Origin of the sequence: Maribacter sp. 1_MG-2023 (assembly GCF_030547005.1) — a bacterium.
GTDB lineage: Bacteria > Bacteroidota > Bacteroidia > Flavobacteriales > Flavobacteriaceae > Maribacter.
In genome coordinates, this window is record NZ_JAUOPN010000007.1 from 56,750 (window position 1) to 114,420 (window position 57,671).

The window sequence follows — 57,671 nt, forward strand, 5'->3', positions numbered from 1 at the left end:
AACAGTTTCAAACTAGGTTGAGATTTTCTAGGACTTATTTTTTTTATAAAATGTCGAGCGGTTTTTTCGTTTTCAACGATGTAGTGGTCTAATTTCTCAATTGTTTGCTTAATTGAAATTGGTAAAACCTCTAAAGGTGGCATATCACCTAATGTTGTAGGTATTAAATATACTTTTCCTATTTTTCCGTTTTGTACGCTCATCTATTTGCTTTGTAATCTTGTGGCTATGCTATCACAAGCTTGGTCAATCATTTGAAAAACATGTTCAAATCCGTCTTCGGCATCATAATATGGATCTGGAACCTCTTTATCTGAAGAACTTATTTCATTTAAAATAAGCTTCACTTTTTCTACATCGTCATTATTTCTTGCTAGACCTATGATATTGGTGTAGTTACTTTTGTCCATTGCATAAATGAGGTCAAAAGAATCAAAATCAGAAACGGTAAATTTTCTGCAAACTTGAGCGCTTATATCTAAGCCATGTTCATTTGCTACTTTAATTGATCGTGGGTCTGGAGCGTTACCTATATGATAACCACCTGTACCTGCCGAATCAACATAAATTTTGGTAGCGTCAACTTTGCTTTTTAGAATGCCCTCTGCTAATGGAGATCTGCATATATTACCTAGGCAAACCATCAACACCTTCATGCAACGTAAGTTTTAAGAAAATTTCTTAGTTAAGTCATCTATGTATTTGCGAAACTGCTTATCGGTTTCGGCAAGGTTGTCAACAGTTTTACATGCATGTAAAACTGTAGCATGATCTCTTTTGCCAATTTGTGAACCAATACTTGCTAATGAAGCTTTGGTAAACTTCTTCGCAAAGAACATAGCCAATTGTCTTGCTTGTACAATGTGTCTTTTTCTAGTTTTAGATTGTAAAGTAGCCACATCCATTTCAAAGTAATCAGAAACTACTTTTTGTATGTAGTCAATAGAAACTTCGCGTTTGGTATTCTTTACGAACTTTTCTACAACCTGTTGTGCAAGCTCAATCGTAACTTCTCTTTTGTTCAAGGTAGACTGTGCTATTAAAGAAATAATAGCACCTTCTAGTTCTCTAATATTTGTTTTAATATGTTTAGCAACATATTCTATAATGTCTTCAGGTATTTCAACACCATCTCTATATAACTTGTTCTTTAAGATGGAGATTCTTGTTTCATAATCAGGACTCTGTAGTTCTGCCGATAATCCCCATTTGAAACGAGAAAGTAAACGTTGTTCGATATCCTGCATATCTACAGGTGCTTTATCAGAAGTAAGAATTACTTGCTTACCGTTTTGATGTAAGTGGTTGAAAATATGGAAGAATACATCTTGCGTACCAGATTTACCTGATAAGAATTGTACATCATCAATAATCAATACATCTATTAATTGGTAGAAATGAATAAAATCATTCCTGGTGTTTTTCTTAACAGACTCTATATATTGTTGCGTAAATTTCTCAGCTGAAATATATAAAACGGTACGTTCTGGATATTTATCTTTTATTTCAACACCAATAGCATGAGCTAAGTGTGTTTTTCCAAGACCAACACCACCGAAAACTAATAACGGATTAAAAGATGTGCCACCTGGTTTATTGGCGACCGCCATACCGGCAGATCTGGCTAAACGGTTAGAATCACCTTCTAAAAAGTTGTCAAAATTATAATTAGGGTTTAACTGAGATTCTATCTTTATATTTCTAATACCTGGAATTACAAACGGATTACGTAATTCTGGATTTTTAGATTTAATAGGAACATCCATTTCCTGAGCTGCCATGGCACCTCTGTTTGAACTTGGGATTTTTTCAGTAAAAGGTTCTTTGTTTCCGTAAGTGTTTTCCATTCTAATGATATACACCAACTTTGCAGATTCTCCCAATTCTTTAGTAAGAGCAACTTTCAAAAGTTTAACGTAATGTTCTTCTAACCACTCGTAAAAAAATTTACTAGGTACTTGGATACTTAATGCGTTCTCAGATAGTTTCACTGGTTTAATAGGTTCAAACCAAGTCTTGAATGCCTGCGGTTGGATATTATCCTTAATAAAAGCCAAACAGTTTTTCCATACGGAATTTGCAGTAACACTCATAATATATTTTACACTTTTAATGGTTAGCGTTGAGCTATAGTCGATTATAAAAAATCAATATAGGTTCTCTTTCAACTTGGGCAAATATGTGAACAAATTATTGAAAAAAAAAATCGATTGTCATTGAATTTACCCTTTTTTTTTCTCATGTTCGCTTACTCAACAGGGGAGCTTTTAAATATATACTTTTTACTTTAAATAAATGCGTACAAACGAAATTTCTTTTCGAATTAGATATAATGAAACCGACCAGATGGGGGTTGTCTATCATGGTAACTATGCTCAATACTTAGAATTGGCAAGAGTTGAATGGTTAAGGTCATTAGGTATTTCTTACAAAAGTATGGAGGAAGGTGGTATTATGCTTCCGGTGATAAGTTTGTCAATAAAATATTTAAAGTCAGCTTTGTATGATGATTTAATAACTGTTAAAGTTATTTTGAAGAAAAAGCCTGCTGTTCGAATAGAATTCGACTATGAAATTACCAATGAGGCAGGAGAACTATTGGCAACGGCTAATACAGTTTTGGTTTTTATGGATATGAAACGCAAAAGACCAACTAGATGTCCGCAATTACTTTTAGATAAATTAGAGTATTAGGAACTATTCTATTTTTTTAATCTCTAGTTTGTGATGTGCCTTTAAAAGTTTCATTGTCTCTTTAAAATCACTTTTATTTATAGACAGAATCATTTTACATTTAAGGTGTAAATCTTGAGAGACAATATTAAGTTGGTGTTTTTTTACCAATCGCATTACAATATCCATTTCTGAATACTCAAATGTCACCGATAGTTGTTGTTGTAAAATTCTGGTAACTATTTTAGCATTTTCTAAAGCTAGCTTAGCGGCTTCTTTGTAAGCACTTATTAATCCGCCTACTCCTAATTTTGTGCCACCAAAAACACGTACAACGGCAACTAGGGTATTCGTAACATCAAAAGATTGTAATTGACCATAAATGGGCATGCCGGCAGAATTATTTGGCTCGCCATCATCATTAGCGCGATATGATTTTGTTTCAATACCCATTTGCCAAGCATAGCATACGTGGTTTGCCGTGGGATATTCTTTTTTAAGAGCTTCAATATGTTCTTTAATCGTTTCTTCATCAGAAACTGGAAAACAATAGCTATAAAACTTACTCTTTCGCTCTTTGAACAAAATTGGACCAGATGGTTTGGCGATTGTTTTATAGGTGTCCATTGTAGTGATCGATATATTTTAAATGAAAATCATTAGTTGCTGACCAAAAGCGACTAGAATGATACTAAAGATAGCTAATCCTATTCCAAACCAGTTTTTGATCGTTAGGCGCTCTCTAAAAAGAAAAATACCAAGCAAAGTTGAGAACATAACAATAGCAACATTGTTTATGGTAAAAACCGAAGCACTGTTCCACGTAGGATGTTGTAGCGCTTTTAATAAAAAGTAGATGGAAAAATAATTAGGTATACCTAAGCAAATACCGCCAAGTATATTTTTGAAATTAATTTTAAGTCGTTGCTTCGTAGATTTAAATGCTAAGAAGAATAAACCGAATATACCTGCAGCGGCAAAAACAGTAGCTGAGAATAAGGCATATTCCTCTTCGGGCATATGCGCATCTTGAAAATACTTTATGCTGGTATCAATCGTTCCGGAACCTAGAAAGACCAAAACAGGTAGTGCAAAAGCCCATTTCTCCGTTTTAATCTTCTTTTCTTTTAATGAAGTAAAGTAAACGGCTAATAAGGCTAATATGATTCCTATAATTTCTAATACTCCAAGTGATTCTTTATAGAAGAACACTCCGAATAGTACCGGTATGGTTAACGACATTTTTGTAGCAACCGAAGCAACAGAGACTCCCAGTTTCTGAGATGTAGCGGCCATTAAATTGAATATCAGTATGAAAAGAAGACCTAAGGCGATACTGCCCCAAAACCAACTTTTCTGTGGAATGGCGGTAAGGTCTATGGGTTCATTGTAGTAAATAAGCCCCACTGTACAGGCAACAAAGTAATTGGTAATTATCGCATATATTGTTTGAACCTGATATTTGGCATACAATTTAAAAATAACGAAGATTAGACTTGAAAAAAGAATGCTAAGCGCTAAATACATCATTTAGAGATGGCTTAAAGTTTCAAGAACATCTTCCTTGCCTACTTGAAGATTCCAGCAATGTATACCTAGCTTAGAGGCGGCATCTGTATTTTCTTTAGTGTCATCTAAAAAGAACGTCTCATTTGCATTTAATTCATTCTCTTTTAAGACAAACTCATATATGTCTGCATTAGGTTTGCGCATTTTCATTTCTTGAGATAGGTAGAAAACCTCAAAACAGTTTTTAAACCTGTTGAAACGTTCCATTCCCATAGATTCTTTTACTTTGTCTATATGCAGATCATTGGTGTTGCTTAATAAGAATAATCGGTATTTATTGTCGCTCTTTAATTTTTCAATGAACTCTAATCGTTCTTCGGGGAAATCTAAAATAATGGAATTCCATGCATCTTTAATTTGAACTTTAGAAGCATTGGGAAAAATATCCTGTAGTCGATTAACAAATTCATCAGACTCCATTATACCCATTTCATATTCTTTGAAAATAATATCTAATTCCGGAGTCAATTCGGTAAATCCAAATTTTGTCATTTCTAATAAAGGGGCTTGCTTATCTAGATTAATGAAGATATCTCCAAAATCAAATATGATGTTTTTAATCATTTCGTACTATGGTTAGTTGGTCGGTTAAAATTTGAATTGGTTTCAATGTACGTCCGGATACTTTAGGTGCGGCAATACCTTTATAGAACCTGTTTGCTCCTTTAAAAATTCGAGCTTCATCCCACAGGTTAGCGTCTATAAAACTTTGCAGTGTTTGTGAGCCGCCTTCGATTATGACACTTTGTATTTGTTCCACATACATTAGTGTGCATAATTGTTGTTGTAAGTCAACTTTAAAATCTAAGACTTTATAGGTTATACCGGCTATATCATCTTTGCGATCAGTTATTTCGGTACAGACAATGGTCTTTTGTTTTCCGTTAAGAACGTGATAATCTGTTGTGATCTTTAAACTTCTGTCTAATATAATGCGAGTAGGTGCTTTGCCGGCCCAATCTCTTAAGTTCAATTGCGGATTGTCATCTAGGACCGTATTTGTGCCAACTAAAATACCAGCCTCTTCACTTCGCCATTTATGTACTAATTGTCGCGATTTTGTATTGGTGATCCAATAGGGTTTCTTCTCTTCTCCACGTTTTAAAGGTTCAGGAGCAATAAACCCGTCAGCTGTTTCTGCCCATTTTAAAATTAAGTATGGTCGTCGTTTAGTAAAAAAAGTAAGAAAGCGTTTGTGATGTTCCTCGCATTCTTTTGGTAGAATACCAACTAGTACAATACAACCTGCTTCTTCTAATTTTTTAATTCCTTTACCGGCTACTTTTTCATGTGGATCCTTTAAGCCTATAACAACTTTAGGGATTCCCATTTTTACGATTAAATCTGCACAAGGCGGAGTTTTCCCGTAATGAGAACAAGGTTCTAAGGTTACATAAATGGTAGATGATTTTAAAAGAGAAACATCAGAAACAGAGTTAATTGCATTTACCTCAGCGTGAGAACCACCGTATGCACTAGTAAACCCTTCGCCAATAATTTTATCATTATGCACAATTACAGCTCCTACCATAGGGTTGGGTGCTGTTAAACCTAGTCCGTTCTTTGCTATCTGTAAACAACGAAGCATATAGGTTTCATCGGTAGAAAGCGCGTCTCTATTTAACGGCATTGAATTGTTGGTATCTAGATTATTAATGGACATCAAACTTTAACATTATACGCATATCACGTATCTTCACACTTCAAAAATAGTACTTTAAAACCTATTGCCTTATTCTTATGGAAAAAGTCATTATCCGTGAAATTAGAAAGGGAGATAACCCACAAGTATCCAAAGTTATACGACAGGTATTAGCGGATATGGGTGTTCCAAAAGTGGGAACAGCATATGAAGACCCTTCGTTAGATAACATGTTTGAACACTATGAGAAACCTAAGGCAACTTATTTTGTTGTAGAAGAGAATGGTTCTATTTTGGGGTGTGCAGGTATAGCTCAATTAGATAATTATGAGGGTAATGTAAGTGAGCTTCAGAAAATGTATTTTTTAAAAGAGGCAAGAGGTAAGGGTTTAGGGCATAAAATGATAAGCGTTTGTTTAAATCGTGCCAAAGAATATGGTTTTGATTCTTGTTATTTAGAGACGCTGCCCAATATGGAAGCTGCCCAGAAATTATACAAGAAAATGGGCTTTGAATATATAGAGGGTAGAATGGGAGATACAGGTCATTATTCTTGTCCTGTATTCATGCTTAAAAAATTGTAACTGTGTTATTAAGGGAGATTAAAAATATATTTCATTTAGAATTAGATGCTATTTATGGTAAGGACGAGGTCAATAGTTTCTTTTATTTACTAATTGAGCATTATTTTGATTTAGAACGTTTTGTTTTAGCAATGCAGCCAGAGCTGGTTATTGATAAAGAACAGGAGACTGTTATATTTCAAGCCTTATCTAAATTAAAACTAGAGAAGCCTATTCAGCATATTATTGGTACGGCATATTTTATGGGTCTAGATTTTAAGGTGAATAAACATGTATTGATACCAAGACCTGAAACTGAAGAATTGGTTCGTTGGATATTGGATGATGTAAAAGATGTTAAACAATTATTGACTATTCTGGATATGGGTACAGGTAGTGGCTGTATTCCAATTTCTTTGGATAAGAATTTGACGAATGCAAAAGTATTCGGGTTGGATATTTCTACGGATGCTTTAAAAGTAGCAGATGAAAATAACGCATTGCTGAATGCAGGTGTAAAATTTTTCGAAGCAAATATGTTGTCTTTGGATGCGGAAACCTCAGCAAAAGAATTAAGCCAAAAATTTGATATTATTATTTCTAATCCGCCATATGTGCGAGAATTAGAAAAAGAAGAAATGCAGAATAATGTCATAGAACATGAGCCTAGTTTGGCACTTTTTGTTCCTGATGAAGACCCATTAAAGTTTTATAGCGCAGTAGTTAATTTTGCAGCTGACCATCTAAATGAAGACGGATGTTTGTATTTGGAAATTAATCAGTATTTGGGTGAAGAAACAATGAATTTATTAGAAGAATCTAATTTTAAGACTATAGAGTTGCGGAAAGATATGTTTGGCAATGACCGCATGATAAAAGGAATAAAGAAATGAAAAGTATTGTAGTTTTTTGCGGTAGTAGTGAAGGTGTTGATTCTGCATATGGTTTACAGGCATCAGAATTAGGAGAGACTTTTGCGAAGAAAACTATTCAGTTAGTCTATGGTGGTGCTAAAATAGGCATCATGGGTAAAGTTGCTAAAGGGGTATTAAATAATGGTGGAAAGGTGATAGGAGTAATTCCTGTATTTCTAAAAAAGAAAGAAGTGGTTCATGAGGGATTAACAGAATTAATCGTTACCAAAAATATGCATGAACGTAAATTAAAGATGCATGATCTATCTGACGGAATATTAATGCTACCTGGCGGATTTGGAACATTAGAGGAATTTTTTGAAATGTTGACCTGGTCTCAACTGGGGCTACATCAATATCCGATAGGAATATTAAATACAAACGGATTTTATGATTCCCTTTTAAAGATGATGCATGACATGGTCAAAGAAGGTTTTGTAAAACAAGAACATATAAATACTATTTTGGTAGACGATGATATAAATTCATTACTGGAAAAAATGGAAAATTACATTCCGTTACCAACACCAAAATGGATTAATAAAGAGCAGCTTTAAGGAATATGAAGGCAAAAATAGAAGCACTAAGAACAGCGTTACGAGAGTATAATCATAATTACTATGTATTGGATAGTCCGACCATTTCTGATTATGATTTTGATATGAAATTGAAAGAATTACAGGATTTGGAGGCAAAACATCCAGAATTCCATGATGCAAGTTCACCTTCACTTCGGGTTGGTGGAATGATAACCAAAAATTTTGCTACCGTAGTTCATGAGCACAGAATGTATTCTTTAGATAATTCGTACTCCAAAGAAGATTTAGAAGATTGGGAGAAACGTATTCAGCGTAATCTAGGAGATGTGCCTGTTGCTTTTACCTGTGAGTTAAAGTACGATGGTGCATCTATCAGTATAATCTATGAAAAAGGAAAACTGATAAAGGCAGTTACTCGTGGTGACGGAATTCAGGGAGACGATGTTACCAATAATATTAAGACGATAAAATCTGTTCCGCTGCAACTAAAGGGAGATTACCCTGAGAAGTTTGATATACGTGGAGAAATCGTTTTGCCTTTTGACGGATTCATGAAAATGAACGAAGAGCGCGTAGCAAATGGCGAAGATCCATACATGAACCCTAGAAATACAGCATCAGGTAGTTTAAAGCTTCAAGATAGTAGTGCTGTTGCGGAAAGACCGTTAGAGTGTTTGCTATATAGTATAGTGGGTAGAAACTTGAATATAGATTCTCAGTTTCACATGTTAGAGAAAGCCCGGGAATGGGGTTTTAAAGTGCCAACCGTTGCAAAGCTTTGCAAAACCACAGATGAAGTTATGGCATTTGTTGATGAATGGGATGTAAAGCGTCATGAATTACCTTATGAGACAGATGGGGTTGTTATAAAAGTAAATAGTCTTCAGAATCAAGATGAATTAGGTTATACTGCTAAAGCTCCAAGATGGGCAATGGCATATAAGTTTAAGGCGGAACAAGTATCTACTACCCTCAATGAAATTACATATCAAGTAGGGCGTACAGGGGCAATTACACCTGTAGCGAATTTAGAACCTGTTTTATTGGCAGGTACAACGGTCAAAAGAGCCTCATTGCATAATGCAGATCAAATAGCAAAATTAGATATTCGTGTTGGCGATACCGTATTTGTAGAAAAGGGAGGGGAAATTATTCCAAAAATTATAGCGGTAGATTTAACCAAAAGACCTGCAGATTCTAAGCCTACTGAGTATATACATCAATGTCCCGAATGCGGAACAGAACTTACTCGTTCAGAAGGTGATGCCAAACATTACTGCCCGAACGAATATGGTTGTCCGCCACAGATAACAGGTCGTATTCAGCATTTTATTTCAAGAAAGGCGATGGATATTGAAGGCTTAGGTGGTGAGACGGTTGAATTGCTATTTAAAGAAGGTTTAATAGACGATTTTGCCGATTTGTATAAACTCACCAAAGATGATGTATTGCCTCTGGAGCGAATGGCTGAGAAGTCCGCCGAGAATCTGGTAAAAGGGGTATCTGAATCGGTGCAAGTACCTTTTGAGCGTGTACTATTTGCTTTAGGTATTCGTTTTGTCGGGGAGACGGTAGCAAAGAAATTGGTAAAAGCATATAAGAATATAGATGCTTTAAAAGAAGCTGCCCTAGAGCACTTAACATCTGTAGATGAAATAGGAGAGCGTATTGCGCAGAGTGTCATTGACTTTTTTGCGAACGAAAAGAATATCGATGCTATTGAAAGATTACGTAGTTACGGCGTACAATTAGCCATATCTGCCGAGAAGTTAGAAAACCAGACAGATATGTTAGCGGGTAAAACCTTTGTAGTATCGGGTGTGTTTGAGATTTTAAGCAGAGATGAGCTTAAGAAGAAAATAGAAGATAATGGGGGTAAGGTAGGCTCTTCAATATCATCAAAGACTAGTTTTTTGGTTGCAGGCGATAAAATGGGACCAAGCAAACGTACAAAAGCAGAGATTCTTGAGATTCCGATTATAAGTGAGCAGGATTTTATAAATATGATAGCATAAAAAACTATGGACATTTTTACAATTATTTCAGTATTAGTATTTTTATCGGCAATATTCGGCTATATAAATGCGCGTTTTCTAAAACTACCTAACAGTATCGGCTTAATGCTGATTACAATTCTATTTACTTTGGTCGTTTTTTTAATTGGTTATATTGATGACACTTTAATTAATGCAGAACGATACATTATTACCCAGATAGATTTTAAAGCAGTATTGCTTGATATTATGTTAAGTTTTATGTTATTCGCAGGTGCACTACATACTAATTTTGAACAATTAAAAGTGCAGCGGTGGCCTATATTGGTGTTCTCTACTTTAGGTGTGTTGGTGTCAACCTTTTTAGTAGGTACAAGTATGTATTATTTATTACAATTGATAGGAATGAATATCTCTTTTATCTATTGTCTATTGTTCGGGTCATTGATTTCACCAACAGATCCTATTGCAGTATTGGGAATATTGAAGAATGCAGGAGCTCCAAAACAATTAGAAACAAAAATTGTGGGCGAATCTTTGTTTAATGACGGTGTTGGTGTGGTGGTTTTTTTAACAATTTTTAAATTGGCCGCTGCAACTGAAGTAGCCGTTGGTCCGTTAGACATTTTAGAACTTTTTGGAGTTGAGGTAATTGGCGGGGTGGCATTAGGTCTAGCCTTAGGTTGGGTAACATGGAAACTTATGAAATCTATTGATGATTATGATATAGAAGTAATCATTACCTTGGCGACCGTTATGACAGGTACATTGATAGCACAGAAATTCCATTTATCTGCTCCACTAGCAATGGTAGCTGCAGGTTTGGTAGTAGGTAACGATAAGGTACGTAATTCTGCAATGTCAAAAACTACGGAGACTTATGTAGATAAATTTTGGGAGCTTTTAGATATTCTTTTGAATACACTTCTCTTTGTTTTAATCGGGATGGAAATACTCGTATTATCCTTTAAAACAGAATACGTAATTGCTGGATTATTGGCAATTCCTTTGGTTCTTATTTGTCGCTATTTGTCACTATTACTACCTATTAAATTCTTTGAAAAGAAATTAGATTTTGTGCCGAGAACTAATTTGTTAATGACCTGGGGCGGATTGCGTGGAGGTATATCTATTGCATTGGCATTAGGTTTATCTGATGTAATGCATAGAGATGCATTTTTAGTCATAACATACATAGTGGTGATATTCTCTATTATAGGGCAGGGGTTAACCGTTGAGAAGCTTATTAAAAGAGTTGTAAAATGATACCTAAAACGTACCTAGAATTTGAAAAGAGCTTAGAACTATCTACTGTTCCGGAAGAGTGGTCAGACGAACTAAAATCGATATGGTATGATGCCAATGGAGATTGGGAAGCTTCGCATAATTTAGCTCAAGACATACATAATACTTTGGGTAGTTGGTTACATGCCTATTTGCACCGTAAAGAAGGCGACAGATTTAGTGCAGGGTACTGGTATCGTTTGGCAAAAAAAGAATATCCTACAATTAGTTTAGATGAAGAGTTAAAGGTAATTGTGGATTATATCATTAATAACAACGTATAGAAGTCAGGTTACTTAGATATATATTCTTTAAAACTTATTGCTGTAAATCTCTGAAAATTATTCTCGAAATCACTTTTGTTATTGAATCCGCACGAATACACAAGTTTGTATAAATCGTTCGATTCTAGAAATCCCGAATCAATAAGCTGCTTTGCTTTTTCTACTCTAATCTTGTTCCTATAAGCTGTAAAACTAATTCCTTTTGTTTGATAGAAAAAATAAGCAGCATGATAAGCAGGTACATGTAAAAGTTCTGCACATGCTTTTAAATTAAAACCTTGTTTTAGAAATGCTTCCTGTTGTTCTATAGTTATTAGTGAGTTGTTTAGTTCTCGATTATCTAACCCGTACATCTGTGATTTTGAATTGGTGTCATTTGTTATAGATGATGAAACCAATAATTGATTTTTAGGAAATCCGTATAGAATAGAAGGGAAGTATAGGGGAGCTATGCTTATCAATAATAAGACTAGAAACAATATAATCTGTAAACTGTATAAACTTGTGGTTGATATATTTAAAGTATTGAGACCTAACATTCTTTCAATTCCAAAAAACAAAGTAATAAATGCCATTAAGGTTAATGCGGTATAAAACAAAAGCAACCATCTATTAAGGATGACCTTTAATTTATCATTTGGGTTTATTTTAAAAAATCTTCTTAACAAGGGTATAAGGGATAGTAAATATATTAATTGCCATAAATGACGTAAGCTATAGTGTTCATTTAAACTAAGCAGTCCATATTGTTCGCCAAAACGTTTTGTAGGGAAAGAAATGGCATTTTCCACAATATGATTATAGTAAGATGCCGGTTTAGAGAAAACAAGGGCAACATCTATGACGCTTAGTAGAAAGGGGATAAATAGTAAAATGTATTGCCATTTCCACGTAAACTTATCGTCCATAACTGTTTTAAAATAGAAATATACAGGTACGCTTATTATGCTGTAGAGTAAGAGTGGCCAAAAGTAAAACCATTTAAACTGAGTTAACAATCCATCGGTTATAATGTAAGTTTGAAGGTTGTATATGGAAAAAATAAAATAGAAAAAAGCAAGAAATTGTTGAGGTAGTTTATTTACATTTTTTCTTAAAAGTAATACAGCGGTTAAAATAAATCCGAAGATTGCAATTAACAAGAAAACAATATTCATTCAATAACTTTTATGTAAAGTACAAAAAATAGTGTACGAATTTACAATAGAAAAGGTAAGAAAATATATTTTTATTATAATTTATAAACGTGTGTTAACTTAGTTGAATAAGGGAGGTAAAGGGGTTAATTAGTTATAAAATCTTATGCTGATTAACTGCTAAAGTCTAAAAAAAAACCGAATTATTTCAGGTAATCCGGTTTTGTATAAATTCTCTAAAAGGGTTTAAATCATTTTGAAATCCAACAATAATTCTCCTTCAATAGAAGCTTGTAAATGATCTCCTTTAAATGTTTCACCAGCACCCACTGCTGGTGTACCTGTAAAAATCATGTCACCAGGGTTCAAAGTCATGAATGTAGAAACAAAGCTGATGATTTCAGCAAAGTTATAAATGATATAACCTGTGTTACCTACTTGTTTCTTTTCACCGTTAATCACTAAATCAAAATTGATATTATCTAATTCTGGAAAATTTGCTATGGGTTTGAAACCTGAAATAGGCGAAGCGCCATCAAATCCCTTTGCCAAAGCCCAAGGACCTTTTTTCTCTCTACTCGCTGTAAGTACATCTTTTGCAGTATAGTCAATACCAATACCTATTTCAGAAATGTATGAGTTTGCTTCTTCTAAAGAGACATTTTTAGCAGTTTTGCCAATTTTCACTACTAATTCAACTTCATAAATCAACTGACTGGTAATAGCGGGGAATGCGACATCTTTACTATCCGCAACTAAGGTAGAATCGGGCTTTGTGAAAATGAGCTGTACATCGTTCTTTAATGCACCAATTTCAGATTTATCTACTACGTAATTCTTTCCTATGCCTATTATTTTCATTGCTTATTATCTTAATGTGTAATTCAGTTTATGGGACTAAATTAATGATTATTACAACTATGGGATAACGAATTTCTTGAAATCACATTATCTCTTGGTTTTGTTTTAGGATTATGTTGAGGTATCGTTTTATTTTATAATATCCATTTTTCTAAAGGCCGATAGTGTAATGGATTTTCTTTTTTTTGTTAAATTCATTCATATTGAAATCAGAAGAAAATGGTTCTAGATTAGTGGCAAAGAAATAGGTATTGTCAGCTACTTCAACATAGCCTACAAACCAACCATTAATTTTTTAACTACGTATGGATAAGCCTGCTTTACCGCTGAGCGTATAGTTATTTTCCGTATTGATGATCATGATTTTTTGAACGATGTCCTTTGTTCTTTTTGAAATAGGAAGTTTGTTACCATAAAACCTTTTTAAGAAATCGACCTGTTGCATTTGGTTGATACGTGATGTTCCTTCCAACCAAAAGTTTCGAATGTTTAACGAGTCTATATGCAGATCACCATAGTGTAGTTTTTCTGCATACGTGTTCATTCTTTCAGGATTGATTTTTGAAGCTACTTCTTGATAACAGGACACGCATGAGTATTGAAAAGCACCTTTTAACGTTAGATCCTGTTCCCATATATCTAACCATCTGTCTTCACCGTTCCATTTAAAAATGGTACTGTCACTTTCAATGACTCCGGTTTCAAGTCCTATAATGGAGTTTGCAATTTTAAAAGGCGACGCAGGCAATCTTCCTTGGTTTGCCCGGTCAAAATCATTGGAATAATAGATGTCCTTCTTTAAATCATTTATGATTACGGAACCCTTAACATCTGAGGAATTTATAATAGATTGAAATTCAGTATTTTATATCTTATTTTTAATGGAATTAGGTTGTTCAATAGTATGGTCCTTATTTTGTTCTTTACATGAACTGATACACAATAAGAGTAAAGCGATATAGCTAAATTTCAATGGCATTAGAAAAAATATAAGGTTAATAAAATGAACTTTAAAGATAAATATTTGAATTTATAAGAAGTAAGCTTATGCTTATAACTAATGTTTTTAGTCCGATGTGAAGCAAATCATTTCATGTGTTTTATTAATTTTTGGTAGCGGTTTTGTTTTGATTGAGTGCTTTTGTTTGATTTATCGCCATAAACAATACAATTACCGCAATAATTCCAATAATTAAATTCCCCGTCGATGTAATAACAAAGGGATTGAGTACAATTATCATTAAGCTGGCTACCACCCATAAAATGTCTTGAATAATAATCCATAGCACAGCTAATCTTCTTTGTTTTTTAATCTCATACCAAATAGTAATGGTGAAATAAAGTAACACCAAACCAACCACCCAAAAGATAGTAGTATTGCCCGTACCGAATAGTGCAGCTATTTTAGAATTAAATATAATCAGTAATATGCCTGAAATACTAGAGAATATGGCATTGGCTTTTAAAGCGTTTTGTAATTTGTTCATGAGATGAAAATTTTTTTTTACAAATTTCCGTAATCAAGACATCATCTCTCTTGACAAATGATAGTTAATTCAATTTTCTCAACCTACTTAATGATTCTGGTGTAATACCTAACATAGAAGCTATGTATTGCAATGGTATGGTATTAAAGAGTTCCGGTTCTTCTTCTAGTAAGCTTTCAAATCGTTGTTTTGCTGTGGTATGTAGTTGGGAGAACATACTTTTTTCCAACAAGGCGAAAGAATTCGCCAATATAAGGTTGTCAAATTCCAACCATTTTGGTTCTGTTTTATTTAGTTTAAAATGATCTTCTCTATTGATGACATTAAGAGTACAATCGGTAATAGCTTGAATATTCCAGTGGTTATAGGTTTCAAAAACAAAGCTTGAAAGTGATGTAATAAATTTACCCGAACTACCGATCCATAAGGTGATTTCCTTGCCATCAACAATGTCGTACATTCGCAAATAGCCAGATGCAATAAATGCCATTTGTCTGCAGGCTTTTCCAGATTCTAAAAAGAAATTACCTTTAGAAATGTTCATTGGTTTAAAAACCGAAATAATAGCATCCATTGAGCTATTGTCGATAGTTACTTGATTTGAGATACATGTTTTTAATTTTTCCATTTTGATGAGTGTTTGTTATTCATAAATACAAAAATTAAAAGAGATTAGTAGTGTGCAAATACATGAATTTTTCTATTTAGTTTTAAAGGGCTCTAGTACAGAAAATATAAATTGTATCAAGATTTGGAACATAAATAAAGCTTGCCGGTTAACAATGCTAAAGTTTCCAGAATTATTATAAGTTAATGAATGTGGAATTTAATTTAGGATGTATGTGGTTAAGATATTATTTAATCCGTTTTGACAATCATAGTATTTATTAAGAGATGGTGTTTGACTTATGCTAAACTAATTACACTTTTCTTTTCTATATCCATACATGATAATATCGTAGAAATAAATCTACAACACCTTCTTAAAACAAACACTATTCTTCATATGCTCATAAGGGGCGTAGTTATCGGTAACTGTATAGTTATTCTTTTTGTATAGAGCAATGGCTTCATGCTGGCGTAAACCCGTTTCAAGAACGCAATAACTATAATTCGATTCTTTTGCCCATTCTTCTAATACTACTAGTACTTTTGAGGCAATTCCTTTTCTGCGGTAATCTGGTTGAACATACATGCGTTTAATCTCAACCGAGTCTTTGTTAAATTCTTTGAAAGCTCCGCAAGCAACAAGGGTTTCATCAGTATAAAAGACGACACAGTTTTTCAACGCATCAATACCATTAAATTGTGCGTAGAAAGTGTTCTCGTCTCCATCTCGTAATGCCAAATCTGCATCAAGTAGCGCTACTAATTCTTTGAAGTTTTGGTTATCGCTAGAGCAACGTTTATAGTAAAGCATAAGAGGTCTCTTTTTTAGACTTTAATGGTGTACCCGTTCGCGTTGACAGTGCTGTTGTCAAAATAGAAATCGATACGACCAAGATTTACGCCAAAACATCCTACTTGATTGACAAATACATCACGCTCAGCAGCATTGGTAACTACAGTTGGCTTATCTAAAAATGTATGGGTATGGCCACCAATAATTAAATCGGTGTATTTAGTTCTCTTTGCTAGCTTTAAATCATCTGGTTTTTCAGTGCTATATTCATATCCTAAGTGAGAAAGGCAAATAACCAAATCGCACTTTTCCTCTTCTTTAAGCTTGGTTTCCATATCGGTAGCCAATTCATAAGGGTCAAGAAATACAGTCTCTTTAAAGAGTTGTTTTGTAACCAAACCGTCTAGTTTAATCCCTAATCCGTAGACACCAACTTTAATCCCGTCTTTCTCATAAATCTTATAGGGCTGTGTTAATCCGTCTAAAACCGTATTTGAAAAGTCGTAATTGGCACTGATAAAATTAAATTTAGCGTAAGGCATTTGCGCTAATAGTCCGTCAATACCATTGTCAAAATCATGATTACCAATAGTGGTAGCATCATAATTAAGCATGCTCATCAATTTAAATTCTAGTTCACCACCATAAAAATTGAAGTAGGGGGTACCTTGAAAAATATCACCGGCATCGAATAGAAATGTATGTGGGTTTTCTTTTCTAATACTATCTACCAAACCAGCTCTACGCGCTAAACCTCCTAAACCAGGAAAATCTGCATGGCCTTTGGGGAATGCATCTACATGACTATGTACATCATTGGTATGTAAGATAGTAATATGCTTTTTTGTAGAAACGTTGCAAGAGTTTAGACCTAAGCCACCAAGAGTCAATAGACTAGACGATGCGGCAGTATTTCGTATAAATTTTCTTCTTTCCATTTTACTGTAATTGATAGTATCTTAAATCTACTTTTGGTGCAAGGGTATCCACTTTAGAAAAGAAATCTATCATGGCATTTCGTATTTTATAATCGGTTTCTGTTTTGGAAAGCGCTTCTTTAAAAAAGTTCATATTGTCGCCACCAGTTACTAGATAATCAGAAGTAGCAACATAATAAGATTTGTTTTTATCTACAGGTTTACCGTTAATCGTAAAAGTATTGACCGTGTTGTCTTTATTAAGTATAAGCTGTATACCAGCAACAGGGTGCGCTCTTTTAGATTGTATTAGGTAGTCGACCATCTTTAATAGGGCATCGCCTTTAAGTTCTACGATTACTACCGAATTTTCAAAAGGCATTACCTCATAAGCAGTTCTAGAGGTTACGTTTCCTTTAGAAATAATCGATCTTATACCGCCATGGTTTAAAAGCACCAGGTCAATACTATTTCCGGTGCGCTTTTTAAAAATAGGATTGGTCTCACTCAGTACAATATCTGCCATTAAATTACCTGCAGTTGTATTGAATTTACCATCGGTTTTTGAAATAACATATGGTGAATATGCCAATGTACTATCTAAAATACTTTCAACGCGATCATGATAAGGCTGAATAAATTTTTGAATACTGTCAACCGAAGTATAACTGGTGTCAATTGCTATCTGCTTGCCAGTCAGTTCAGTGAGGTGTTCGGGATTGTTTTTACAAGATACTAAATTTAACAATGTTATAAATATAACATAATGTTTTATATTTAAAATACCAAAGTGTTTTAACTTCGCCATATAGTTGCAGGGATATTATTTACATTTGTCTAAATGTAAAAATACATGTTTTTAAAAGGAATTAAGGACAAGTTTAAGCGGAAATCTGGCCGTAAGATATTAAAACAGTTGGTGTCAACACCAGTGGCTGTAACGCGTGAAAGTAAAGGAATACGTTCTGTAGGTTGTATTGTGGATCTAGATAAGTTTGAGAAAACTGAATTGTTTTTTCAGTTTCAAGAAGAGTTATCGTTGCATCCCAATGCGGTTAAAATTATTGGATATAAGCGTTTTTATGATAAAAACTCACCATATGCCACTCCTGTTTTTTCAGATAAGGACTTAGGGTGGAACGGTGAAATTGAAAACAGTTATGCCCTTGAGTTTTTAGGACGAGAATATGACCTTTTAGTGAATTATTATAATGAGGATAGCCTGTTGTTGAATTTAATGTCGGTGAAGGCAAAGGCTCGTTTAAAAGTAGGGTTTAAAGAAGTGGGACCTACTTACAATGATTTAATGTTAGATACGCCGTTAAAGGACTTTCAGATATTTAAAAAAGAATTGAAAAAGTACTTGGGCATTTTTAAAGAGATTTAATTATGAGAGATTTAAGGGGAGCAGGAGTAGCGTTAATTACGCCTTTTAAAGAAGATGGATCAGTAGATGTAGAGGCTCTTAAAAAAGTTGTAGCTTTTAATATTGAAGGCAACATAGATTACTTGGTGGTTTTAGGAACTACGGCAGAATCGGTAACCTTATCAAAAGAAGAAAAGCAATTGGTCATGCGCACCGTAGAAGAAGCAAATCAAGGTGCATTGCCTTTAGTCATTGGTATTGGCGGTAATAATACTATGGCTTTGGTAGAAGAGTTACAATCTGCGAATTTATCTGCATATGATGCTATTCTATCTGTTTCTCCATATTACAATAGACCTACGCAAGAAGGTATTTATCAGCACTTCGCAGCACTTTCGCAAGCATCACCATTACCGATTATTTTATATAATGTACCTGGTCGTACCGGTAGTAATATGTTGTCAGAAACAGTAGTACGTCTAGCAAAAAAATTTGATAATATAGTAGCAGTAAAAGAAGCTTGCGGAGATATGACCCAAGTTCAGGAACTAATATCAAAAAGACCAGAAGGTTTCTTAGTACTTTCTGGGGATGATATTACGGCATTGCCAACTATAGTTGCGGGTGGTGACGGAGTAATTTCTGTAATCGGTCAAGGTTTGCCAGAAGAATTTTCTAAAATGGTGCACGAAGGATTAAATGGTAATACCGAAGTAGCATATAGCTATCATTATAGAATGCAAGATGGTATGAAGTTGATTTTTGAGGAAGGAAATCCGGCTGGAATCAAGGTTATTTTTGAATATTTAGGTTTTGCTAAGCCTTTTGTAAGACTACCATTGATTACTGCGAGTGATGCATTAAAGCATAGAATAGTTTCATTTATGGAATCTATGATGCGCATACCAGCATAATTTTTCGTTAAAACTTCTCTTAGTAGGACATTTGTGTGCAGTAAAGCCTGTATTTTTATTGGTTTAAAATGTTTTTTAAATCCATTGATAATCACTAATTTTGCAAAATGTTTTTTAAAATGAGGAGAGTTTTTCCAATACTATTGATTGCCATTGCTTTACAATCGTGTAACGAGTACCAAAAAGTGCTCAAGAACGATGATGTAAAAGCGAAATACGATATGGCCGAAACTTTCTATGAAGAAGGTGATTTTAAAAGAGCTAATAGATTGCTTGAGCAAATAGCCCCTAAATATGTAGGTAAACCTCAGGGTGAGCGTGTTATGTTCTTTTTGTCTAACAGTTATTTTCAGCAAGAAGATTACAACATGGCAGGCTATCAGTTTGAGCGTTTTGTAAAATCATATCCAAAAAGTGATAAGGCTATTGAAGCTACTTTTTTAGGCGCTAAAAGTTTCTACGAGTTATCTCCAGAATATTCTTTAGATCAAACCGATACAGATAAAGCGTTATTGAAATTACAGAATTTTATTAATACGTATTCTGAATCTGAGTTTTATGCCGAAGCAAATACTATGGCTCAAGAACTCACAACAAAAAAACAAGAAAAGGCGTTTGAGATATTGAAGCAGTATAATAAATTGGGGGAGTTCAATTATGATATGCTTAAATCAGCAGTAGCGGCGAGCGATAATTTTGTGTCTGATAACCCTGGTTCTCCTTTTAGAGAAGAAGCAATGTTTATAAAGGTTGAAGCATTAACACACATGGCAGTAAATAGTTTTGAGCAATTGAAAGAAGAGCGTTTAAAAAATGCGAAGTCTGCTCATGCTGCAATGCAAAAGCAGTTTCCAGAATCTAAATTCGATAAGGAGGCTACAGATTTAATCGAAAAAATTGATAAAGAATTACAACGTATGCAAGCGCAGGTCGTTGAATCAAAATAAATAATTTAATTATGAATATGAACGATTTAAAAAACTCTAAGGCATCGGTATCTACGGTAACTATTAACCGTAATGAGTTCGATGCGCCTACTGAAAATATCTATGAGGCTATTTCAATCGCTGCAAAGCGCGCTGTTCAGATCAATTCTGAAATTAAGAAAGAGCTTTTAGAGAAATTAGAAGAGTTTGCTACATATAGCGATAGTTTAGAAGAGGTTTTTGAAAATAAAGAGCAAATTGAGGTTTCTAAGTTTTACGAAAAATTACCTAAGCCACACGCAATGGCAGTAGAAGAGTGGTTGATGGATAAAATCTACCATAGAAACACAGAAAAAGACGCTTAAGAAAGAAATATGTTGAACGGCAAAAATGTTCTTTTAGGAATTACCGGAGGAATTGCTGCTTATAAAACAACATTCTTAGTTCGTTTATTTATAAAAGCTGGCGCTAACGTTAAGGTCATACTTACCGATAGCGCCAGCTCTTTTGTTTCCCCACTTACACTAGCCACTTTGGCTAAAAACCCAGTAGTGCTTGATTTTGTTAAGACAGAAGGGAATATTGTCGACTGGAACAATCATGTAGAAATGGGGCTATGGGCAGACTTAATGGTGATTGCGCCAGCCACTGCGAATACCATGTCTAAAATGGCAACGGGTAATTGCGACAATATTTTAATGGCTACATATTTATCTGCTAAATGTCCAGTTTTTGTTGCTCCGGCAATGGATCTTGATATGTACAAGCACCCAAGTACTAAAAGTTCTTTAGATGCGCTTACTTCTTTTGGTAACATGATTATACCTGCAACAAGTGGCGAGCTTGCTAGTGGTTTGCATGGAGAAGGTAGAATGGCAGAGCCAGAAGATATTGTAAGCTTTATTAAAAAGCAGTTATCTGATGGATTACCATTATCTGGCAAAAAAGTATTGATTACTGCAGGTCCGACTTACGAGGCAATTGATCCTGTTCGTTTTATAGGAAATCACTCCTCAGGCTTAATGGGTTTTGAGCTTGCTAAAACAGCGGCAAGTCTAGGTGCAGAAGTATTTTTAGTTACTGGGCCTACACATTTGTCTGTTATTCACGATAATATTCATGTTCTCAATGTAGTTTCGGCAGACGACATGTATCATAGTACTCAACTGTATTATGAAACATCAGATATCGTAATTTGTGCTGCAGCTGTAGCGGATTATAGACCCAAGACCGTAGCAGAACAGAAAATTAAAAAATCCGAAGAAAACTTTACTATTGAATTGGTCAAGAATAAAGATATCTTAAAAAGCTTCGGGGAACATAAAAAAAATCAATTCTTGGTCGGTTTCGCCTTAGAGACTGAAAACGAAATTGAAAACGCAAAAGGTAAACTAAAGCGTAAAAATTTAGACGCCATCGTATTGAATTCTATGCGAGATAAGGGTGCTGGTTTTGGTGGGGTTACCAATAAAATATCATTTATAGATACCAATTCTAGCATTACTACGTTTGAACTAAAGACCAAGGCAGAAGTTGCCGTGGATATCTTCAATGAAATTATTAAAAGACGGTATGCGTAAGGCTGTATTTCTATTACTATTTATCTTTATTGGTTTAGTGACAAATGCTCAGGAGTTTAATTGTGCCATTACGGTTAATTCTGATCAAGTAACTAAAGGTGATCTTCAGGTTTTTAAGACTTTAGAGCGTTCATTGAATGATTTTATAAATAAATCTAAATGGACAAATCGTGTATACAAAGAAAATGAGCGGTTAAATGCTCAAATTTTTATTACGATTACTTCTTATGAATCCAACAATTTTAGCGGTACTATTCAAATACAATCTTCTAGACCAGTGTATAATACCTCATATTCATCACCGGTTTTTAATTATAAAGACAACCAGTTAAATTTTCAATATATTGAATTTCAGCCATTGATTTTAAATGAAAATCAGTTTGAATCAAATTTGGTGAGTGTAATCGCTTATTACGCATATATTATGCTAGGTTTGGATGCAGATACATTTTCACTAGAAGGTGGAACTGATTTCTATAGAAAGGCGCAGAATATTGTAACTCAGGCACAAGGAAGTAATTTCTCTGGTTGGAACCAATCTTCAGACTCGAACAGAAGTAGGTTTGAGTTGGTAGATAATCTTTTGTCTAATACTTATAGAGAGTACCGAATAGCTATGTATAATTATCATAGAAAAGGTCTTGATATTCTTCCAGATAATAATAGTACGGGCAAGCAAGTAATTGCAGGTACGATGAATTTGTTTCGGACGATGATCAATAGGAGACCAAATGCATTTTTGATTTCTACTTTCTTTGATGCAAAATCAGAAGAGATAAAAAATATTTTTTCTGATGGACCAAAAGTTGATATCGTAAAGCTTAAGGAAACCCTCAATAAAATAGCACCTTTATACGCAACTACCTGGAACGATATTAAATATTGAACCATTTTACAAAACGGAATTATAGATTACCTTTGTGAATCTAAAACTCTAACGCGTGCTATCAACCCTTTCCATTTCTAATTACGCATTAATTGATCATCTAGAAGTAGACTTCAATAAAGGTTTTACGGTTATTACCGGTGAAACAGGTGCTGGTAAATCTATTTTACTTGGCGGATTATCTCTAGTGCTAGGTAAACGTGCCGATCTAAGCTCTTTGCGAGTTAAGGATCAGAAATGTATTATAGAAGGTACTTTCAAAATTGACACGTACGGACTCCAGAATTTTTTTGAAGAAAACGACTTGGACTATGAAGATAGTACGGTTATTAGGCGAGAGATTTTACCTAGCGGTAAATCGAGAGCGTTTGTAAACGATACCCCCGTTACTTTAGGTGTCTTATTAACCTTAGGAGAAAATCTTATTGATATTCATTCTCAGCATCAGACCATGCAGCTCACTGAAAATGACTTTCAGTTGAAATTGGTCGATGCATTGGCAAACAACCAAAAACGGTTATCAGAGTATAGAAAAGGGTTAAAAACCTATCGAAAGGCTCAGAAAGAACTTGATAAACTTATTGAAATTCAAAATACAGCCAATAAAGAGCAAGATTACAATACGTTTTTATTAGAAGAACTTGAAAAGGCACCATTGAAAGTAGGTGTCATTGAAGACTTAGAGGAAGAATACGAACAACTGAATAATGTTGAGTTGATTATGGAGCAGCTGTCAAAAGGAGATCAGTTGTTTAATGACGAGCAAATTGGTGTTTTGCCTTTAGTGACAGAAATGCGTCAATCACTTTCGAAATTGGTCGACTTTGGGTCGAACTATAATGATTTATTCGAGCGCGTTAAATCTGTACTGATAGAATTAGATGATGTGAGTTCAGAAATACAGCGTCTTCAAGAAGGGGTAGAGGCTAACCCAGATCAGCTAGAACAGGTGAATAATAAGCTACAGCTGCTGTATAACTTACAGAAAAAGCATAATGTTAGCGATATAGCTGAGTTGATTAACATAAAAAACGACCTTGCTGATAAAGTTTTTGAAACTGCCAATTTAGATGATAAAATTGCTTCAAAAACAAAAGAAATTCAAGAGCTGGAAGCAGTTTTAGAAGCTCAAGCAGTTGTTTTGAGTAAAAAACGAAATTCCGTAATTCCACAATTAAAGAAAAAACTAGAATCTGATCTTGGTTTGTTAGGTATGCCTAGTGCATCATTCGAAATAAAATTAAGTACAGCAGAAGCATTTACAGCTACGGGTAAAGATGAACTTTCATTCTTGTTTACGGCTAACAGAGGCGGTAGCTATGGCGAATTGAAAAAAGTAGCATCTGGTGGAGAATTGTCAAGAATAATGTTGGTAATTAAAGCGATACTGGCTAAGTATGAAAAACTACCAACTATCATGTTCGATGAAATAGATACAGGTGTATCTGGAGAGATATCTAACCGCATGGCAGATATCATGAAAGATATGAGTACCGATTTGCAGGTATTCTCTATTACACACTTACCACAAGTAGCATCAAAAGGAAACCATCATTTCAAAGTTTTTAAAACGGAAGGTAAAGAACGTACCATGACTAATTTAAAGCAATTGACAGATGATGAAAGGGTAGTGGAATTAGCTCATATGCTAAGCGGAAAAGATTTGTCAGATTCTGCGTTGGCACATGCAAAAGAACTTTTGAATGTATCATCGGGTGCTTAAAGCACTATATTTTTAGAATTTGTAACTGGTCTTACGACAACCAAGTCTTTAAACACTTAAAATAAGGCTGTTGTTTTTAGGGTTTTTAAGTACCACTTCAATTCTGAATTAACATATTTTAGATATCTTTGAATATTAAATCTAACTATAGAATCAACCAGCATGGGATATAACTTATTAAAAGGAAAAAGGGGAATTATTTTTGGAGCACTAGACGCGAATTCTATTGCATGGAAAACAGCACAAACAGTACACGCAGAAGGTGGTACTTTTGTATTGACAAACGCCCCAATTGCCATGAGAATGGGTCAAATAGATCAATTGGCTAAAGAAACAGGTTCAGAAGTTATACCAGCAGATGCTACCAGTGTTGAAGACTTAGATAATTTAGTAGCGAAGGCTGTTGAAATTTTAGGAGGAAAAATTGATTTCGTATTGCATTCTATCGGTATGTCGGTTAACGTACGTAAAGGTCGTGCTTACACAGATGAGAAATATGATTTCACAGCAAAAGGATGGGATGTATCAGCCCTTTCTTTTCATAAAGTATTACAATCGCTTTATAAAGCAGATGCTATGAATGAGTGGGGTAGTGTTGTAGCGTTGACCTATATGGCAGCACAAAGAACATTCCCAGATTATAATGATATGGCAGATAATAAAGCATATTTAGAGTCTGTTGCTCGTAGCTTTGGTTACTTCTTTGGTAAAGAAAAGAACGTACGTGTAAATACGATTTCTCAGTCACCTACAGCAACTACAGCAGGACAAGGAGTAAAAGGCTTTGATGGTTTTATCAGCTATGCAGAAAAGATGTCTCCGTTAGGTAATGCTTCAGCTCAAGACTGTGCTGATTATACCATAACATTATTCTCTGATCTTACGAGAAAAGTGACTATGCAAAACTTGTTTCATGACGGTGGTTTCTCTAATACAGGGGTTAGTCAAGAAGTTATAGAGAAGTTTTAATCATAATTTTAATTTTCCAATTTTGTTGGAGCCTATTTATTAAAGGAGGGTAATCATGGACTTATCATTTTCTTTTATCATTCCTGTATACAATAGACCCAGCGAAATTAAAGAATTGTTGGACAGTCTACGTTTACAAACCTATGACAAAACTTTTGAGGTGGTTATCGTCGAAGACGGCTCTACCATTTCATCTGAAGAAGTCATAGGTGAGTATGTAGACTCTTTGGCAATATCATATTATAAGAAACCTAATTCTGGTCCTGGTGATTCTCGTAATTACGGAATGTCTAGGGCAAAGGGAAATTACTTTATAATCTTAGACTCTGATTGTATTTTACCACCACAGTACCTTGTGGAAGCAGAAAAAAGTTTACAAGAAGATTATGTGCATTGCTATGGTGGTCCAGATGCGGCACATGAATCTTTTTCTACCGTTCAAAAAGCAATTAATTATGCAATGACCTCTTTTCTGACCACAGGAGGAATTCGTGGAGGAAAAAAAGCGGTAGATAAATTTCAACCCAGAAGCTTTAATATGGGTATTTCGAAAGAAGCTTTTGAAAACGTTGGCGGCTACGGAAATATTCACCCCGGTGAAGATCCAGATCTAACCATACGCATTTGGAATAAAGGGTATAGAACTAAATTGATCTCAGAAGCATTTGTGTATCATAAAAGGCGAATAGACTGGAACAAATTTTATATTCAGGTAAATAAATTTGGTATGGTACGCCCTATATTAAATAAGTGGCATCCGGAGACCAAGAAGATTACCTATTGGTTTCCAACTGTATTCTGTTTAGGACTTGTGGTTTCATTATTATTAGCATTAATAGGTTTCAAAATTCCGTGGTTTATATATTCAACATACTTTTTAGTTTTGTTTATAGATGCGCTTTTGAAAACTCGTAATTTAAAAGTAGCCTTTCTATCTTTAGTGGCAACTGTGATACAATTTTTTGGATATGGGTATGGATTTTTTAAATCAACCCTGTATATTAATGCCTCAGATAAGAAGCCAGAGGAAATTTTTCCGAAATTATTTTTTAGAGTGAACTGATGGAACGTTTAATAGAGTGGGTAAAAACAGGACTAAAGAAAAGAAAGGTAAAAGTCTTTCTTGTGTTCTTGTTATGTGCGTCACTCGCTTGGCTAATTAATAAATTATCGCTTACCTATACTAATAACACTACTTTTCAAGTAGAATATATTAATATACCTGAAGAATTCTTATTGGCGAATACTCCTAAAGATGAAATTCAAGTACGGTTACAAGCTGCTGGATTCCAGTTTTTAGGATATGAACTGAAACCCAAGCATATTCAACTAGATGTTAGTAAGGTGATGCATAAAGATGGTAGTTATTATCTAACGTCTGACCAAATTAGAATTCAATTAGAATCGCAACTTAACAATTATAGCACACTGACCGATTTTGATAGCGATGCAATATATTTCGATTTCACATCTTTAGAGACTAAGAAAGTGCCGGTAAAGGTATTAATGGAAATGACTTTTGCTACTAATCATATTATTGAAGGTGATATTAAGGTTGAACCAGATTCTATTCAAATATCAGGGCCTAAAAGCCAAATAGATACTATAAATCAAATAAGAACTGAATTGTTTAAATCAGAAAATGTAAATAGCTCATTTTCAAATGAAATTACTTTACAATTACCAAAGCAGTTAAATGGAACTACATTTTCTAAACAAACAGTAAAGGTCTTTGGTAAGGTGGTCAAATTTTCTGAACAGGTTATTAAAGTACCTGTTCATGTCATTAATCTACCTGAAAATATAAAGGTTCGTACTTTTCCAGAAATTGTTGAAGTTCGTTGTCAAGGTACTTTAGAGCATCTGAAACAATTGGAGGCAGAAGATTTTTCAGTAGAAGCAGATTATGCTAAGGTGTCGAAAGAAACAGAAAATAGATTGTCTGTGAAATTGGAGAAATACCCAAGAACGCTAAATAATGTTGTAATGAGTACAAATGAAGTCGAATTCATACTTCGAAGAGAATGATAATAATTGGTCTTACAGGAGGAATAGGAAGTGGTAAATCTACTGTTGCTACTATGTTCAAAGAACTAGGTGTTCCGGTTTACGACTCAGACCATCGTGCTAAGTATTTAATGAATACTTCTGTCATTATTAATAAAAAATTAGTGCAGCTGTTGGGAGATGAAGCTTATGAGAAAGGTAAGCTGAACAGACCTTATATTGCAGATAAAGTATTTAATGATTCAGAGTTATTGGCAGAACTCAATAATATAGTACATCCGGTAGTAAGGCAAGATTTTATAGATTGGGCAAATGAGCAAGACTCATGTTATGTAATTCAAGAAACAGCATTGTTATTTGAGAACAAATCGCAAGAATTATACGATGACGTAATTTTGGTAACAGCGCCAAAAGAAATACGCATTGAGCGAGTATTGAGTAGAGATAATAGTACAAGAGAGCAAGTTGAAGCTCGTATGAATAATCAACTTGAAGATAAAATTAAATTAGAATTAGCCAATTTTATTATCGAAAATATCGACTTAGAAAGAACTAGAGAAAAAGTTCTTCAAGTTCACGCATCTATCCTTACTGACTGTTAGTAATTTAGCAATTTTAACATTTTTGTTAAGGTTAGGTTAAACGTACTATCCTCTAACTGTTAAATCTTTAATTTTAACACCCAATGAACAAAAAGTTATTTGTGCTCTTAGTGGTTTTAATGAGCCTTTCACTTATTGGTCTGATTTTCGTTCAAAGTTTCTGGATTAGTAAATCCATAGATAGTGGAGAAGAGCAATTCTCTAGCAGTGTTTCTGAAGCATTGAACAGTGTCACCAATAAAATTACCGAAAGAGAATCTAAAAACTACTTCGACAGGTATTTACATGCAAAGGATAGTGCAGGTGGAGAGCTTAAAGGTACTCAGCTTACTAATTTTTTCTTTATTGATAGAGATGTCAATTCTAATGAAATATTGTTGTATGAACACGGTATTTTAGAAGAAGATTACGGAATCTCGTCTACGTTCTTTGATAATAGTGATGGTGCAGATACTACCATCATTAAAAGTTATACCAGTAAACGTACAACTTCAATTTTTAGAGAAGATATTGACTTAGAGGGCAATACACCACGTTTAAATCCTATTCAAAGATTTGAAAAAATCGGAGGACTTAATAAAATGGAGAAGGCTGCCATGGAAGATGTTTTTATGGTTTATGCCAAGCGTGTTCCTATTCATAAGCGTGTTTCTAAACAAGAAATTGAGTTGCTTTTACAACGAGAGTTAGAGAATAGAGGAGTTGATATAGCATTTGAATATGGAGTGTATAGCAATGGTTTACCGACCAAAGTGAAATCATCTAAATTTAAATATGCAGAAGCGAATATCTATAGATCGCCCATGTTCGTAGATTATGAAGGAGTTTCAAATTTCGATTTGTTAATTTCCTTTCCTAAGAAAAAGCGATTCTTGGTGAAATCTATTTTAGGTCTCGCAATGCTTTCGCTATTGTTTACCATAATAATAGTGGTGGCTTATGCAGGGGCAATTTATCAGTTAATTCGTCAAAAGCAGATATCTGAAATAAAAACAGATTTCATAAATAATATGACGCATGAGTTCAAAACTCCGATTGCGACCATAAATCTTGCTGTTGAGGCGATTAGAAATCCGAAGATAATTAATGATCAAGAAAAGGTCTTAAGATATCTACAGATGATTCGCGATGAGAATAAAAGAATGCATGCTCAAGTAGAAAATGTATTACGAATATCTAAGTTGGAAAAAAATCAACTTGATATTAGTAAGGATAGGGTCAATGTTCACGACATAATAGAAGATGCTATCACTCATGTACAATTAATAGTTGATGATAGGGGGGGATATATTCATACACATTTAGATGCTGAGCGTTGTGAAGTTTTAGCAAATGAAATGCATTTTACCAATGTAATCGTCAATATGTTAGATAATGCGATTAAGTATTCTGAAGAGGCACCTAAAATAGATGTGTTTACAGAGAGAGCTAAAAATTATATTATTATTAAAGTACAAGATCAAGGTGCTGGTATGAGTAAAGGTGTGGTTAAGAAAGTATTTGAAAAATTCTATCGAGAGCATACAGGAGATATACATAACGTAAAAGGACATGGATTAGGATTGTCTTACGTAAAAAAAATAGTAGAAGACCACCAAGGCGAAGTTTATGCCGAAAGTGAAAAAGGAAAAGGAAGTACATTTTACATAAAACTGCCGTTAATATAAAAATATATGGAAACAATAAACAAGAAAATACTTTTAGTAGAGGATGACCCGAATTTTGGGATTGTATTGAAGGATTATTTGTCAATGAATGACTTCGATGTCGTTTTGGCGAAGAATGGAATGGAAGGTTTTGAGAAGTTCAAAAAAGATAATTATGATATCTGTATTTTAGATGTTATGATGCCTTACAAGGACGGTTTCACATTAGCGAAAGAAATACGTGAGAAGAATGAGAATGTTCCAATTGTTTTTTTGACGGCAAAAACAATGAAGGAAGATGTTCTTAAAGGATATAAAGCTGGTGCAGATGATTATTTGAACAAGCCTTTTGATTCTGAAGTATTACTGATGAAATTAAAAGCAATTCTTCAAAGAAAAGCTTCTAATGGATTAGCTGATAGCAAGAAATTCGAATTTACAATAGGTGGTTTCCACTTAAATTCTAAATTGAGATTCTTGAAATATAAAGATACCGAGGCAATTAAGCTTTCTCCTAAAGAGAATGAATTGTTACGTCTATTGGCTTTGCATGAAAATGATTTAATGCCAAGAGAATTAGCTTTAACTAAAATATGGAGAGATGATAACTACTTTACGTCTCGTAGTATGGATGTTTACATTGCTAAATTGCGTAAGTATCTTAAAGTTGATGATACGGTAGAAATATTGAATATTCACGGTGAAGGTTTCCGTTTGGTGGTAAAGACCGAAGGAGAATAATTTTCAACTAGAACAAGTATAAAAAAGCATCCTATTAGGATGCTTTTTTGTTTTTATAACTTTTCGATAATATCATTTACAATGTTTTCGGGCGATTGATCTATTGAAACTGTAAGAGCATCTAAGGGAGTTTCAAGGTCATCGAATTGAGATTGTAAAAGTCCCGAAGGCATGTAATGGTTCTTTCGTTCGTTCAATCGAGTGTTTATAAGCTCAAAACTACCTTCTAAATATACAAATTGATGATTGTTCTCTAGGTTTTTGCCTAGTTTGGTTCTATACTTTTGTTTTAGGGAAGAGCATACAATTACTGCTCCAGTAGATAAATTCTCGATACCAACTTCGTTGAGTTTCTCTAACCAGCCCTGTCGATCATCATCGTTTAATGGGTGACCTTCTTTCATTTTTTTTACGTTCGCTTCTGGATGAAAACTATCGCCGTCAAAAAAAGGGAATTGTAATTTGTCAGCGAGTAGCTTACCAATAGTAGATTTTCCACTACCTGAAACACCCATTAAGAATAAGATTTGTTTTTTAACCATTTTTTAAATTTACAATATCATTATCAATTTCAGGTAATAGTGTTTTAGGGTCGTAATCGTATTCAACCCACTGAGTATCTTTATTTCTTAAAAACCATGTCAATTGTCTTTTTGCAAATCTTCTGGTATTTTTCTTAATCTCAGATAAAGCGAAATCTAAAGTCCATTCACCGTCAAAATACTTAAAAAGCTCTTTGTACCCAACCGTTTGCAAGGCGTTTTGCTCTTTGTACGGTAACAAGCCTTTTGCCTCTTCTAAGAGTCCGGCTTCGATCATTAAGTCTACACGTTTATTAATGCGCTCATATATTAACGGGCGTTCAGCTTTCAATCCGACAGATAAAACTTTAAATTCTCTATCTGCTTTTGGTTTGTTTAAAAACGAAGAATAGGGGCTGCCACTACCAATAGCAACTTCTAATGCCCTAATAACCCTTTGAGGATTATAGATGTCTACCTTTTCAAAATATATAGGATCTAGTTGCTTAAGTTTCTTTTGTAGTGGTCTTATACCATCTTCAGCTAGTTCTAAATTTAACTTTTCACGAATAGATGGATCTATTGTAGGGAAGGTGTTTAAGCCATCAGTAATGGCATTTACATAAAGTCCGCTACCACCAACCATAATTACTACATCATGTATTTTAAAAAGGTCGGATAGTTTTTGAATAGCTTCCCTTTCAAAATTACCAACGGTGTATTCTTCTGTAATGCTTTTGTGTTGTATAAAATGATGATTAGCTTGTTCTAGTTCTTCTAAACTAGGTACAGCAGTACCAATATTCATTTCTTTGAAAAACTGTCTAGAATCAGCTGATATAATTTCTGTTTTATAATGCTGGGCTAAAAGTATTGCCAATTTGGTCTTACCAATGGCTGTAGGCCCTACTACTGATATAAGTATTTTATTCATTTAATATTGATCCGCAATTATAACAATGGGTGGCATCATCTCTATGACCTTCTTTGCTACATGTTGGACAGGATTGTGTGTTTATATGAACATAGCTGCCAGAATCCTTCAAGTTAGAAGTGTCTTCTCTGCTTTGTTTTGAAAATTCAGCCGTAACCATACCTGTCGGTACAGCGATTATGCCGTAACCTAAGAGCATAATAATTGTGGCAATTGCTTGTCCTTGTGGGGTAATTGGTGCAATATCGCCATAACCTACGGTGGTAAGTGTAACGATGGTCCAGTAGATACTTGTGGGTATACTTGTGAAACCGGCTTCATCACCTTCTATTAAGTACATGAGTGTTCCCATCATCACCGATGCAATAAGCACTGCAAATAGAAAAACGGTAATTTTTGCTCTACTGGCCTTTAAAGCTCTTTTTAATTGCGAGGCTTCCCCAAGAAAACGAGCAAGTTTTAAAATACGAAATACACGTAATAATCTAAATGCTCGAACGGCTAAAAGGACTTGAGATCCTGCAAAAATATAAGATATATATAACGGAATAGTAGATAAGAAATCTATGATTCCGTAAAAGCTAAATATATAATGACTTGGCTTTTTGATAGAGATAATACGAGCAATATATTCAATTGTAAAGAAGATGGTTACTATCCATTCCAGTACAAAAAGAATTTCATGATATTCGGCATCAATAGCTTTAACACTTTCGAGCATGATAAGAATAACACTGAAAATGATAATAACGAAAAGAATAATATCGAACAGTTTACCCATAGGAGTATCTGCTTCATAAATTATTTCATGAATTTTACGTTTCCAGGGTGATAGTTTTTCGTCTTCCTTCAAACTAATCGTTTATTTCTACTATTTTAAGTACTCTCTTCTTTCTTAAATAAGATTCAATAAGATAATTAGCATCGCGAGTACCGTTCATAGGGGTGATTATGCTTTCTAAGATATGAATATTATTGATTTGATAGTTGAGATCATAGAATCCAAATCCGACTAAAGAACCATTTCTGATTAAAATAGCACTTTGTTCCCCAATTTCTCGACCTTTATCTACCACTACAACATTCTTACCGTTAATGTTGTTTTTAGTAGTTGCAGCAATAACACGTTTATTGTATTCCGCTACATCTTCCTTGTTTATACATGCACCTTTACAATTACCTTCGTCATAACCAGAGCAATTAATACGAGCTTCGCTAATGCCGTTTAATTTCTCACATAGCTCAAACTCTTTCGTAATTTTATATAAATAATTCTTAGCACTAAATATTCCGTTAAAAAGTCCTAGAGGCTCTTTACATTCTCTATAAGGTTTAATTTCTAACGAGAAATAGCCATTTTCATTAACACTTTTGCAAATAGCGTGACTATACATTCTTTTTTTAGGAATGGTACTGTATTTAGGTCTAAGCTTTAATAGCTCTTCGTGTTCCTTTAAAATGGCAACTAGTTCATTACCTGTAAGTTCAAAAGTAACTTTTTTAGTGTCTTTGGTTAGCTTTCTAGATTTATCGTTGGTTTTGGTGAAGATTTGATTGACCCTCTTTTTGATATCACTCGATTTACTAAGGTGAATAATATCACCATCTTTATTATGCATATAAAAGACACCCGTTTTATTGGGTAGGTCTCTTACGATATCTAATTGTTTTTCAGAGAGCTCACCTTGGGTTTCTTTTCTAATAGTGTCTTTAATGATAATTTTTTCAGAGTCTTTGGCAAGTAATAGTTTAAAAAGTTTTATTGTTGCCAAGGCATCACCATTAGCCCTATGACGATCACTTACAGGTATGCCCAAAGATCTAACCAACTTGCCTAAACTATATGATTCAGCATCAGGTAATAATAATTTAGATAGATCTACGGTACAAAGGGTTTTACGTTCAAAATTATACCCTAAACGTCTAAATTCGGTTCTTAGAATTCTATAATCGAACTGGGCATTATGGGCAACGATTACGGTGTCTTCCGTAATCTCAATAATACGTTTGGCAACCTCATAAAATTTAGGTGCCGTTTTAAGCATCTTACTATTGATGCCCGTTAGTTTAACCACAAATGGTTGTATATCCCTTTCAGGATTTACCAAGCTTATGAATTTGTCAACTACTTTTTGTCCATCAAATTTGTGAATAGCAATTTCGGTGATTCCCTCTTCATTAAATTTTCCTCCAGTAGTTTCAATATCTAAAATTGCGTACATGTATTATATTATAATTTGTGGGGTAGTAATGTTTTAGATATTAATTTCTAGACCCAAAGATACTACTTCCTATACGTACCATGTTACTGCCTTCTTCAATTGCGATTTTATAATCACCACTCATACCCATAGATAGGGTAGTAAAATCGGTATAGTTATTACTGAATTTTGTATAAAGTGATTTTAAACCGCTGAACTCCTTACGAATCTGATCGGCGTTATCGGTAAAGGTTGCCATGCCCATTAGACCGACAATCTTTACATTTTTGTAAGCCTTAAATTCTTCGTTGGCTACCAATTCAAGTAATTCTTCTTCATTAAACCCAAATTTTGTGTCTTCTTCGGCAATATGTACCTGAAGTAAACATGAGATGGTACGGTTATGTTTTTCTGCTTGTTTATTAATTTCTGCCAATAATCTAGGGCTGTCAACTCCATGAATCAAAGAAACGTACTCAGCCATGTATTTGACTTTATTGCGCTGCAAATGACCGATCATATGCCATTCAATATCTTTTGGTAGGTTCTCCCACTTTTCTGTCATTTCTTGAACCCTGTTCTCTCCAAAAACACGTTGTCCCTCATCATAAGCTTCCTGAATAAATGACATTGGTTTTGTTTTGGATACGGCAACTAAGGTTACGGTATCAGGAATAGTTTCTTTAATGGCTAATAGGTTTTCTTTTATAGACATATAAACTTCAATTCTAGAATACTTTATTTAGTGAACTGATTTGATACAACTTCAGCTTTTCTGTTTACGGAATAATCGTAAAATCCTTCACCAGATTTAACTCCTTTTTTACCTGCCATTACCATATTTACTAATAGAGGTGATGGTGCGTATTTAGGGTTTTTGAATCCATCATGCATTACATTTAAGATAGAAAGGCAAACATCTAAGCCTATAAAATCTGCTAATTGTAACGGACCCATTGGGTGTGCCATGCCTAATTTCATGACCGTATCAATTTCTTCAACACCAGCAACGCCATGATGTAAAGTTTCAATTGCCTCATTGATCATGGGCATTAAAATTCTATTTGCTACGAAACCAGGGTAATCATTTACCTCGGTCGGAGACTTTCCTAATTTTTTAGAAAGCTCCATAATTGCAGTTGTAGTCTCGTTAGAAGTGCTATAGCCTCTAATAATCTCTACTAATTTCATAATCGGAACAGGATTCATGAAATGCATTCCAATAACTTTTTTCGGTCTACTAGTGGCTGCGGCTATCTGAGTTATGGAAATAGAAGAAGTGTTTGATGCTAAAATGGTATTTGTATCACAGACATCATCTAGTTCTTTGAAAATTTTCAACTTGATGGTGACATTTTCAGTGGCAGCTTCAATGGCAAGATCAACCTTGGATACACCTGCTTTCAATTCTGTAAAAGAGTTGATATTTGCTAGTGTATTTTCTTTGTCAGATATAGTTATTTTTTCTTTGGCTACCATTCTGTCCAAATTCTTGGCAATGGTAGCAAGACCTTTATCTAAAGCTTCTTTAGAAACATCAATTAAGTGAACCTGAAATCCGTTTTGAGCAAATACGTGGGCTATACCATTACCCATTGTACCTGCACCTATAACTGCTATTGTATTCATATTTTCTTTGGATTAAATGCGGCAATTATTTGTAAAGCAACTTTTAGTGCTTGTGTACCTTGTTTTAAACTTACCACAGGGGTGGTATTATTGGTTATTGCCTCTGCAAAAGATTCAAGCTCATCTAAAATGGCATTGTTGGTCTCAATAGATGGATTCTCAAAATAAATCTGCTTTTTAATACCTTCTGCATTCTGTAAAATCATGTCGAAATCTCCAGGTTCTTCTGGGGCATCTTTCATTTTTACGACTTCGACTTTCTTTTCTAGAAAATCTACCGAGATATAGGCATCCTTTTGAAAGAAGCGCGATTTTCTCATGTTTTTCAAAGAAATTCTACTAGCTGTTAAATTAGCAACACAACCATTTGCAAATTCTAATCTAGCATTTGCAATATCTGGTGATTGACTAATAACTGAAACTCCACTAGCATTAACCTGTATGACTTCAGAATTTACAACACTTAAAATAGCGTCGATATCGTGAATCATTAAATCTAAAACTACAGGGACATCTGTACCTCTAGGGTTAAATTCAGCCAATCTATGAGCTTCAATGAACATTGGTTCTTTGATAGCGTGTTTTACAGAAGTAAAAGCAGGGTTGAAACGTTCTACATGTCCTACTTGTCCTTTTACGCCATATTTTTTTTCTAAGGCAAGAAGTGAATTAGCTTCTTCTATAGTATGGGTGATTGGTTTTTCAATAAAAATATGCTTACTTTTTTCAATAGCCTTTTTAGCACAATCGTAATGTGAAAGTGTAGGAGTTACGATATCAACAACATCAACGGCATCAATTAAATCATCGAGGTTTTTGAAATAAGTATATCCGAACTCTGAACTTACTTTTTCTCCGTTTGAACTATCGGCATCGTGAAACCCTATCAGTTCATACTTTTTAGATTCGTTTAGAAGTCTAAGGTGGATTTTACCTAGATGCCCAGCTCCTAAAACACCAACTTTTAGCATTTATTTCGTTTTTACCAAAAATACGCATACTTAGGTACTTTTATCCTATGCGGTATTTCAATTTTATAAAAAATAGAGATTAGTTTTCGTTGCTTCTTCCGTCGTTTGAAGAACTTTGTTAACTTTGAAGGACAAACCGACTACCATTGAAAGATACCTTAAAACACAGGGGAATGCGCAACCATTTAGCGCAAGTATTGATAGACAAAGGAATAGCTGATAAAAAAGTGCTAGATGCCGTTAGAGAGATACCTAGACATTTGTTTATTGATAGTAGTTTTGAGGGGCATGCCTATCAAAACAAAGCGTTTCCTATTGCTGCAAACCAAACAATTTCGCATCCATACACCGTTGCTTTTCAAACGGAATTACTAGAAATAGAACCTGGACAAAAAGTTTTGGAAATTGGTACGGGTAGTGGGTATCAAACTGCCGTTCTTTTAAAACTAAAGGTTAAAGTGTATACTGTTGAAAGGCAGTTAGAGTTATTCAAGAAAACGAATCTCTTTTTTAAGAAGATGGGTTATAGGCCTAAACAAGTAATATTTGGTGATGGTTATAAAGGCTTGCCAAAAGAAGCACCTTTTGATCGTATAATCGTAACTGCCGGTGCACCAGCAGTACCAAAAGCATTATTATCTCAATTAAAAGTAGGAGGAAGGTTAGTAATACCTATTGGTTTTGAGGAGCAAATAATGACATTATTTGTTAGAACCACAGAAAAAGAATTCTCCAAGACGGAGTACGGCTCATTTAGATTTGTACCATTGTTGGAAAATAAAAACTAGCCGTTAAAATTCTTTTTAATACGATCAAGATCTCTCTTGTTGTCACGGTCCTTAATAGACTCTCTTTTGTCGTAAAGCTTTTTACCCTTTGCTAATGCAATCTGCATTTTTGCAAAACCTCTTTCGTTAACAAATACACGAAGTGGTACAATGGTTAAGCCAGATGTATTTACTTCTTTGCTGAGCTTTTTAAGCTCTCTTCTTTGTAGAAGTAATTTACGCTCTGCCTTAGGTTTATGGTTAAAATGAGATGCATGAGAATACTCGTCTATTTGCATATTAATTACAAATAGCTCATCTCTATCGTTGAACTCACAAAAACTTTCTGAGATAGAAGCTCTACCTTCTCGTATAGCCTTAATCTCGGTACCCGCTAGAACGATACCTGCGGTAAATTTATCTAAAAGCTCATATTCAAAACGAGCTCTTTTATTCTTAATGTTTATTGTATTCTGCATCTTAGGCAAAAGTAAGAACAATTAAAAGAATGTCTTAGCCTTTTTAAGCTAATTGCTGGTGTTATTAAAAGACGGAAATATTAATCGGGACAGTTACAATTGAAAATAAGTTTTTCTACAGAAGACGTACCATTAATTATTTTAACAATAAATAGAGTTCCGTTCTCACTATCGTCGATATCAAAATATTTTTGCTCATCAATTAATTTATTAACAAACTCAGGTGTAGTGTTGCTGTGACCAACAACTAAAACGTTGTTATTTAAATTGTCTGTTTTAAATTGAGCAATATCGATCGTGCTAGGGTCGTAATATTGAACATCGATATTTTGCTTCACAGAGGTTGGTGCAGCAGTCATTGCGGTTCTGTTGTAGTCAGTAGAATAAATAGCGTTTAATTCTGTATCCGCAAGAATTTCTGCCCAATGCATAGCTCTACCTAGTCCTTTTTGGTTTAACTCAGGGTCAGCATCATCAGGATTATTTCTGTCCTTTTCTGCATGTCTTATAAGGTAAAATGTGGAAATTGAAGTTTCTTCTTGGGATTTGTCAATTACTGGTTCATCTTTGCAAGAAAGATTGATTGCTAGCAAAATGAAAAGAACAATTTTGAATGCTTTCATGAAATTATGTTTGGTGTATTAAATTAATAACTAAAATTACTTCAAAATAGTACTATAAATAGTCTATTTTTTGTTTTTTTGCATATGAAAAATTTTTGTGGGGCGCTTCTTATTGGATTTGTAGTTCTAGGTCTTAAGGCTCAAGAAGTCGTTTTGCCTACTGATTTTAGACAACAAAACCTCACGGAATATAACGGGAGCTTGATAAATCCTGCTTATAGTTTAGATCGCAATAATCCTTCTTCAGTAGCTTTGTGGGCTAGATGGCAATGGCAATCTTATGATGGTGACCCAACCTCGTTATTTTTAAATTACACAACAAGACTTAATGATGTTTCTGCTGCTGGTGTTGGTTTTTTTCAGCACAATACAGGAATTTTCTTGAATACCGGAGCAGCTCTAAACTATGCTCATACCATAGAATTGAGTGAAGGTGTTGTTTTAAGTGTTGGTTTAAACGTATTCGCTTTTCAACAGAAGTTAGCAGATGATCGCTTTTTTATACCTAACCCGTTACAGACTACTGCGGAGAATGATTTTATTCTGCAAATGGCACCAGGAGTTAATTTAAGTATTGATAGATTTAATATTGGTTTAGTATCTGAGAACTTATTCGATTATAATTTCACTTCTAATGAGCGTAACTCTAGTCCTGATGATAGAATGCTTCAGGCTTTGGTGAGTTATGATATTCCGATTAGTGTTTTAAGTACAGATGATAGTTCGGTTTTAAGACCCATGTTGTATTATAAGACGATTCCAGGTTTGGATAATCAAGTCGGGCTGACTACATTGTTAACTACCAATAAATATTGGGCACAAGCAGGTTATAATAGTTTTTACGGATTCTCTGGAGGTGTTGGAGGTCGTTTCTTTAAGCGATTCTCTTTTGGTGCGTTAATTGAAGTGGGTACTAGTTCAGATTTAAAGGGACAAGATCCTTCTTTCGAATTGGTAACATCATATAAGTTAGGTACGCTTCAAACACCTGAAGAAAAACTCGAAGAACAATTGATTGCCCAAGAGGAAAAGCAAAAAGAAGATGCCCTTGTTAAACAAGAGGAGAAAGAAGTATTGTCTAATGAACTGACTAAGGCAGAAAAGTTAGCGCTTAAAAGGGAGTCTAAAAAGCAAGAGCGTTTAGCGCTTATTGAAAGTAATAGATTAAAAGATTCAATTCAGCTTGCTTCAAGAAAATCTGATTTGGTAGTAAAAGAATCAAAAAGAGATATCAGAAGAAAAAGAGATTCTGTAGAAAATGCAAGGTCAGCACAAGCATTAGCTTCTGCAAATGCTTTAAAACAGCAAAGGCAACAAGATTCTATAGCGGCGGTTATGAAAAAAGAAGCAGCTGCTGTAGCATTGGCGCAACAACAAAGACAAGATTCAATTGCGCAAAGTGAAGCCCTGGCAATGAAAAATGAAGTTGTAAACGTTAGAGCTGGTGAAAAGTATGAAGAAGTAACGAAAGAAGGTTCTCTAGAGCCTGGTTATTACTTAATTGCCAATGTATTCGGAACTAAAAAGTACCTAGACGCTTTCTTAGCAGATATGCAGAAAAAGGGAATCAATGCCAAATCGTTCTTTAGACAAAAGAATAAATATAATTATGTTTATCTAGCTAAATACAACTTCATTAAAGATGCTAGAGAAGCTAGAGACTCCAAGTTAGGAGGTAAATACACTGATAAAATCTGGATATTTAGAGTGACGGGGGAGTAGTAAAACTAATTATTAACTAGTTAGTTTGTATTCGTTTAGAATACGCTAAAGGCTAATAGAAAGGTTTACTTCAATTCTCTCTTAATTAATACATCTAAATAAGTTACTGTATTCAGTAGGTATTTACGGTCTTTTGTAATCGTAGCCATTGCAATGGCACCTTGAATAATCGTAAATAATTGTTTTGAGAATTGTAATGGAGAAACCGGTAGTTTAAGTTCTCCTTTATTGATTCCGTTTTCAAAGACTAAGGCTATTTTTCCTTCAATATCCTTTATGGTTTCCTTTGCGGCGGCAGCAAGTAGTTTGTTATTGTGTTGTGCATCTATACCAACGTTTAAAATAGGGCAGCCACCCATTTTCATGGTGAATATGTCATACTTTTTATAGAACTCAATAAGATTCTCAATTTTAGCCATAGCCTTACCTTCAATTGCTAAATGTTCATCGATAGAAGTTAACAGTAAGCTTCTGTTGTATTCAAATGCCGCTAACGCTAATGCTTCTTTATTTTCGAAATTACCATATAGCGCACCTTTGGTTAAATTAGTTGCATCGGTTAAGTCGCTCATACTTGTGCCTACATACCCGTGTTTATTAAAAACGGGTGCGACAGTCTCAATAATAAATGCAGTAGTTCTTTCGGCTTTGGTTGACATAATAGACTGTTTTATGTAAAGATAAATAATCTATACTGTATGGTATATACTGTTAATAAAAAAAAGCGCTCATATATTTCATATGAACGCTTTTCTAACAAATTTTGAAAATTATACTGTAATTTCCTCTTGATTTCTAAAAACTAAACTATTGTCAAAGGCGTCAAGTAAAACAACGCTGTCAGCTTTAATTTCACCACTTAGTAACGCTTTAGACATATTGTTTAGAACTTCTTTCTGAATAGTTCTTTTAACCGGTCTTGCACCAAATTGAGGGTCGTAACCTTTTTCTGCCAAATAATCGATAGCCTCTTCTGTAGCGTCTAAAGTAATTTGTTGTTTGTCTAACATTTTCTTCAAACTTTCCAATTGTAGTCTTACAATTTCTTTGATGTTGTCTTTAGTCAAAGGTGTAAACATTACAATATCATCGATTCTATTTATAAACTCAGGTCGAACAGTTTTCTTTAAAAGACCCAGAACTTCAACTCTGGCTGTCTCAGCTGCACTAACAACATCTACTGCATTTTCAAATGTTTCTTGAATAATGTCACTACCCATGTTACTTGTCATGATAATAATTGTATTCTTAAAATCTGCAACACGACCTTTGTTATCAGTCAATCTACCTTCGTCCAATACTTGTAATAAGATATTGAAAGTATCTGGATGCGCTTTTTCGATCTCATCTAAAAGCACAACAGAATAAGGTCTTCTACGAACCGCTTCAGTCAATTGTCCGCCTTCATCATAACCTACATATCCTGGAGGTGCACCTACAAGTCTACTAACCGAATGTCTTTCTTGATATTCGCTCATGTCTATTCTTGTCATGGCATTCTCATCATCGAATAAGTACGACGCCAAGGTTTTAGCAAGCTCAGTTTTACCGACACCGGTAGTTCCTAAGAAAAGAAACGAACCAATAGGTTTTTTAGAATCTTGGAGTCCGGCTCTACTTCTACGTATAGCATCAGAAACTGCTTCAATAGCTTCTTCTTGACCTACCACGCGTTTGTGTAAAACTTCTTCAAGTTTCAATAGCTTTTCGCGTTCACTTTGCAACATTTTAGTAACAGGTATGCCTGTCCATTTTGCAACTACTTCTGCGATATCATCACTAGTAACTTCCTCTTTTATTAAAGTACCCGCATGTTGTTGCTCTGCTAAGTCATCTTGTAGCTTCGTTAAACTCTCTTGCGCTTCTTTAATTTTACCGTATCTAATTTCTGCTACTTTGCCATAGTCGCCATTTCGTTCAGCGCGTTCAGCTTCAGCTTTAAAATTTTCAATGTCGAGTTTTGTCTGTTGAATATTATCAACTACAGATTTTTCACTTTCCCATTGTGCAAAAATTTCATTTCGCTCTTCTTTTATGTTGGCTAAATCTAGATTTAATACCTTAAGTTTTTGCTTATCATCTTCACGTTTAATCGCTTCGATTTCAATTTCGATCTGCATTATTTTACGATCAAGCACATCAAGCTCTTCTGGTTTAGAATTAATTTCCATTCTAAGTTTAGATGCAGCCTCGTCCATAAGGTCAATAGCTTTGTCTGGCAAGAATCTATTGGTTATATACCGTTGTGATAATTCAACAGCAGCAATAACCGCCTCATCTTTAATACGTACTTTATGATGAGCTTCATACTTTTCTTTTATACCTCTAAGGATGGAAATAGCACTTTCAGTATCTGGCTGGTCTACAACCACCTTTTGAAATCTTCTTTCAAGAGCTTTGTCTTTTTCGAAATACTTTTGATATTCATCTAAAGTAGTTGCACCAATAGATCTTAACTCGCCTCTTGCAAGTGCTGGTTTTAAAATATTAGCGGCATCCATAGCGCCTTGTCCGCCGCCTGCACCAACAAGCGTGTGTATCTCGTCAATGAATAAGATGATATTACCATCGGCACTAACAACTTCTTTTATAACAGCTTTTAGTCGTTCTTCAAATTCACCTTTGTACTTGGCACCAGCAATTAAAGCTCCCATATCTAAAGAGTAAATTACTTTATCCTTTAGGTTTTCAGGAATATCTCCCTGAATAATTCTATGTGCTAAACCCTCAACTATAGCGGTTTTACCCACGCCAGGTTCACCTACTAGAATAGGATTGTTTTTAGTACGTCTTGATAAAATTTGTAAAATTCTACGTATTTCTTCGTCACGCCCAATTACGGGATCTAGTTTACCGCTATCTGCTAATTCATTAAGGTTTTTAGCGTATTTATTAAGTGAGTTATAGTTGTCTTCAGCACTTTGTGAAGTAACCTTGTCGCCATTACGCAATTCATCTATTGCAGCCATTAAATCTTTCTCAGTTGCTCCTTGATCTTTTAAGATTTGGGATATCTTACTTTTAGATTTTAAGATGGCTAAAAATAGATGCTCTATAGAAACATATTCATCTTCCATTTTTTTGGCGATGATACTGGCTTCATTTAAAGTCTTACTGGCTTCTCTAGAAAATTGTAAGTCACCGCCTTCAACTTTAGGAAAGCTTAAAAGTTCTTTTTCTAAAATTTGTTGAACTAGTGAAAAATTAATCCCAAGCTTTTTAATTAAAAAGGGCATTACATTTTCTTCAACTTCGGTAAGGGCTTTAAATAGGTGTTCGTTTTCAATTTGCTGATGTCCGTTATTTTGGGCAATCAGCTGGGCTTGTTGAATAGCCTCCTGTGATTTTATTGTGAAATTATTTATATTCATATTCTTTAGGTTTTAGTTAATTGTAATACTTTTGATAGCTAATATTCAACAATCTTACCAATTAAGATTTCAGGACAAAATGGCTGAAAAATTAAAAAATAGACTGACAATTAGTCAGCTTAGATATGTTGAAATGATAATATCAAATTAAGAATTTTATGGGAATATTTGGTGGTTTATTTGGAGGTTCTAGCGGTGGTGATGAAAAAAAATCATCAGGCATACCGTGGATACCTCTGAACTCTGTGGCTCAGTTAAGTGATATCAAAGAAGTGTCTAGTAGTAAGCCGCAGCTCATATTCAAACATTCCACATCTTGCGGAATTAGTAGAATGGTACTGAATATGTTCAAAAGTAGTTACGGGCTAGAAGACGGACAAATGGATCTTTACTTTTTAGATTTGTTGGCGAATAGAGATGTTTCTAATGCCGTTGCTGATGAGTTTGGTGTAATGCATCAATCTCCTCAGCTATTAATAGTAAAGAACGGGGTAGTGGTAGTGCATGATTCGCACAATGCAATATCTAATATTAAGCTAGAACAATACATATAAAAAAAGCCCCGGAATTACGGGGCTCTTTTTTAATTGAAACTTTGATTGTTCAATATATTTTTAAGATTATTCTTTAAATCTTCACCGGCATCATAAACCATTTGTTCATTGCTGGGGAATGGTACTCTTGCGAGTTGTAAAAGAGAAACCAGGTCATTGTCCAACGCTCTTTTATCGCCATCGTAATTAGCATAAATATGTTCGAATATGAATTGACTAGTTAAAGGATATTGATTTATTTTTTGTTGTTTCTTTAAATCTATAAAATTTACGACACCAGTTACCTGTGCACTTTTAAACTGTGTAAACTGGTAAAAATTACAACGTATCGTTTTAAATTTGTCAACTTTAATGCTATTGCCTAAACTGTCAGAAACTACATTGCCATTGCGGTCTTCTACAAAAGTATAACCATCTTTAATTTGTCTTTCCTTGCTAATTTGTTTCTCCCTAATTTGTTCAGGAGAGATGTTTATATCTTGAAAAGAAACTTCCATTTGATAATCATACACTTGATTTTGTATTCTGTTCGTATGGTATTCCGTCCAGTTAGAGTTCAGTCCGTATGTATTCAAGTTTAAAAGCTCATCTTCTAACCTTTTTGGAATAATCTGATTTGTATTGTTTGTCATATCAACAATTACATAATCTAAGCCTTTTTGATATGCTTCATCTATTTTCGAAATAACATCCTTATAATTCGGATTTATTTCCTGTAAATAATTTAAATCATTGTACGCATTTCTAAAATCAGCTTTATAGTTAGCGTCAGTTAAAAGTGTATTTGCCTTGTTGTATAAAAACTCAGATAATTTGGATTTTGCGGCAATGATATCATCATCATAATTCTTAAAGCTGAATTGCGCTCTTCTGCCTTCATCTTGAATTTGTAACGGAAGTAAAGGGCGAATTCGCTCTTGAATTGATTTTAATCTACTGTAGGCATTAAAAATCTCTTCATAGTTTGCAGCATTACCATCCTTTTTAAGGAATTTTAAATGTTGCAGCTCTCTTTCGGTATTTTTTTTATACCCTTCTTCAAGAAGAACTATATATTGCTGATTACTTTTTTTGGTCTTATTTTCTGCGATATTCATTACTGCTTTATTAATTGCAGTCTCGTAATTACCAGAGTTCAGAGCCTCCTGTGTTTTTTTGACACCACTGCAAGAAAGTAGTAGGCCGATAAAACTAAATAGTAGAAATTTTTTCATGTCTATTATTTTATTGATTTTTAATAACTATTCAACAGCCGTGCCATAAAAGAGTTATTATTAAACGTAATAGGATAAGGAATAGTATATTTTCGGTGAGATGCATTAATTTATAATTTATTTGATAAGATATAGCAGTATAGTTATTAACTTATTTTAATAAATAAGTTATGTGTTTGTACTCTTTTTTGCATTTCAATAGATACGCTATTTGTATTTTTGCAACTTATTTAAAAGAAATATCATCATGCAACGCGACACCACTATTTTTAATTTAATTGAAGAAGAGAGACAACGTCAAATCAATGGCATTGAATTAATTGCCTCTGAGAATTTTACTAGTCCTCAGGTAATGGAAGCTCAAGGCTCAGTACTTACAAATAAGTATGCTGAAGGGTATCCTGGTAAAAGATATTACGGCGGTTGCGAAGTAGTAGATAAAGTAGAGCAATTGGCTATTGATAGGGCAAAAGAGCTATTTGGAGCGGCATATGCAAATGTGCAGCCTCATTCTGGTTCTCAAGCTAATGCAGCGGTATATCACGCATGTTTACAGCCAGGTGATAAAATTTTAGGATTCGATTTATCTCATGGTGGTCACCTAACACATGGTTCGCCTGTTAATTTTTCAGGTAGATTATATAATCCTGTATTTTACGGGGTAGATAAAGAAACTGGAAGGTTAGATTATGATAAAATTCAAGAAGTAGCTACAAAAGAACAGCCAAAGCTTATTATAGCCGGAGCTTCTGCATATTCTAGAGATATGGATTTTGAGCGTTTTCGTAAGATTGCAGATAGTGTGAATGCTATTTTATTAGCAGATATTTCTCACCCTGCAGGATTAATTGCGAAGGGGCTTTTAAATAATCCAATTCCTCATTGTCATATTGTAACAACAACGACACATAAAACATTAAGAGGTCCAAGAGGTGGATTGATATTGATGGGAACTGATTTTGAAAATCCTTTTGGTATCAAACTTAAAAATGGAAATCTTAGAAAAATGTCTGCTTTATTAGATTTAGCTGTTTTTCCAGGAAATCAAGGTGGTCCATTAGAGCATGTTATCGCTGGTAAGGCAATCGCCTTTGGTGAAGCGTTAACAGAGTCATACGCAACGTATATAGCTCAAGTAAAAACAAATGCCGATGCCATGGCTAAATCTTTTGTGAAACGAGGTTATAATATCATTTCTGATGGTACAGATAATCACATGATGCTGATAGATCTAAGAAATAAAGATATTTCAGGTAAAGATGCTGAGAAAGCATTGGTTTTAGCAGATATTACTGCTAATAAAAATATGGTGCCATTTGATGACAAATCGCCATTTGTAACTTCTGGTATTCGTTTTGGAACAGCAGCAATAACTACAAGAGGTCTGATTGAAAGCGATATGGAAAAAGTAGTAGATTTTATTGATCAGGTAATTACAAATCCTGAAAATGAAACTATTATAAAGGAAGTGAAAGGGAAGGTTAATGCAATGATGAATACAAGACCAATATTTAATGCATAATTAAAAGTTAGTAATTGATTTAGAGTTTTTATTCAGATAAAAACTCTAAATCACCACTAACATAAGTATTCTTATTTACGTCGTAAATAGAAGCTTCATCATCTTTATCTAAGTAAATTCCCCAAAATTCTGAATAAGATTTTGGAGCCATATTTAATTGCTCATCATCTGCTTCAATATTCTCGATATAATCTTCGAATATGGGAACAAATATTTCGTAAGGTTTTTGAGTAAGTCCCCTCGTTAAAAACACATAATTAAATGCTATTTGTTTTAAAATATCATTTAATTGCGTTGATATACTCCTATCATAAATTCTTTTTATAACAATACTAGTGTCGTTTAAGAATAGTGTAAATTCTTCAATATCAATGTTGTATTGATTTTTAATATCAAGAGTCTCTAAAGCTATATGTAAGGGTGAATCTTCTTTTCCACTATGACCCCATCTACCTGTATTAAAGTGGGCAAGTAGTTCAAGTAAATCTAAATTGCATGAAACTTCTAAAACTAAACTAATAGAATTAAAGGTGATATGCTTGTTGTTAAGCTTTACATTAGAGAAGTAATGAAAGCCAATAGCACTTAGAAATTCATCGATACCAGAAATTTCTTTAGTGTATTCTAGTTTGGAATTATTAATAAAGTTTTCGTAGTTAAACGGCATAAAGGTAGAAATTTATAGCATTCTTTTACATAAAGATACTTTTCTAACTCTGCAATTTCACTTAGGAAAACCTTAGAATTTCGGAGGATATTATGATAAAATGAACTTAAAAGTTGTAAACATTTGATAATCAGTAAATTGTAATTCAAAGTGTTGTTTATAAAAAGCCTCGTGTTTTTGCTTCATTTATCAAGGCAAGGTCATTACCATTTTTAACGTCGAATAAGGCTTTTAGTTGTCGTTTTCTAGCTTCTACAGTAGTGTTTGCAGAACCAATTAATGGAGCAATGTCTCTAGTGTGTATGCCTTGAGATAGGTGGTAAAGAATCTTTTGATCTTGTTCATCAATAACAATGTTGGTTGACATTCTGCGACGTATTGCAGATAGGGCGCTAGCAGTGTAATAAGGAGATTCGTTAACAATGGTCTCGACCATTGTTTTAAGTGACATTTCGTCTATTTCAGATTTAACCATATACCCATCAGGATTTACAGTTTTAAAAATGTTGTTTATTCTGTAATTGTCACTGTAAGAAGACATGAATACCACCTTTGAATTAGGTACTTCATTTCTCGCTACAATGCCTAAATCAATACCTGTTCTAGGGTCTTTAGATTGTGGTGAGAATAGTTGAATATCTAATAGAATAATGTCGTAAGGTACAGCGCGCTTTGAAGTTTCAATTTTAGTTTTTCCTTTTTCGAAACTGGTAGCAATTTCTACCTTAACATTAAAGTCGGTAAATTCAGAATCCTCAAGAATATATTTATATCCAAGAGCAGTCATTTCGTGGTCATCTACCGTTAAAATTCGTACAGTGTTCATAATTTACGATTCTATTGTAATTTACTAAACGTATTTATATTAGGTATTATTATTACTTGTTTTTTTAATATCAACTTTAACAGGAATATTTAAAGAAATGGTAGTGCCTTGTCCTTCAGTTGAATCTAAATGAAAGGTACCATTTAGTTTTTCTATTCTAGAAGTAATGTTTCTTATTCCTATTCCTTTTTTGCCTTTATTAATATTATAACCGATACCGTTATCGCTCATGATAACATTGAATTGAGCGTCATTTCTATAAAAAGTGACTTCGAAGTATGTGCATTTAGAGTGTTTAATAGCGTTTTGAAAAGTTTCTTGTATTATTCGGTACACATTAATTTTAATATCGCCAGCTAAGCTATCCCAATTTTCATCTTCGTTGAAATGAAAGATTGTTTTGATGTTTGCATTCTTGTTGTTAGAAAGAAGGGTTTCAACAGAATCTGTAAAATTATTTATTTTTTGATAGGCACTATGGCTTAGCTCATGAGATATAGATCGTATTTCATTTTCAATTTCTTGTAAGGATCCTAGTGCTTTAGATTTTTCTTGAATAGCCTCATCTGTAGCGCGCTTATTCAAACCGGTTAATATCATTCGGGCACCAAGCATTTTGCCGAGCACACCGTCATGAAGTTCTTCTGATATTCGTTTTTGCTCTAATCGTTTTACCTCATCGACTTTTTGTTTTTGGGTTAACATGAGGTTGAAAATCTCTTGGTTGTTAGCCTGTTGTTGCTGATCAAACCTAAGTTTTTGATTTTTAGCTCTTTGATTAATAATGATATATATGGATAGACCCAGTAAAAAGAACCCGGTGGCAATACCTATCCACATTTGCTTTTGTTTTGAGAGTACTTCTTTCTCGCTTTCTAGCTCTATATTTTCGGCTATGAATTCGTCAGTTTCAAAACGTATTCTAGCAAATTTATTCTGCTGCTTGCGGTCTTCTTTTTGTAAACTGTCGTTAAGTGCAGTAAATTTTTTGAAATAGTCTGTAGCATTTTCTTTTTCTAAAATTGCTAAATATTGCCATGTTTTTAAAAGCTGCTCATTTGAATTTCCAGCATAGGCTAACCTTTCAGATTCTTTGGCTTTAATTATCGCATTAAGGCTGTCTTTGGTAAAAGCTTCGTATTCAGCGTAATTGTAAAAACTTGAGGATAAGCTACCTAGGTCATTTTCTTTTTTCTTTATTTCAATTGCTTTAATAAAGAGGTTTTCAACATCTACAGTGTCTTTATTATATAATTTCGCAGTGGCAAGGTTGCTTAATGCCTTGGCGTATAGGTCGGGGGTGTTTACAAATAAGTTATTTGTGCTTAAAACTTTTTCAAAATTTTCAATTGCTAGCAGGTACTGTTCGTTGTTCCTATAGGTTACTCCAATATTATTAATAAGCCTGGCTTCACTAGTATTGGAATTGGGCGTCTTTTTTAAATAAAATAATGATTCTTTGTAATACGAAAGTGATTTATCATATTCTTCTAAATCGTTCAAAACGATACCTAAAAGGTTATAGCAATCAGATAGTTTTTTGTTGTTTTCAATCGATTTGAATTTTTCTATAGCTTTTACGGTGTTTGCTTCGCTGCCTATATAATCTTTGATTTTCATTTGAATAGTGGCCATGCGCAAATACATTTCTCCAATGTTTCGTTTGTCATCAATGGCATTGAAAATATCTAGTGCTTCTGAATAATTGTAAAAGGCACTATCCTTAACACTATATTTATTAAAAAAATATGCCAAGTCCCAGTAGGCATTACCAAGAGCAGATGAATCTTTAATGCGCTTATTAAGTAAAATGGCTTGTTTATTTGCTTTCCGGTATAATAAACTGTCAGTTATAAAATCGATGTTGTAAGAAAGATTTGAGAAGTATATGGCTTTTAGGGAATCATTACCAGCATTTTTTGCAAGATTAAAAGCTTTTAATTGTAGGGGTAATTTATCTTCTTCTGTTATCTCGGGAGCATTGCTTTCAGATTCCCAGACTGAGATACTGTCGTTAGTGGTTTGTGTTTCTTGTATTACCTTTTCAGGTTTTGTTTTTGAACAACCAAGAAAATGTAAAAAGAGTATTATTATGTAAAAATAAGACTTGTTCAAAAAAAATGATTTATAAGGATTAAAAACCAAGGTATAAAAAAATAGCCTTTAACATGGTTGTTAAAGGCTATTTTTGTTTTTACAAATTTTAATTATGCAATCGTTTTTGGTGGTCTTCTATCATCTGGTGGTACAGAACAATCATTACAAGTTAAAGCTTTTGAAATGTCGTTCATGAAGTCAAATTCACTAGCTGTGTTCTGAATAATTGATGTTGCCATACCTATAGTCATTATTGCAACTGCTAAAATACTTGTAACTTTTTTCATACTGTTTCTGTTTTTTAGGGGTTTTGTTTATGATACAGCCAAAGTAATACCGTTCGTTGAGCAACGAAGGCAAAATTTTTAGTCTTAAGTAGATGACCTGATTCTGTTAGTAAATGAACCAATTGTGAGAGAATTCTTTAATTTAGAGAAGAAAAGGTATTTTTTGAAAGAATATTCTTAAGGTTATTCATATTCTCTCTGTATGTTTTTGAAAAAGGAATATTCTCGTTTACCGCTTTAATTGCACAGATAGATTTTCCGAAGTTGATACGAGAAACATAACTTGTGTTTACAATATAACTTTGGTGAACACGCATAAAATTATCAGGCAAGGTATTTTCAAAAGTCTTTAACGTTTTATAGGCGTTGATAATTGTACCGTCTTTCATGAAAAATTCGGTAGTATTATTATCTGCCTTTAAGTAAAGAATATCGTTGGTGTTTAGATATTGAAAATCATTATATGATTTTAGACATATTGTAGCGGGCGCCTTATCTTTTGGCATTCTTTTTTGCAATTTCAATAAGGACTTGCGAATATCAAATTCATTAAAGGGTTGTAGCCAGTAATCAAAAAAGCCATTTTTTATAGCATCGTACGCGTAATTCTTATTAGATGCAATACCAATTAATATAGGTAACTGATTCATGTATTGATGAATTTCAGTAACCATTAAAAATACAGATGAATAATCATTGTTAAGATTGATAAAAACAATATCTGGAGAGTACTTTAATATATCATTTAATCCGTCGGAAGGGTTGTTGGTAGTGTTTAAACATTCAAAGTCACCATATTCATCCAAAAATGCATGCAACTGCAAATTTGAAACAGCATCAGAGTCGATTATGGTGTATGTATAATTCAAATGAAATAGCGTATACTACGAAATTAAACATAGGTAAGAAAAGCTAGACCTAGAATGTCCTTATAAAAAGAGAGGACATGTTTATAAAATCAGTATTTACGAGGCTTGTGAGAGAAAAATCTTTCAATTTTTCTCGTACTATGATTAAAAATTTTCCTCGATGGCTTGATAAGCACCCAAATCTGGATTAGGTATTCGTGCTGTTTCAATGATATCTAACGGCGTAGAATTCGCAATATTTAAATCACCTTTATTGATGACTTCAGAATCTAACCCAATTCTAAAATCATTTTCAAATGGACGAAAATAATCTAACTCTCCATTAAAAATAACATTGGGGTAGTGGACTTCACTTTCAAAATCATAAAGTATATTATTCTCTGTAGAAGATTGATTTTCGCTGAATTTGATATAACAATTTTGAAAACTAAAGTTGAAAGAATTTTGATTATTGCTCTGAAGCGAAATTTCATTAGCGCTATTTCCGTCGATTATGCAGTTCTTAAAATCTGCAGCCAATAAATCAAATCCGTTATTTGGACTGGTAGTCGAAGTATTGCTTATAGCTAAACTAGCATTAAATCGAAACCCTTTGTTCCAATAATTAGCAATTGTAGCATGTGTAAATGAGTAATTACCACCATTCTCTATATAAAGAGAGGAGCTGCCTGCACTACCTAATATGATATTGGCAGCATTTACATGGGCATTTTTAGTCCAGAGATTATATCTTGAGCTATTCAGTATCTGGCTGTTTGTTATGGTCAAGGTTTCTTCTGGTTCATTCTCTTGCCCTTCAACGAATAAGCCTAACTCAGCGTTCTTAATAGTTAAATGGTTAATTGAGTTATTCTTACTCCCGGCACTTAGCCAAATAGTTCCCCATTGCCCTGGTATATTGTTGAACTGGGTCTCAAGTCTATCTCCTTCGAAAATAACTTCTCCTTCTAGTAGCTCTTCGTTTTCGCTTAATTCTCCGTTTATACTAATCGTCCCCCCATTTTGTACTAAAATTCCAGAATTCTGATGGAAATGCACACGCGTACCTGCATCAATAATTAGTTGATTTCCATCAGGGACTATGGCATAACCATAGATAACATAAGATTTGTCTTTTGTAAAATTTAAATGTTCGTCAGGTAGTATAAATCCATCTATTTCAATAGGGTTTCCTGATTCGTCATTATAAAGTACAATAGCCTCTGTATTATTGTTTGTATTGTTGTCAGGGTAGAGTAGTATGGCATCTTTTGCCAAAGTCACTAATTCAACAGATTGTTGAAAAGGTTCTTTATCAAATTGAATAGCATCGGTGTATAAGAGCTCGTTTAGGGTATTGTCATTTATGTTTATTGTAGTTTCTACCAAAATAAAAAGACTGTCTTCAGCGTAAAGCGGAATGTTTTCGAATTCTTTGCCAGCAACTCCATCTACGTTTAATCTGTAAAAACTTTCAACACCGTTTTTAAGGGTAATAGTAGGGATGATAATATCATCTTTAGTATCGTTATAAACTTTTAATGTATAGGTGCTGCTTCCTATATTTGAGAAAACCGTATCTAGGTAAACGGTGTCTTTAGAAAACGAAAGATGACCGTTACTTGGGGCGTATTCAAAATCTTTTCTACAAGAGGCGCTCCAAAGAATAATAAATAAAATGGTGAGTATTGTTAAGATTCTAAGGCGCACGCTACAATGGTTTTACTTCATCTAAGTTAAAGGAAAATTTCTTTGATCTCTTCAGGAATTCGTATAGGTCTATAAGATTTACTATCAAGAAGACACCATTCTGTGCTTGATCTAACCAGCAATTTGTTGGTTGTACCGTGTTTCATCTCTACAATTCTAACACATTTAGCTCCAGAACTAGATTCTATGTGTGTTGATATAACAATAGGGTCATCTAATACTGCTGCCCGCTTATATTCAATATGATGAGTTAATACTACCCAAATGACATCTTCCTGCATTTTTGCAGTTGCTACTGTTTGCCAGTGTTCTTTAGAAATGTCTTGTATCCACTGAACATAGCGCACATTGTTTACATGGTTTAAATCGTCTAAATCGTCATGCGAAACAACAATTTTTTTTTGAAATGCCATATTTTTATTTTTTCTCTATTTGCACTTCAAACATTTTGTCCCAGAACTTACCGGTAACAAAAAATGTCTTGCGTTCAGGGTGATAGGCAATTCCATTAAGCACATAATTTGTTTTATCCCAATTTTCAGTTTTAGTAATGATATCACTTAAGCCGCTAAAATTAATAACTCCTTCTATAGCGCCTGTTTTACTGTCAATAATCATGACACTTGGTTTTTGATAAACGTTGGCGTAAATTTTTCCATCTACATATTCTAGCTCGTTGGCTGAATTAAATATTGAAGAGTTGGTTACCGTTTCTATATAACCTTCTTCGGTCATCGTATCCGGATTTATAAACCATATTTTTTCTGTTCCATCGCTTTTAAAAATTTTAGAGCCGTCGTTTGTTAATCCCCAGCCTTCACGACTTTTTCCGTATTGAAAATTGTCCAATTTTTTAAAAGAGTTCAAATCATATATAAAACCTAGACCACTTTGCCATGTAAGCTGATAAATTTTATTGTTTAATATGGTTATACCTTCTCCAAAGTAAGTTTCATCTAAAACTATTTGTTCAAAAACTTTTCCAGTTTTAAAATCTAATTTTCTTAAGAAAGATTGTCCCCTTTTTCCTGTAGACTCATATAAGGTGTCATTATGAAATTCTAAGCCTTGTGTATAAGCTTTAGTGTCATGTGGGTATTCCTTAATGATGGTGTAGGTGTAAATCTCAGGAGCTTTTTCGGAAAGTACTTTTAAATTTTTATTAATATCGACGGTTTCACCATCAAAAGTAATTTTCGCTGTTAGAATCTTGTTTCCTAATGTGGGCAAATCTATTTTTATTTTATCATTATTGACCGGAATTTTGGTGCCATCAATACTATATTCAACGCTTACTATCTGTTTTTCCTTTTTATTTTTAATACTTATACCAATTTCTTGGTTCAAATTAACTTGACTTGCATTTTTTTCTAAGTTAATTTCGAATAGGGAAGATGCTTTTTGGTTGCCACTGCCGCAAGCGGTGAACAAACTGGTAATAAGAGCGATACAGAAAAAATTTACGATTTTCATTAAGAAAATGGGTATTTAAGTTTATGTAATACGTGAGTACAAGAAGAGTTTCTTGTTATTAATAGGCAATTTAATTCATAAAAATTAGAAACTAAAGGATTGTCAAAGTTTTAAAAGATTGTATATTTGCACCTGGCAAGTCCTACACGACCAGCTCCTGTAGAATCCCCCAGGGTGGGAACACAGCAAGGGTATATGGTCGTAGCGGTGCGATGTAGGTAGCTTGCCTTTTTTTGTGCCTTAAAATGAAATTTTTAAATTTAAGGTAACATATTCAAAACCAATTCTATATAACGTTTAGCATCGCTTATTTTCTATAAAATGAAAACAAAAGTAGTACTAATTACAGGTGGATCTTCAGGTATTGGCAAAGCAATAGGCATACATTTAAAAGAAAAAGGGTATAAGGTTTACGGTACAACACGTAGCAAAAGTAAATATCCTTCATTTTCAGATTTTCCGCTTTTAGAGATGGATGTTAGAAATGTAGAGACCATAAAAAGTTGTATTGCATCATTATTAGTGCTTGAAAGTAGAATTGATGTATTAATTAATAATGCAGGCGTTGGTATAACAGGACCAATGGAAGAAACTCCGCATGAAGAAGTATTAAAAGCCTTTGCAACCAATTTTAACGGACCATTAAATGTGATGAACAATGTATTGCCTGTTATGCGTGAGCAAAAAGAAGGTCTTATTATTAATATAACCTCTATTGCAGGTTATATGGGGTTACCATATAGAGGAATCTATTCAGCATCAAAAGGAGCATTAGAAATTGTTACCGAGAGTTATAGAATGGAAACTAAGTCTTTTGGTATTAAGTTTACAACATTGGCGCCAGGAGATTTTGCTACTAATATTGCCTCTGGTAGATATCACACCCCTGTGTATGAAAATTCAGCTTACAGAAATGCTTATAAGAGTACTTTAGAGGCTATAGATGCAGATGTAGATAGTGGTGGTAATCCGGCTGATGTAGCTAAGAAGATTGCTAAAATTATAGAAACAAAAAACCCTAAACCTCATTACAAAGTAGGTTCATTTATTCAAAAATTCTCTTTAACACTCAAAAGTTTATTGCCGGGTCTTTGGTTTGAGAAGTTGCTAGAAGGGCATAGTTCTTAATAATCTATAATAATTTTTGCAAAAAAAATTAGTTACTAATTCTTATAGATATTAGAAAATCCATCTACTATTACCGCATTTTCAGTAATAATAGCTTTGTTCATAGGGTAGAGCACTAATTTTTCAGTAAGCTCTTTAAAATCGTTGCTATGATATTGTGATGAAGGGTCTACACCGAGTGTAGCTATAATAGTTTTCCACTGGTCGTAATCGGTTTTAATATTAATACCGATAAGCTCATGATCAGGTTTCTTTTCTTTTAGGGTAGATACTCGTTTAAATATCTCTAAATATTGTTTTTTATTAGTGCCAGACCAGAAATAAAACAAAACTTTCTTATTAGCTGCAATTTCAGTTAATGTCTTGCTATCATTGTTGAAGGTCATCACCTTTAAATCGGGAATAACTTTTGCAGGCTGAAGATTTGCAATACCTTGATAAAGGTTTTCAATTTCTTCTATATGCATATTGTTTTTAGAAACTTTCTTAAATTCCTTTAAGAATATTTCTGTGTTTTCAGGAGCATCCTTTTTCTTTAGTAAATAGTCAAATGCTACATTTCTAAAAAGATTATCTCTCAATCCTTTTTCAATGACAAGACTATCAATTAGATGTAATTTATGCTTTTTATAGTGCAATTGTTTGCTTTCGTCTTTATGGGCGTTCTTGCACTCATTTTTACAGCTCATGTAAGATAAGTTACCAAAATGAGCTTTCATAAAATCGTAATAAGGTCTAAGGTAAGTCAATGTATGATCACCGTAATTTATTTGATTTCTATACGCGTAAAAATCTTTAGGTAAATCATGAAAATTTTCCTCAGCAGCTTTTCTTTTATGTTGAAAGGGGTAAATTTCTTTATATCTATTATAGGTATAATCTATACTGCCGGTTAATAATCTAATTGCTTCTTCAGAAATTAAATTTTCTGAAATTAACTCGTTTAGAATAGCAACTTTGTCTTGCCTTAGAGATTCTATTTTGTCGGCGAAGTCTATTGGTTCTAATTCATAATACTCAGAATACATAGCAGAATCTTCCTCTTCAGTTGCCAGAAATAATTCTAATAGAAAATTATTAGTCTCTTCATTAGTACCAGAGAAAACCAAAGACTCATCAAAATAGATAGTATTAAGCCTAACCATAAGGCTATCACCCTTTTCTAAATATACATATTGATGTTCTGGAGCTAAGTTAAAGTGGTATAAACCGTTTTCAATAGAAGAAAGCTTAAACTCAAATCGGTTTTTGCTATCAATTTTTGCAGAATCGATTTTTATACCGCCTTTTAACAAAACAACTTGATCACTTGTAGGATTCACTATTTCACCAGCAAACAATACTGTTTCAGAATCTTTTTTTGTGGAGGAACAACCCATTAATAAGGCTACGCATGCAGAAAGTAAAATTCTTATCATATAGTATATGGGACTGGTGATTTTCAAAAATAACAAACCTAATCACCAGATGTTGTTAATAGCTAGTTAAATGTTGTGAACCGC

The 57,671-nt window shown here is 33.9% G+C and carries 61 protein-coding genes and 1 other RNA gene (1 of these 62 cut by a window edge); 26 read left to right on the forward strand and 36 right to left on the reverse strand.

The window, feature by feature from the left end; translation table 11 throughout:
• The 3 genes in view from Q4500_RS09685 to dnaA are tightly spaced (at most 12 nt apart) and all read right to left on the reverse strand, a layout consistent with a single transcriptional unit that may run on beyond the window.
• Positions 1-203, reverse strand: partial view of an SAM-dependent methyltransferase gene (locus Q4500_RS09685; protein WP_303599479.1) — the 5' end (the start) only. Its footprint begins 520 nt before the window's first position; 203 of the gene's 723 nt are visible here — the first part of the coding sequence; the start codon lies at positions 201-203; its stop codon lies off the left edge, out of view.
• Positions 204-656 (reverse strand): low molecular weight protein-tyrosine-phosphatase, encoded by a 453-nt coding sequence (locus Q4500_RS09690; RefSeq protein WP_303599480.1) that lies wholly within the window; start codon positions 654-656, stop codon positions 204-206. It lies immediately after the preceding gene.
• A 12-nt stretch (positions 657-668) separates the two neighbouring features.
• Positions 669-2,093: a chromosomal replication initiator protein DnaA gene (dnaA, locus tag Q4500_RS09695; RefSeq protein WP_073244787.1), complete on the reverse strand. Its 1,425-nt coding sequence runs from the start codon at positions 2,091-2,093 to the stop codon at positions 669-671.
• Between the two features lie 202 nt (positions 2,094-2,295).
• Here dnaA and Q4500_RS09700 point away from each other — a divergent pair, with 202 nt between their 5' ends.
• Positions 2,296-2,694, forward strand: a complete 399-nt coding sequence (locus Q4500_RS09700) for a thioesterase family protein (protein WP_303599481.1) — start codon at positions 2,296-2,298, stop codon at positions 2,692-2,694.
• A gap of 3 nt (positions 2,695-2,697) precedes the next feature.
• Here Q4500_RS09700 and Q4500_RS09705 read toward each other — a convergent pair whose 3' ends face one another.
• The 4 genes from Q4500_RS09705 to ribD are packed head-to-tail and all read right to left on the reverse strand — an operon-like array spanning position 2,698 to position 5,905.
• Entirely contained in the window at positions 2,698-3,300 is a 603-nt protein-coding gene (locus Q4500_RS09705; RefSeq protein WP_303599482.1) for a YigZ family protein, read from the reverse strand.
• Positions 3,301-3,318: 18 nt separating this feature from the next.
• The gene (locus Q4500_RS09710; RefSeq protein ID WP_303599483.1) at positions 3,319-4,203 is read right to left on the reverse strand and encodes an EamA family transporter; all 885 of its coding nucleotides are present in this window, start codon (positions 4,201-4,203) and stop codon (positions 3,319-3,321) included.
• The gene (locus tag Q4500_RS09715; protein WP_303599484.1) at positions 4,204-4,806 is read right to left on the reverse strand and encodes an HAD-IA family hydrolase; all 603 of its coding nucleotides are present in this window, start codon (positions 4,804-4,806) and stop codon (positions 4,204-4,206) included. It abuts the gene before it with no gap.
• Complete coding sequence (ribD, locus tag Q4500_RS09720; protein WP_303599485.1) at positions 4,799-5,905, reverse strand: bifunctional diaminohydroxyphosphoribosylaminopyrimidine deaminase/5-amino-6-(5-phosphoribosylamino)uracil reductase RibD; 1,107 nt, start codon at positions 5,903-5,905, stop codon at positions 4,799-4,801. Before ribD ends, Q4500_RS09715 begins: the two co-directional genes overlap by 8 nt.
• 77 nt (positions 5,906-5,982) lie before the next feature.
• Here ribD and Q4500_RS09725 point away from each other — a divergent pair, with 77 nt between their 5' ends.
• Genes Q4500_RS09725 through Q4500_RS09750 form a run of 6 tightly spaced genes read left to right on the forward strand, consistent with a single transcriptional unit; the run spans position 5,983 to position 11,462 of the window.
• Positions 5,983-6,468 (forward strand): GNAT family N-acetyltransferase, encoded by a 486-nt coding sequence (locus tag Q4500_RS09725; RefSeq protein ID WP_303599486.1) that lies wholly within the window; start codon positions 5,983-5,985, stop codon positions 6,466-6,468.
• Positions 6,469-6,470: 2 nt separating this feature from the next.
• Complete coding sequence (gene prmC / locus Q4500_RS09730) at positions 6,471-7,340, forward strand: peptide chain release factor N(5)-glutamine methyltransferase (RefSeq protein WP_303599487.1); 870 nt, start codon at positions 6,471-6,473, stop codon at positions 7,338-7,340.
• Positions 7,337-7,918 carry a TIGR00730 family Rossman fold protein gene (locus Q4500_RS09735; protein WP_303599488.1) on the forward strand — a complete coding sequence of 194 codons (582 nt, stop codon included), beginning with the start codon at positions 7,337-7,339 and terminating at the stop codon, positions 7,916-7,918. The genes prmC and Q4500_RS09735 overlap by 4 nt, the downstream gene beginning before the upstream one ends.
• A 5-nt stretch (positions 7,919-7,923) precedes the next feature.
• Positions 7,924-9,915, forward strand: a complete 1,992-nt coding sequence (ligA, locus tag Q4500_RS09740) for an NAD-dependent DNA ligase LigA (protein ID WP_303599489.1) — start codon at positions 7,924-7,926, stop codon at positions 9,913-9,915.
• Between the two features lie 6 nt (positions 9,916-9,921).
• Positions 9,922-11,160: a sodium:proton antiporter gene (locus tag Q4500_RS09745; RefSeq protein WP_303599490.1), complete on the forward strand. Its 1,239-nt coding sequence runs from the start codon at positions 9,922-9,924 to the stop codon at positions 11,158-11,160.
• Positions 11,157-11,462, forward strand: a complete 306-nt coding sequence (locus tag Q4500_RS09750; protein ID WP_303599491.1) for a hypothetical protein — start codon at positions 11,157-11,159, stop codon at positions 11,460-11,462. Before Q4500_RS09745 ends, Q4500_RS09750 begins: the two co-directional genes overlap by 4 nt.
• 8 nt (positions 11,463-11,470) lie before the next feature.
• Here the strand turns inward: Q4500_RS09750 and Q4500_RS09755 are convergent, their stop codons facing one another.
• The 8 genes from Q4500_RS09755 to Q4500_RS09790 all read right to left on the reverse strand — a co-directional run bounded on the left by Q4500_RS09755 (position 11,471) and on the right by Q4500_RS09790 (position 18,073).
• A complete protein-coding gene (locus Q4500_RS09755) occupies positions 11,471-12,370 on the reverse strand; it encodes an AraC family transcriptional regulator (RefSeq protein ID WP_303599492.1) in 900 nt (299 codons plus the stop codon).
• A 474-nt stretch (positions 12,371-12,844) separates the two neighbouring features.
• Positions 12,845-13,459: a fumarylacetoacetate hydrolase family protein gene (locus Q4500_RS09760; RefSeq protein ID WP_303599493.1), complete on the reverse strand. Its 615-nt coding sequence runs from the start codon at positions 13,457-13,459 to the stop codon at positions 12,845-12,847.
• Positions 13,460-13,754: 295 nt separating this feature from the next.
• Entirely contained in the window at positions 13,755-14,207 is a 453-nt protein-coding gene (locus tag Q4500_RS09765) for a penicillin-binding transpeptidase domain-containing protein (protein WP_303599494.1), read from the reverse strand.
• 355 nt (positions 14,208-14,562) lie between these two features.
• Positions 14,563-14,946 (reverse strand): hypothetical protein, encoded by a 384-nt coding sequence (locus Q4500_RS09770; RefSeq protein WP_303599495.1) that lies wholly within the window; start codon positions 14,944-14,946, stop codon positions 14,563-14,565.
• Between the two features lie 64 nt (positions 14,947-15,010).
• The gene (locus tag Q4500_RS09775; RefSeq protein ID WP_303599496.1) at positions 15,011-15,574 is read right to left on the reverse strand and encodes a Crp/Fnr family transcriptional regulator; all 564 of its coding nucleotides are present in this window, start codon (positions 15,572-15,574) and stop codon (positions 15,011-15,013) included.
• A 342-nt stretch (positions 15,575-15,916) separates the two neighbouring features.
• Positions 15,917-16,366 carry a GNAT family N-acetyltransferase gene (locus Q4500_RS09780; RefSeq protein ID WP_303599497.1) on the reverse strand — a complete coding sequence of 150 codons (450 nt, stop codon included), beginning with the start codon at positions 16,364-16,366 and terminating at the stop codon, positions 15,917-15,919.
• Positions 16,367-16,380: 14 nt separating this feature from the next.
• A complete protein-coding gene (locus Q4500_RS09785; RefSeq protein WP_303599498.1) occupies positions 16,381-17,286 on the reverse strand; it encodes a bifunctional UDP-sugar hydrolase/5'-nucleotidase in 906 nt (301 codons plus the stop codon).
• Between the two features lies 1 nt (position 17,287).
• Complete coding sequence (locus tag Q4500_RS09790) at positions 17,288-18,073, reverse strand: 5'-nucleotidase C-terminal domain-containing protein (protein WP_303599499.1); 786 nt, start codon at positions 18,071-18,073, stop codon at positions 17,288-17,290.
• A 45-nt stretch (positions 18,074-18,118) separates the two neighbouring features.
• Between Q4500_RS09790 and Q4500_RS09795 the strand changes: the two genes are divergently transcribed.
• The 13 genes from Q4500_RS09795 to Q4500_RS09855 all read left to right on the forward strand — a co-directional run bounded on the left by Q4500_RS09795 (position 18,119) and on the right by Q4500_RS09855 (position 30,625).
• Complete coding sequence (locus Q4500_RS09795) at positions 18,119-18,652, forward strand: hypothetical protein (protein ID WP_303599500.1); 534 nt, start codon at positions 18,119-18,121, stop codon at positions 18,650-18,652.
• A 2-nt stretch (positions 18,653-18,654) separates the two neighbouring features.
• Positions 18,655-19,545: a 4-hydroxy-tetrahydrodipicolinate synthase gene (gene dapA / locus Q4500_RS09800; RefSeq protein WP_303599501.1), complete on the forward strand. Its 891-nt coding sequence runs from the start codon at positions 18,655-18,657 to the stop codon at positions 19,543-19,545.
• Positions 19,546-19,664: 119 nt separating this feature from the next.
• Complete coding sequence (locus tag Q4500_RS09805; protein WP_303599502.1) at positions 19,665-20,492, forward strand: outer membrane protein assembly factor BamD; 828 nt, start codon at positions 19,665-19,667, stop codon at positions 20,490-20,492.
• Positions 20,493-20,509: 17 nt separating this feature from the next.
• Positions 20,510-20,836, forward strand: coding sequence for a DNA-directed RNA polymerase subunit omega (locus Q4500_RS09810; RefSeq protein ID WP_133672899.1), 327 nt, complete (start codon positions 20,510-20,512; stop codon positions 20,834-20,836).
• 9 nt (positions 20,837-20,845) lie between these two features.
• A complete protein-coding gene (coaBC, locus tag Q4500_RS09815; protein ID WP_303599503.1) occupies positions 20,846-22,051 on the forward strand; it encodes a bifunctional phosphopantothenoylcysteine decarboxylase/phosphopantothenate--cysteine ligase CoaBC in 1,206 nt (401 codons plus the stop codon).
• Positions 22,044-22,937 carry a DUF4835 family protein gene (locus Q4500_RS09820; RefSeq protein ID WP_303599610.1) on the forward strand — a complete coding sequence of 298 codons (894 nt, stop codon included), beginning with the start codon at positions 22,044-22,046 and terminating at the stop codon, positions 22,935-22,937. The genes coaBC and Q4500_RS09820 overlap by 8 nt, the downstream gene beginning before the upstream one ends.
• 55 nt (positions 22,938-22,992) lie before the next feature.
• Entirely contained in the window at positions 22,993-24,660 is a 1,668-nt protein-coding gene (gene recN, locus Q4500_RS09825) for a DNA repair protein RecN (RefSeq protein WP_303599504.1), read from the forward strand.
• Positions 24,661-24,822: 162 nt separating this feature from the next.
• Positions 24,823-25,629 (forward strand): enoyl-ACP reductase, encoded by an 807-nt coding sequence (locus Q4500_RS09830; RefSeq protein WP_299317551.1) that lies wholly within the window; start codon positions 24,823-24,825, stop codon positions 25,627-25,629.
• A gap of 55 nt (positions 25,630-25,684) precedes the next feature.
• Positions 25,685-26,692 (forward strand): glycosyltransferase family 2 protein, encoded by a 1,008-nt coding sequence (locus tag Q4500_RS09835; protein WP_303599505.1) that lies wholly within the window; start codon positions 25,685-25,687, stop codon positions 26,690-26,692.
• Positions 26,692-27,657: a CdaR family protein gene (locus Q4500_RS09840; protein WP_303599506.1), complete on the forward strand. Its 966-nt coding sequence runs from the start codon at positions 26,692-26,694 to the stop codon at positions 27,655-27,657. Before Q4500_RS09835 ends, Q4500_RS09840 begins: the two co-directional genes overlap by 1 nt.
• Positions 27,654-28,238, forward strand: a complete 585-nt coding sequence (gene coaE, locus Q4500_RS09845; protein WP_303599507.1) for a dephospho-CoA kinase — start codon at positions 27,654-27,656, stop codon at positions 28,236-28,238. Before Q4500_RS09840 ends, coaE begins: the two co-directional genes overlap by 4 nt.
• 83 nt (positions 28,239-28,321) lie before the next feature.
• Positions 28,322-29,905, forward strand: a complete 1,584-nt coding sequence (locus tag Q4500_RS09850) for a sensor histidine kinase KdpD (RefSeq protein WP_303599508.1) — start codon at positions 28,322-28,324, stop codon at positions 29,903-29,905.
• Positions 29,906-29,911: 6 nt separating this feature from the next.
• Positions 29,912-30,625, forward strand: coding sequence for a response regulator transcription factor (locus tag Q4500_RS09855; RefSeq protein WP_299799918.1), 714 nt, complete (start codon positions 29,912-29,914; stop codon positions 30,623-30,625).
• 53 nt (positions 30,626-30,678) lie between these two features.
• Here Q4500_RS09855 and Q4500_RS09860 read toward each other — a convergent pair whose 3' ends face one another.
• Genes Q4500_RS09860 through Q4500_RS09890 form a run of 7 tightly spaced genes read right to left on the reverse strand, consistent with a single transcriptional unit; the run spans position 30,679 to position 36,881 of the window.
• Positions 30,679-31,167, reverse strand: a complete 489-nt coding sequence (locus Q4500_RS09860; RefSeq protein ID WP_303599509.1) for a gluconokinase — start codon at positions 31,165-31,167, stop codon at positions 30,679-30,681.
• On the reverse strand, positions 31,160-32,080 hold the full coding sequence (miaA, locus tag Q4500_RS09865) for a tRNA (adenosine(37)-N6)-dimethylallyltransferase MiaA (RefSeq protein WP_303599510.1): 921 nt from the start codon (positions 32,078-32,080) through the stop codon (positions 31,160-31,162). Before miaA ends, Q4500_RS09860 begins: the two co-directional genes overlap by 8 nt.
• Positions 32,073-32,933, reverse strand: coding sequence for an ion transporter (locus tag Q4500_RS09870; RefSeq protein WP_073244742.1), 861 nt, complete (start codon positions 32,931-32,933; stop codon positions 32,073-32,075). The genes miaA and Q4500_RS09870 overlap by 8 nt, the downstream gene beginning before the upstream one ends.
• 1 nt (position 32,934) lies before the next feature.
• Complete coding sequence (locus Q4500_RS09875) at positions 32,935-34,302, reverse strand: exonuclease domain-containing protein (RefSeq protein WP_303599511.1); 1,368 nt, start codon at positions 34,300-34,302, stop codon at positions 32,935-32,937.
• A 40-nt stretch (positions 34,303-34,342) separates the two neighbouring features.
• Positions 34,343-34,996 carry a YggS family pyridoxal phosphate-dependent enzyme gene (locus tag Q4500_RS09880; protein WP_303599512.1) on the reverse strand — a complete coding sequence of 218 codons (654 nt, stop codon included), beginning with the start codon at positions 34,994-34,996 and terminating at the stop codon, positions 34,343-34,345.
• A 23-nt stretch (positions 34,997-35,019) separates the two neighbouring features.
• On the reverse strand, positions 35,020-35,910 hold the full coding sequence (locus tag Q4500_RS09885; RefSeq protein ID WP_303599513.1) for a 3-hydroxybutyryl-CoA dehydrogenase: 891 nt from the start codon (positions 35,908-35,910) through the stop codon (positions 35,020-35,022).
• Positions 35,907-36,881, reverse strand: coding sequence for a Gfo/Idh/MocA family protein (locus tag Q4500_RS09890; protein ID WP_303599514.1), 975 nt, complete (start codon positions 36,879-36,881; stop codon positions 35,907-35,909). Before Q4500_RS09890 ends, Q4500_RS09885 begins: the two co-directional genes overlap by 4 nt.
• 146 nt (positions 36,882-37,027) lie before the next feature.
• On the opposite strand from Q4500_RS09890, the gene Q4500_RS09895 reads away from it, so the two are divergent.
• Positions 37,028-37,669, forward strand: coding sequence for a protein-L-isoaspartate(D-aspartate) O-methyltransferase (locus Q4500_RS09895; protein ID WP_303599515.1), 642 nt, complete (start codon positions 37,028-37,030; stop codon positions 37,667-37,669).
• On the opposite strand, the gene smpB is transcribed toward Q4500_RS09895, so the two are convergent.
• Complete coding sequence (smpB, locus tag Q4500_RS09900; protein WP_299799910.1) at positions 37,666-38,127, reverse strand: SsrA-binding protein SmpB; 462 nt, start codon at positions 38,125-38,127, stop codon at positions 37,666-37,668. The genes Q4500_RS09895 and smpB overlap by 4 nt on opposite strands.
• An 80-nt stretch (positions 38,128-38,207) precedes the next feature.
• Positions 38,208-38,750, reverse strand: coding sequence for a histidine phosphatase family protein (locus tag Q4500_RS09905; RefSeq protein ID WP_299317526.1), 543 nt, complete (start codon positions 38,748-38,750; stop codon positions 38,208-38,210).
• A gap of 84 nt (positions 38,751-38,834) precedes the next feature.
• On the opposite strand from Q4500_RS09905, the gene Q4500_RS09910 reads away from it, so the two are divergent.
• On the forward strand, positions 38,835-40,472 hold the full coding sequence (locus tag Q4500_RS09910; RefSeq protein ID WP_303599516.1) for a PorP/SprF family type IX secretion system membrane protein: 1,638 nt from the start codon (positions 38,835-38,837) through the stop codon (positions 40,470-40,472).
• Between the two features lie 65 nt (positions 40,473-40,537).
• Here the strand turns inward: Q4500_RS09910 and Q4500_RS09915 are convergent, their stop codons facing one another.
• Together Q4500_RS09915 and clpB are read right to left on the reverse strand one after the other, a co-directional pair.
• A complete protein-coding gene (locus Q4500_RS09915) occupies positions 40,538-41,131 on the reverse strand; it encodes a TetR/AcrR family transcriptional regulator (protein WP_303599517.1) in 594 nt (197 codons plus the stop codon).
• A 111-nt stretch (positions 41,132-41,242) separates the two neighbouring features.
• Entirely contained in the window at positions 41,243-43,843 is a 2,601-nt protein-coding gene (clpB, locus tag Q4500_RS09920) for an ATP-dependent chaperone ClpB (protein WP_299799907.1), read from the reverse strand.
• Positions 43,844-44,001: 158 nt separating this feature from the next.
• Between clpB and ytxJ the strand changes: the two genes are divergently transcribed.
• Complete coding sequence (ytxJ, locus tag Q4500_RS09925; protein ID WP_303599518.1) at positions 44,002-44,397, forward strand: bacillithiol system redox-active protein YtxJ; 396 nt, start codon at positions 44,002-44,004, stop codon at positions 44,395-44,397.
• A gap of 29 nt (positions 44,398-44,426) precedes the next feature.
• Here ytxJ and Q4500_RS09930 read toward each other — a convergent pair whose 3' ends face one another.
• Positions 44,427-45,611, reverse strand: a complete 1,185-nt coding sequence (locus tag Q4500_RS09930; RefSeq protein WP_303599519.1) for a hypothetical protein — start codon at positions 45,609-45,611, stop codon at positions 44,427-44,429.
• 247 nt (positions 45,612-45,858) lie between these two features.
• Between Q4500_RS09930 and glyA the strand changes: the two genes are divergently transcribed.
• On the forward strand, positions 45,859-47,133 hold the full coding sequence (glyA, locus tag Q4500_RS09935) for a serine hydroxymethyltransferase (protein WP_303599520.1): 1,275 nt from the start codon (positions 45,859-45,861) through the stop codon (positions 47,131-47,133).
• 28 nt (positions 47,134-47,161) lie between these two features.
• On the opposite strand, the gene Q4500_RS09940 is transcribed toward glyA, so the two are convergent.
• The 8 genes from Q4500_RS09940 to Q4500_RS09975 form a co-directional block, all read right to left on the reverse strand.
• Positions 47,162-47,800 (reverse strand): hypothetical protein, encoded by a 639-nt coding sequence (locus Q4500_RS09940; RefSeq protein WP_303599521.1) that lies wholly within the window; start codon positions 47,798-47,800, stop codon positions 47,162-47,164.
• 157 nt (positions 47,801-47,957) lie between these two features.
• Positions 47,958-48,626 (reverse strand): histidine kinase, encoded by a 669-nt coding sequence (locus Q4500_RS09945; RefSeq protein WP_299317514.1) that lies wholly within the window; start codon positions 48,624-48,626, stop codon positions 47,958-47,960.
• Positions 48,627-48,665: 39 nt separating this feature from the next.
• Positions 48,666-50,741, reverse strand: a complete 2,076-nt coding sequence (locus Q4500_RS09950) for a tetratricopeptide repeat-containing sensor histidine kinase (protein WP_303599522.1) — start codon at positions 50,739-50,741, stop codon at positions 48,666-48,668.
• Positions 50,742-50,833: 92 nt separating this feature from the next.
• Complete coding sequence (locus Q4500_RS09955; RefSeq protein WP_303599523.1) at positions 50,834-51,010, reverse strand: hypothetical protein; 177 nt, start codon at positions 51,008-51,010, stop codon at positions 50,834-50,836.
• 137 nt (positions 51,011-51,147) lie between these two features.
• On the reverse strand, positions 51,148-51,879 hold the full coding sequence (locus tag Q4500_RS09960; RefSeq protein ID WP_303599524.1) for a LytTR family DNA-binding domain-containing protein: 732 nt from the start codon (positions 51,877-51,879) through the stop codon (positions 51,148-51,150).
• Positions 51,880-52,023: 144 nt separating this feature from the next.
• On the reverse strand, positions 52,024-53,568 hold the full coding sequence (locus Q4500_RS09965) for a hypothetical protein (RefSeq protein ID WP_303599525.1): 1,545 nt from the start codon (positions 53,566-53,568) through the stop codon (positions 52,024-52,026).
• Between the two features lie 26 nt (positions 53,569-53,594).
• Positions 53,595-53,981, reverse strand: coding sequence for a thioesterase family protein (locus Q4500_RS09970; RefSeq protein ID WP_299317502.1), 387 nt, complete (start codon positions 53,979-53,981; stop codon positions 53,595-53,597).
• Positions 53,982-53,985: 4 nt separating this feature from the next.
• Positions 53,986-55,041, reverse strand: a complete 1,056-nt coding sequence (locus tag Q4500_RS09975; protein ID WP_303599526.1) for a glutaminyl-peptide cyclotransferase — start codon at positions 55,039-55,041, stop codon at positions 53,986-53,988.
• Positions 55,042-55,174: 133 nt separating this feature from the next.
• On the opposite strand from Q4500_RS09975, the gene ffs reads away from it, so the two are divergent.
• Both ffs and Q4500_RS09985 read left to right on the forward strand, forming a co-directional pair.
• An RNA gene (gene ffs, locus Q4500_RS09980) (signal recognition particle sRNA small type) lies at positions 55,175-55,273 on the forward strand.
• An 89-nt stretch (positions 55,274-55,362) separates the two neighbouring features.
• Positions 55,363-56,169, forward strand: a complete 807-nt coding sequence (locus tag Q4500_RS09985; RefSeq protein WP_303599527.1) for an SDR family oxidoreductase — start codon at positions 55,363-55,365, stop codon at positions 56,167-56,169.
• Between the two features lie 35 nt (positions 56,170-56,204).
• Here Q4500_RS09985 and Q4500_RS09990 read toward each other — a convergent pair whose 3' ends face one another.
• Positions 56,205-57,587 (reverse strand): transaldolase, encoded by a 1,383-nt coding sequence (locus Q4500_RS09990; protein ID WP_303599528.1) that lies wholly within the window; start codon positions 57,585-57,587, stop codon positions 56,205-56,207.
• Positions 57,588-57,671 lie beyond the last annotated feature (84 nt).

Excerpts from the sequence above, each read along its gene's own strand:
- Q4500_RS09770 (WP_303599495.1), bottom strand. The coding sequence starts at position 14,946 with ATGAACAAATTACAAAACGCTTTAAAAGCCAATGCCATATTCTCTAGT.
- Q4500_RS09750 (WP_303599491.1), top strand. The coding sequence starts at position 11,157 with ATGATACCTAAAACGTACCTAGAATTTGAAAAGAGCTTAGAACTATCT.
- Q4500_RS09955 (WP_303599523.1), bottom strand. The coding sequence starts at position 51,010 with ATGAAAAAAGTTACAAGTATTTTAGCAGTTGCAATAATGACTATAGGT.
- Q4500_RS09735 (WP_303599488.1), top strand. The coding sequence starts at position 7,337 with ATGAAAAGTATTGTAGTTTTTTGCGGTAGTAGTGAAGGTGTTGATTCT.
- Q4500_RS09810 (WP_133672899.1), top strand. The coding sequence starts at position 20,510 with ATGAACGATTTAAAAAACTCTAAGGCATCGGTATCTACGGTAACTATT.
- Q4500_RS09875 (WP_303599511.1), bottom strand. The coding sequence starts at position 34,302 with ATGTACGCAATTTTAGATATTGAAACTACTGGAGGAAAATTTAATGAA.
- Q4500_RS09850 (WP_303599508.1), top strand. The coding sequence starts at position 28,322 with ATGAACAAAAAGTTATTTGTGCTCTTAGTGGTTTTAATGAGCCTTTCA.
- Q4500_RS09775 (WP_303599496.1), bottom strand. The coding sequence starts at position 15,574 with ATGGAAAAATTAAAAACATGTATCTCAAATCAAGTAACTATCGACAAT.
- Q4500_RS09915 (WP_303599517.1), bottom strand. The coding sequence starts at position 41,131 with ATGTCAACCAAAGCCGAAAGAACTACTGCATTTATTATTGAGACTGTC.
- Q4500_RS09855 (WP_299799918.1), top strand. The coding sequence starts at position 29,912 with ATGGAAACAATAAACAAGAAAATACTTTTAGTAGAGGATGACCCGAAT.
- Q4500_RS09990 (WP_303599528.1), bottom strand. The coding sequence starts at position 57,587 with ATGATAAGAATTTTACTTTCTGCATGCGTAGCCTTATTAATGGGTTGT.
- Q4500_RS09860 (WP_303599509.1), bottom strand. The coding sequence starts at position 31,167 with ATGGTTAAAAAACAAATCTTATTCTTAATGGGTGTTTCAGGTAGTGGA.
- miaA (WP_303599510.1), bottom strand. The coding sequence starts at position 32,080 with ATGAATAAAATACTTATATCAGTAGTAGGGCCTACAGCCATTGGTAAG.
- Q4500_RS09910 (WP_303599516.1), top strand. The coding sequence starts at position 38,835 with ATGAAAAATTTTTGTGGGGCGCTTCTTATTGGATTTGTAGTTCTAGGT.
- Q4500_RS09975 (WP_303599526.1), bottom strand. The coding sequence starts at position 55,041 with ATGAAAATCGTAAATTTTTTCTGTATCGCTCTTATTACCAGTTTGTTC.
- Q4500_RS09690 (WP_303599480.1), bottom strand. The coding sequence starts at position 656 with ATGAAGGTGTTGATGGTTTGCCTAGGTAATATATGCAGATCTCCATTA.
- glyA (WP_303599520.1), top strand. The coding sequence starts at position 45,859 with ATGCAACGCGACACCACTATTTTTAATTTAATTGAAGAAGAGAGACAA.
- Q4500_RS09945 (WP_299317514.1), bottom strand. The coding sequence starts at position 48,626 with ATGAACACTGTACGAATTTTAACGGTAGATGACCACGAAATGACTGCT.
- Q4500_RS09830 (WP_299317551.1), top strand. The coding sequence starts at position 24,823 with ATGGGATATAACTTATTAAAAGGAAAAAGGGGAATTATTTTTGGAGCA.
- Q4500_RS09785 (WP_303599498.1), bottom strand. The coding sequence starts at position 17,286 with ATGGAAAGAAGAAAATTTATACGAAATACTGCCGCATCGTCTAGTCTA.
- Q4500_RS09795 (WP_303599500.1), top strand. The coding sequence starts at position 18,119 with ATGTTTTTAAAAGGAATTAAGGACAAGTTTAAGCGGAAATCTGGCCGT.
- Q4500_RS09940 (WP_303599521.1), bottom strand. The coding sequence starts at position 47,800 with ATGCCGTTTAACTACGAAAACTTTATTAATAATTCCAAACTAGAATAC.
- clpB (WP_299799907.1), bottom strand. The coding sequence starts at position 43,843 with ATGAATATAAATAATTTCACAATAAAATCACAGGAGGCTATTCAACAA.
- Q4500_RS09745 (WP_303599490.1), top strand. The coding sequence starts at position 9,922 with ATGGACATTTTTACAATTATTTCAGTATTAGTATTTTTATCGGCAATA.
- Q4500_RS09715 (WP_303599484.1), bottom strand. The coding sequence starts at position 4,806 with ATGATTAAAAACATCATATTTGATTTTGGAGATATCTTCATTAATCTA.
- Q4500_RS09725 (WP_303599486.1), top strand. The coding sequence starts at position 5,983 with ATGGAAAAAGTCATTATCCGTGAAATTAGAAAGGGAGATAACCCACAA.
- dapA (WP_303599501.1), top strand. The coding sequence starts at position 18,655 with ATGAGAGATTTAAGGGGAGCAGGAGTAGCGTTAATTACGCCTTTTAAA.
- Q4500_RS09755 (WP_303599492.1), bottom strand. The coding sequence starts at position 12,370 with ATGGACGATAAGTTTACGTGGAAATGGCAATACATTTTACTATTTATC.
- Q4500_RS09985 (WP_303599527.1), top strand. The coding sequence starts at position 55,363 with ATGAAAACAAAAGTAGTACTAATTACAGGTGGATCTTCAGGTATTGGC.
- ribD (WP_303599485.1), bottom strand. The coding sequence starts at position 5,905 with ATGTCCATTAATAATCTAGATACCAACAATTCAATGCCGTTAAATAGA.
- coaBC (WP_303599503.1), top strand. The coding sequence starts at position 20,846 with ATGTTGAACGGCAAAAATGTTCTTTTAGGAATTACCGGAGGAATTGCT.
- Q4500_RS09705 (WP_303599482.1), bottom strand. The coding sequence starts at position 3,300 with ATGGACACCTATAAAACAATCGCCAAACCATCTGGTCCAATTTTGTTC.
- Q4500_RS09930 (WP_303599519.1), bottom strand. The coding sequence starts at position 45,611 with ATGAAAAAATTTCTACTATTTAGTTTTATCGGCCTACTACTTTCTTGC.
- dnaA (WP_073244787.1), bottom strand. The coding sequence starts at position 2,093 with ATGAGTGTTACTGCAAATTCCGTATGGAAAAACTGTTTGGCTTTTATT.
- Q4500_RS09885 (WP_303599513.1), bottom strand. The coding sequence starts at position 35,910 with ATGAATACAATAGCAGTTATAGGTGCAGGTACAATGGGTAATGGTATA.
- ligA (WP_303599489.1), top strand. The coding sequence starts at position 7,924 with ATGAAGGCAAAAATAGAAGCACTAAGAACAGCGTTACGAGAGTATAAT.
- Q4500_RS09790 (WP_303599499.1), bottom strand. The coding sequence starts at position 18,073 with ATGGCGAAGTTAAAACACTTTGGTATTTTAAATATAAAACATTATGTT.
- Q4500_RS09880 (WP_303599512.1), bottom strand. The coding sequence starts at position 34,996 with ATGTCTATAAAAGAAAACCTATTAGCCATTAAAGAAACTATTCCTGAT.
- Q4500_RS09760 (WP_303599493.1), bottom strand. The coding sequence starts at position 13,459 with ATGAAAATAATAGGCATAGGAAAGAATTACGTAGTAGATAAATCTGAA.
- Q4500_RS09905 (WP_299317526.1), bottom strand. The coding sequence starts at position 38,750 with ATGAAAGCATTCAAAATTGTTCTTTTCATTTTGCTAGCAATCAATCTT.
- ytxJ (WP_303599518.1), top strand. The coding sequence starts at position 44,002 with ATGGGAATATTTGGTGGTTTATTTGGAGGTTCTAGCGGTGGTGATGAA.
- Q4500_RS09805 (WP_303599502.1), top strand. The coding sequence starts at position 19,665 with ATGAGGAGAGTTTTTCCAATACTATTGATTGCCATTGCTTTACAATCG.
- Q4500_RS09700 (WP_303599481.1), top strand. The coding sequence starts at position 2,296 with ATGCGTACAAACGAAATTTCTTTTCGAATTAGATATAATGAAACCGAC.
- Q4500_RS09840 (WP_303599506.1), top strand. The coding sequence starts at position 26,692 with ATGGAACGTTTAATAGAGTGGGTAAAAACAGGACTAAAGAAAAGAAAG.
- Q4500_RS09820 (WP_303599610.1), top strand. The coding sequence starts at position 22,044 with ATGCGTAAGGCTGTATTTCTATTACTATTTATCTTTATTGGTTTAGTG.
- Q4500_RS09835 (WP_303599505.1), top strand. The coding sequence starts at position 25,685 with ATGGACTTATCATTTTCTTTTATCATTCCTGTATACAATAGACCCAGC.
- smpB (WP_299799910.1), bottom strand. The coding sequence starts at position 38,127 with ATGCAGAATACAATAAACATTAAGAATAAAAGAGCTCGTTTTGAATAT.
- Q4500_RS09710 (WP_303599483.1), bottom strand. The coding sequence starts at position 4,203 with ATGATGTATTTAGCGCTTAGCATTCTTTTTTCAAGTCTAATCTTCGTT.
- Q4500_RS09780 (WP_303599497.1), bottom strand. The coding sequence starts at position 16,366 with ATGCTTTACTATAAACGTTGCTCTAGCGATAACCAAAACTTCAAAGAA.
- Q4500_RS09970 (WP_299317502.1), bottom strand. The coding sequence starts at position 53,981 with ATGGCATTTCAAAAAAAAATTGTTGTTTCGCATGACGATTTAGACGAT.
- Q4500_RS09890 (WP_303599514.1), bottom strand. The coding sequence starts at position 36,881 with ATGCTAAAAGTTGGTGTTTTAGGAGCTGGGCATCTAGGTAAAATCCAC.
- coaE (WP_303599507.1), top strand. The coding sequence starts at position 27,654 with ATGATAATAATTGGTCTTACAGGAGGAATAGGAAGTGGTAAATCTACT.